A 57,671-nucleotide genomic window follows, 5' to 3' on the forward strand; every position below is an offset into this window, starting at 1 on the left:
ATTTTAATTATAAAAAATATGATTTTTCCTAACGATGAGCTGAGGTTGGTCGCGCCTGATTGATAGGCAGTGCTTTCGTAACGTTGTTTGTGGATCCATTATCTGGTTGATTAGCGCCTGACAACGGCCGGAGCCCTCCTGCCGTATGCGATAACAATTACAAAAAGGGTCCAGTCATGAATGGCTATCCAGCGGCACTGAACCGTCAGGGTTCCTCCCGTTGCGCCTGCGCGTGCGCATCGTTCCTCTCGCCTGTGGCCAAGCCTGGCCGGCAGGTGACCCCATGAATACCGATCTCAAGCAACGTCTGGACAACGACCCGATGGGTCGCTTTCAGTGCCTGGCCATTGGTATTTGCATCATCCTCAACATGATCGATGGCTTCGACGTGCTGGTCATGGCCTTCACCGCCGCCTCGGTGTCTGCCGAGTGGGGCCTGAACGGGGCGCAGGTCGGGCTTCTGCTCAGTGCCGGCTTGTTCGGTATGGCGGCCGGGTCATTGTTCATCGCGCCGTGGGCTGACCGCTTTGGCCGACGCCCGCTGATCCTGCTGTGCCTGGCGCTGTCCGGTATCGGCATGCTGCTCTCGGCACTGAGCCAGAGCCCGCTGCAACTGGCGCTGCTGCGTGGCCTGACCGGGCTGGGCATCGGTGGCATCCTGGCCAGCAGCAATGTGATTGCCAGTGAATATGCCAGCAAACGCTGGCGCGGCTTGGCGGTGAGCCTGCAGTCCACTGGCTATGCGCTGGGTGCGACCCTGGGCGGTTTGCTGGCGGTATGGCTGCTGGGGCATTGGGGCTGGCGCTCGGTATTTCTGTTTGGCGGCATCGTCACCGTACTGGTAATCCCGCTGGTACTGCTGTGGTTGCCAGAGTCGCTGGACTTTCTGCTGGCACGCCGGCCGGCCAATGCGCTGGCCCGGGTTAACCGCCTGGCCGTGCGCCTCGGCCAGCCGGCATTGGCGCAACTGCCGGCTGTTGCCGCACGGGCAGAAGGTGCCAGCAGCGGTTTCAAGCAGCTGCTGGCGCCGGCCATGCGCCGCACCACGCTGGTGATCTGGTTGCTGTTCTTCCTGGTCATGTTCGGCTTCTACTTCGTCATGAGCTGGACGCCGAAACTGTTGGTGGCCGCCGGCTTGTCGGCCCAGCAAGGCATCACCGGCGGGGTGCTGTTGAGCGTGGGCGGCATCCTTGGCGCGGCGCTGATCGGCGGCCTGGCTTCGCGCTGGCCACTGACGCGCGTGCTGGCGTTGTTCATGCTCATTACCGCCGCGCTGCTGGTGCTGTTCGTGGCCAATGGCGCCTCGGTCACTGCGGCGCTGGCGTTGGGCCTGCTGATCGGGCTGTTTTCCAACGGCTGCGTGGCTGGGCTGTATGCCTTGTCGCCGGTGGTCTATGACGCATCGGTACGTACCACCGGTGTGGGATGGGGGATCGGCATCGGCCGCATGGGCGCAATCCTGTCGCCGACCGTGGCTGGCGTGCTGCTCGATGGTGGCTGGCAACCCCTGCATCTGTACGGCGTGTTTGCCAGCGTGTTCGTGCTTGCCGCGGGTTGCCTGCTGCTGTTGCGCCCAACGACAAAGCCTGCGTCCGCCTTGCCTGCTGATGCACTGAGTCACTGAGTGCAACCCGGCCTGGCCGGGTATCTGAATGCAACTTACTGCTCCGGGTCATGCTGGCCTGGGGCGGTCTGCTGCGCCTATTGAACGCGGAGAACAATAATAATGATGGACACAACTTGCACGCTGGCCCGTTCGGCCCTGGCAGTTTCGCTGGCGTTTGGCCTTGGTTTGCCGGCCTGGGCGCAAGAGGGGGGCTTCTTTGAAGATGCCAAGGGTGGGCTGACACTGCGCAACTACTACTTCAACCGGGATTTCCGCGACCCGGGGGCCGCCAAGGGCAAGGTTGAAGAGTGGGCCCAGGGTTTCATCTTCAAGTTCAGTTCGGGCTACACCCCGGGGCTGATCGGTTTTGGCCTGGATGGTATCGCCATGTTCGGCGTGAAGCTGGACAGCGGCGGCGGTACCAGCGGCTCAGAACTGTTGCCGGTGCACGATGACGGGCGGGCGGCCGACGACTACGGTCGGGCCGGGCTGGCGGCGAAGCTGCGTATGTCCGCGACCGAGCTGAAGGTCGGGGAGTTGTTGCCGGATATTCCACTGCTGCGTTACGACGATGGCCGCCTGCTACCGCAGACCTTCCGTGGTGCCATGCTCGACTCGCGGCAAATCGAAGGCCTGAGCCTGCAGGCCGGCCAGTACCGCGAGGTGAGCCTGCGCCACTCTTCGGACATGCAGGACCTGTCTGCCTGGGCGGCGCCCGGGGTCACCTCGGACGGCTTCAACTACGCCGGCGCCGAGTACCGCTTCAACCAGCAGCGAACACTGATCGGCGCTTGGCACTCGCAGTTGGAGGACATCTACCAGCAAAGCTACTTCAACCTGCTGCACAGTCAGCGGGTAGGGGAGTGGACGTTGGGGGCCAACCTTGGCTACTTCATCGACCGGGATGACGGGCAGGCGCGCATCGGCGACATCCAGAGCCGCACCGGCTACGCCTTGCTGTCAGCTTCGTACAGTGGCCACACGCTGTACCTGGGGTTGCAGAAGGTCAGTGGTGACAGCCAGTGGATGTCGGTGTACGGCAGCAGTGGGCGAACCCTGGGCAACGACATGTTCAACGGCAACTTCAGCAATGCTGACGAGCGTTCGTGGCAAGTGCGTTATGACTACAACTTTGCCGCGCTCGGTGTGCCAGGGCTGCTGGCCATGGTGCGGTACGGGCATGGCGAGAACGCCACCACGGCGGCGGGCAGCAATGGCAAGGAGTGGGAGCGCGATACCGAGGTGAACTACACCTTCCAGAGTGGGGCTTTGAAGAACCTCAACATCCGGCTGAACAACGCGACCAACCGGCGCAGCTTCAACAGCGATTTCGACCAGACGCGACTGATCGTCAGCTACCCGCTGACCTTGTAGGAACGGGTTCAGCCGCGAACACCGGCGCAGCCGGTGCCATGTTCCGTGTTGCCTGCTTCGCGGGTAAACCCGCTCCTACATTTACGGCGCATATCTTGAGACAGGTTGGTTTCTTGGCGCGCGCCCCCTGTAGGAGCGGGTTCACCCGCGAACACCGGCGCAGCCGGTGCCATGCACCGCGTCGCCTGCTTCGCGGGTAAACCCGCTCCTACATCTACGGCGCCTGTTTCGAGACAGGTTGGTTTCTTGGCGCGCGCTCTCCCCGTAGGAGCGGGTTCACCCGCGAACACCGGCGCAGCCGGTGCCATGCACCGCGTTGCCTGCTTCGCGGGTAAACCCGCTCCTACATCTACGGCGCATGTCTTGCGCCAGGTGGGTTTCTTGGCGCGCGCCTCCCGTAGGAGCGGGTTCACCCGCGAACACCGGCGCAGCCGGTGCCATGCACCGCGTCGCCTGCTTCGCGGGTAAACCCGCTCCTACATCTACGGCGCATGTCTTGCGCCAGGTGGGTTTCTTGGCGCGCGCCCCCCGTAGGAGCGGGTTCACCCGCGAACACCGGCAAAGCCGGTGCCATGTTCCGCGTTGCCTGCTTCGCGGGTAAACCCGCTCCTACAACAGGTCAGCAGCAACCCCACGGCTTGCGCTAAGATGCCCGCTCATGTCTTTGGAAGTCGCCTGGATGAGCAAACCCGGTCAAATGGTGCTGGTTGCGTTGCGCAAGATGATCGCTTCGGGCGAGCTGGCGGCCGGCGAGCGCTTGATGGAAGTCCCAACCGCCGAACTGTTCGGCGTTTCACGCATGCCGGTGCGCATGGCATTTCGCACCCTCGAACAGGAAGGCCTGCTGGTGCGCTTTGGTGGCCGGGGGTTTCAGGTGCGTTCGGTCAGCGCCGATGACATCGCGGGTGCGGTCGAGGTGCGCGGTGTGCTGGAGGGGTTGGCGGCGCGTCAGGCTGCAGAACGTGGCTTGTCGGTGCAAGCACGCGCTGCGTTGCAACAATGCCTGGTCGACGGCGATCAGCTGTTCGACAAGGGCTTTGTGAGCGAAGACGACTTGCAGGTCTATCACGACCTGAACATGCGCTTTCATCAGGTGATCATCGACGCCAGCCACAACCCGGCCATTGCCGTTGCCCTGGCGCGCAACGATCACCTGCCATTCGCCTCGGTCACCGCACTGGCGGTGGACCGCCATGACCTGGCTCGCGAGTACCGGCGCTTCAACTTCGCCCACATGCAGCACCACGCCGTGTTCGACGCCCTGGTCAACCGCCAGGGTGCCCGCGCCGAAGCGATCATGCGCGAGCACGCCAATGCCACCTTGCGCTATGCCGAAACCTTTGGCGGGGCAGCGGCGGACGCGGGCATGAAAGTCATCCTGCCCTCGTCGTAAGCCGGGTCAGATGTCCAGCACCAGCAGCGGCGTCTTCGAGCGCGAGCAGCAAGGCGTGAACTGATCGTTCAGGGCCTGTTCCTCTTCGGTGAGAAACAGATCGCGATGGTCCGGTGTGCCCTGCAGCACGCGTGTCAGGCAGGTGCCGCAAATACCCTGCTCGCACGACAGGGCGATCTCGATACCGTTCTCTTCCAGCACCTGCACCACGGTCCGGTCGGCTGGCACCTCGAACACCTGGCCCGTGCTGCCCACCTGCACCGAGAAACTGCCATCGTTGCTGGCATCCACCGGTGCTGCGGCGAAGTACTCGCGGTGCAGGTTGGCCTCCTGCCAGCCCAGCCCCTTCGCGCTTTTCAGCACATGCTGCATGAACCCGCCGGGCCCGCATACATACAGGTGCACATCAGCTTGCGGGTTGCCCAGCACCTGGGCGATGTCCAGCGCCGTTTCCGGCTGCTCGTCAAAATGCACGAACAGCCGATCAGCGAACGGCGCGCTGCGAATCCGCTCGATAAACGCCGCCCGCTCGCTGGAGCGGGCACAGTAATGCAACTCGAAGGCCTGGCCGCAGTGGGACAGCTGCTCGGCCATGCACAGGATTGGGGTAATGCCGATGCCGCCGGCAAACAGCACACTGCGCTGCGCCCCCTCGGCCAGCGGGAACAGGTTGCGCGGCGCACTGATACGCAGCCGGGCGCCGGCCTGCACCTGCTCGTGCAGGCTACGTGAGCCGCCCCGCGAAGCCGGGTCGTTGAGCACGCCTATCAGATAGCGATGGCGTTCTTCGGGGTGGTTGCACAGCGAATACTGGCGCACCAGCCCGTCGGGCAGGTGCACGTCGATATGGGCGCCGGCGCTGAACGCCGGCAGCAGGCTGCCATCTGCCGCTGCCAGCTCGAAGCTGCAGATACCCTGTGCTTCATCGTTACGGGATACCACTACGGCATCGATCATGTCGGCTGTTCCTCAGGCAGGGGTGGCGCTGGTGGCGATCAGTTGCGGCTGCGGCGCCCGCTCTTTGGCGATGATCCGCTCCAGCACTTTGCGTGACTGCACGCCGCCGGCATCGATGTTCAGCTTCAGCAAGTTGCGCTCGGGGTAGGCCAGCAGGTTTTGCTGCTGACGTTCGAGCATTTCCAGGTCTTCGCTGAAAATCTTGCCCTGGCCCTCACGAATGTTGTCGGTCAGGGTCTGGTCGTGCGCAGCGAAATTGCGTGCCATGCCCCAGAAGTACCAGATCGAGGTATCGCTTTCCGGGGTGATGAAGTCGACGACGATGCTCGATGCCTTGTGCTGTGCCTCGGCGTGGTAGCCGCCCTTGCCGGCATGCGCTACACCCACTTCGATCAGCACATGGCTAGGTGGGGTGAAACGGCAGATCTGCCAGCGGTCCACCGGTACATCGTCGGCCAGGCCGTTGCCACGCAAGGCCATGCGCCAGAACGGCGGCGCCATGAGGTTTTCCATGTGCCGGGCGGTGACCACTTCGTCGCCGGTGACGGTGGTGACCGGCGGTGCCTCGTCGATCTCCTTCTGGCCGATGCTGGACGCGTGCACATAGGTTTCATGGGTGAGGTCCATGAGGTTGTCGATCATCAGGCGGTAGTCGCAACCGATGTGGAACAGCCCGCCGCCGTAGGCCCACTCATCATTCACCGCCCATTCCAGATGCGGAATCAGCGCCGGGTCGGCCTGCGCCTGGTCACCGGGCCAGACCCAGATGAAGCCATAGCGCTCGACGGCCGCAAAGGTCTTGTTGCAAGGGAAGCCACGCACCCGTTGGCCCGGCATCGACACGGTCTTGCCGTCGCAACCCATGACCAGGCCGTGGTAGCCGCACACCAGGTTGCCGTCCTCGACATAGCCCAACGACAACGGTGCGCCGCGGTGCGGGCAGAAGTCCTCGACGGCGGCGACTTGGTTCTCTCGGGCGCGGTAGAACACGATTTTTTCCCCGCAGATCTGCCGGCCCAGGGGTTTGGTGGCGATTTCGTCGGGGGTGCAGGCGACGTACCAGGTGTTTTTAGGGTACATGGGAGGCTCTCCGGGGTTTTGTTTTTATTTAATGGATCCATTAAGGCTGCGACTGGCGGGCATGGTCAATGAATTTTGCTTGATGAATGCGAATTCTGTGCGATTATCGGTTTTTAGTGGATCCATTGATCGGTCGCCCTGAGATTCGAAGGGGCGGCCGCAGCAGCACGTCGTCTGAACAGGAAGGCACCGGCGAGATCGATCAAAGCGGCCGGTGCAGGAGCAGGCTTGGCCGAACCTGCTATGCCTAAAGGGACACCCCACCCATCAAGGCCACTCGATGCTAGCCATCGAACAACTCTACAAATCATTCCCCACCCCCCAAGGCCCGCTCCCCATATTGCAGGGGGTGGACATGCGCCTGGCGCGGGGCAGCAGCCTGGCGCTGATGGGCGAGTCGGGCAGCGGCAAGAGCACTTTACTGCACCTGGTGGCTGGCCTGGACCGAGCGGACAGCGGCCGTATTCTGATCGACGATGTTCCGCTCGATGGCCGTTCGGAAGCGTCGCTGGCGCAGTGGCGGCGGGAGGGGATCGGCCTGGTGTTTCAGCAGTACAACCTGATCAGCAGCCTGGACGTGGGCCTGAACCTTACGTTCCAGGCCCGCCTCGCCGGGCGGCATGACCCGCATTGGACGGCTTACCTGGCGCAGCGCCTGGGCCTGGCGGACCTGCTCGAGCGTTACCCGGAACAACTGTCTGGCGGCCAGCAGCAGCGCGTCGCGATCGGCCGTGCGCTTGCCGGGCGCCCGGCCTGGCTGTTGGCTGACGAACCGACCGGCAGCCTTGATGAGGCCAGCAGTGACGAGGTGCTGAGTTTGTTGCTGCAGTTGGTCGCCGAAGCCGGCAGCGGGGTACTGATGGTGACCCACAGCCCGCGGCTGGCGGCGCGTTTGCAGCACCGTTGCTACCTGCAGGCCGGCCGTGTGCGGCCCGAGCAGGGCTGATGAAGCTTTTGTCGCTGGCCCTGTTGGCGCTGCTCAGCCACTGGCGGCGCCATCGTGTGCAGTGCTTCAGCATCTTCACTGGCCTGTGGCTGGCCACGGCGCTGTGGACCGGTGTGCAGGCATTGAACAGCCAGGCACGCAGCGACTATGCCCGGGCCAGCGCGGTATTGACCGGGCCGTTGCAGGCGCAACTGATCGCGCGCAATGGCGAGCGCTTCGATCAGGCGTTGTACGTGCAACTGCGCAGGCAGGGCTGGGCTGTTTCGCCGGTGCTGGAAGGGCGCTTGCGCTTGCCGGGCGAGCCCGCACGCAGTGTGCGACTGATCGGCATCGAGCCGTTGAGCCTGCCGCCTGCCAGCAGCATTGCCGGGGTGCAGGTGCAGGCATTCGACCTGCAAGCGTTCATCGGCACGCCCGGGCAAGCCTGGGTTGGGCCAGACACCTTGCGTCAACTGAACACAAGCCCCGGGCAGCCGACCCGCGACAGTGAAGGGCAGTTGCTGCCGCCTATGGTTTTGCAGCCTGCGTTGGCACCCGGGGTCATCGTGGTGGACATCGGCCACGCGCAGGCGTTGCTGAACGCACCGGGGCAGTTGTCTCGTCTGCTGCTGGCTGATACGCCCGGGCCGTTGCCTGCGGATATTGCCCGCCACCTTGAACTGCAGCCGCGGCAGGACGATGGCGGCTTGCAGCGCCTCACCGACAGTTTCCACCTCAACCTGACCGCCCTCGGCCTGCTGGCGTTCGTTGTCGGCTTGTTCATCGCCCACGCCGCAATCGGTCTGGCGCTGGAGCAGCGCCGTGGGCTGATCCGCAACCTGCGCGCGTGCGGCGTCAGCCTGAAGACCCTGCTGGGTGCCCTGGTGCTGGAGCTGGGCCTGTTCGCGGCACTGGGTGGGCTGGCCGGGGTGGCCAGTGGTTACGCATTGGCCGCGTGGCTGCTGCCCGACGTGGCCGCCAGCCTGCGTGGCCTGTATGGCGCCCAGGTCGCCGGCACGTTGAGCCTGCCGGCGGGCTGGTGGCTGCTGGGTGTGCTGGTGAGTGTCCTCGGGGCATTGCTGGCCGGCCTGCAGAGTGTAATGCGCGCTGCCCGGTTGCCTCTGCTGGCGCTGGCGCAACCCCAGGCCTGGCGACTGGCGCAGGGGCCATGGTTGCAACGGCAGGCTTTGCTAGCGGGCCTGCTGCTGTTGCTGGCCTTGGGCTGTGGTGTCTTCGGGGCTGGCCTGCTTGGCGCGTTCGCCATGCTGGCAGGGTTGCTGCTGGCGGCGGCGCTGCTGTTGCCGGCGTTGCTCGATCGGGTACTGGCCTGGCTGGCGCGTCGTTGCCACCGGCCATTGGCGCAATGGTTCGTGGCTGACAGCCGCCAGCAGTTGCCAGCGCTGAGCCTGGCGTTGGTCGCCCTTTTGCTGGCCCTGGCTGCCAGTGTTGGCGTGGGCAGCATGACCGAGGGGTTTCGCAAGACGTTTGTCGGTTGGCTTGACCTGCGCCTCTCCGCCGACCTGTATGTCACCCCGCGGGACACGGCCCAAGGCTTGCAGATAGTCGGGTGGCTCAAGCAGCAACCTGTGGCCAGCGTGGTCCTGCCCGGCTGGCGTGCAGACATGCAGCTGCAAGGTTGGCCGGTGCAAGTGCAGGGCATTGTCGATCACCCCGCCTATCGAACGCGCTGGCCATTGCTGGAACAGCATTCGCGCGCCTGGCAGCAACTGGCCAGCGGACAAGGCGTGATGCTCAGTGAGCAGTTGGCCAGGCGATTGGACCTGCAACTGGGCGACAGCCTGAAGCTGCCCGCAGACACGCCAGCCATGCCCGTGGTGGGGATCTATGCCGATTACGGCAACCCCAAGGGGCATGTGCTGGTCAATGCCGGCTGGTTGCGCGCCCACTGGCCACAGGCAACCCTGGCCGGCTTGAGTGTCGACCTGAGCGCTGAAGGGGTGGCATCGCTCAAGGCCGCGCTGCAACGGCACTTTGCCCTGGATGACAGCCGGGTGGTCGAGCAGGCGCGCCTGAAACGCTGGTCGACCGACGTGTTCAACCGCACCTTTGCCGCCACCGCAGCCCTCAACAGCCTTACCCTTGGCGTGGCCGGTGTGGCGTTGTTCATCAACCTGCTGACCCTGGGCCAGGCCCGGCTGGGCCAGTTGGCACCGCTGTGGGCGCTGGGGGTGCGGCGCATGCAACTGGTCTGGCTGAGCCTGGGGCAGACACTCATGCTAAGCAGCTTCACCGTGCTGCTGGCAATCCCGCTTGGGTTGCTGCTGGCCTGGTGCCTGGTCGCGGTGGTGAACGTGCAGGCATTCGGCTGGCGTTTACCGCTGTATGTGTTCCCCATGCAACTGCTGCAGCTGACCGTGCTGGGCATGCTCACCAGCCTGATCGCCTGTGCCTGGCCGCTGTGGCAGCTGGCGCGCCGCCAGCCGCGCGAACTGTTGAGGCCGTTGTCCGATGAAGCTTAATGCGTGGCTGTTGCTGAGCGGGTTGTTGTTGTGCGGCTGTGATCAGCCTGCACCGCAGAGCTATGCCGGGCTCGGGCAGCAGGCTGGCGAGTTCAGCCAGGTGACCCGCGATCATCGTCTGGTCTTCCCGCATGACCACGGCCCCCACGACGGCTTTCGTATCGAGTGGTGGTATGTCACCGCCAACCTCAAGGACGCCCAGGGCCGTGACTGGGGTGCCCAGTGGACACTGTTCCGCTCGGCCTTGCGCACCGGCCCGGAGACCAGCGGCTGGAACAGCCCGAACCTGTGGATGGGGCATGCAGCACTGACCGGGCCGGGTGGCCATCAGGCTGCTGAAACCCTGGCGCGGGGAGGGATCGGCCAGGCCGGCGTGCAGGCCCAGCCGTTTCGTGCATGGATCAATGACTGGGTGTTACAGGGCCAGGGCGGCATTGAACACCTGCAGATGGTCGCAAGTGGCGACGGATTTCGCTATGACTTGCAGTTGCACAGCGATCTTCCCTTGGTGCTGCATGGGGAGCAGGGCTACAGCGAAAAATCAGGCAAGGGCCAGGCTTCGTACTATTACAGCCAGCCGTTCTACCAGGTCCAGGGGCAGGTCCAGCGTGGCAGCCTGTGCATCGCGGTTACCGGGCAGGCCTGGCTGGACCGGGAATGGAGCAGTCAGCCGCTGGCGCCCGGGCAGACCGGCTGGGACTGGTTTTCCCTGCACCTGGACAGTGGCGCCAAGCTGATGCTGTTCCAGGTACGGGAGGCCCACGGGGAACCGTATCGCGCCGGGACCTGGGTAGGGCCACACGGGGACGTGATGGCGCTTGACGCCGCACAGATCCAGCTGCAGGCCCTGGCCTGGTCTGCGCAGAAAAACGGCAAGCAGGTGCCCACGCGTTGGCGGGTGCAAGTGCCGGAGCATGGGGTGGATGTGCAGGTCGATGCCGTGGAGCCGCAGGCGTGGATGCAGACACGGTTCCCGTATTGGGAAGGGCCGGTACGCTTGAACGGGAGTGCGGGCGGGCGCGGGTATCTGGAGATGACCGGGTACTAGTGCAACAACGTTTGCGCAAGACAGTTGCGCCCATAAAGGTCGCGCCAGGCCCTTCAATCCTTGATCAGCCCTCGCAGCACGGCCCGCGCTTCTTCAGTACGCAAGCACTCGATGAACAGTCGGCTTTCCCGCGCCACCGTGGCCTCCAGCTCCGCCCGCTGGCTGTCCTTGAGCAGCCGCTTGCTGATCCGCAGTGCCGCCTGCGGGTAGCCTTGCAGCTGCCGCGCCAGTGTGCGGGCAGCGTCCAGGCACTGTTCGCCGTTTTCATGCAGCTCATTGGCCAGCCCCCAGGCCAGCATCTGTTCGCCATCCAGCAATGCATTGGTCAGCAGCAAGCGTGCCGCCCTGGCCTGGCCAAGCACACGTGGCAGCAGCAGGCTGGAACCAAACTCCGGGCACACACCCAGCGGTGCGAAAGGCATGCGCAGCTTGGTCGAGCGGCTGACCAGCACCTGGTCGCAGTGCAGCAACAGGGTGGCCCCGATGCCGATCGCCGCACCACTGACCGCTGCGATCAGCGGCTTGTCCAGGCCCATGACCACCCGCATCAGGCGGAACACCGGGCTGTCCAGGTCGCTGGGCGGGTTGTCGAGGAAGTCGCGAAGGTCGTTGCCAGCGCTGAAGCAGTGCGGCCCACCGGTGATGATAATGGCATCGACAGCAGGGTCTTCACCTGCCGCCAGCAACAGGTCGCCCAGCAGCTGGTACATGGCAGTGTTCAGGGCATTGAGCTTGTCGGGGCGGTTGAAGGCCAGGGTCAGCAGGCCTTGGTCCAGTTCGCGTGTGATCAGGTCGTTCATGGCAGCCGCTTTTGTTGTTGTGAGGGGGCCCTGCCGGGCAGTGGCGCTTAGGGTTTATCACGCAGTCCGGCTTGTTGTACAGTCGTTCAGTCCAGCCCCTAACCAGAGACCCACCGATGACTCAGGAAGCCCGCTACCACCGCATGCTGCCGGAACTGCGCAAAGCCAACCTGGTCGAGGCGACCCTGGTGTGCCTCAAGCGCCATGGTTTCCAGGGGGCTTCAATCCGCAAGATCTCGGCCGAGGCCGGGGTCTCGGTCGGGCTGATCAGCCACCATTACGCGGGCAAGGACGAACTGGTGGCAGAGGCTTACATGGCCGTCACCGGTCGGGTGATGGGTTTGTTGCGCGAGGCCATGGCCCAAGCTGCGCCCAATGCCCGCGAGCGGTTGTCGGCGTTCTTCCGTGCCTCGTTCTGCGCCGAGCTGCTCGACCCGCAATTGCTCGATGCCTGGCTGGCCTTCTGGGGCGCGGTGAAGACCGCCGACGCGATCAACCAGGTGCACGACCACTCCTACGGCGAGTACCGCAACGAACTTGGCCAGCTACTGGCCAGACTGGCCGAAGAGGAGGGCTGGCAGGGCTTCGATGCCGACCTGGCGGCCATCAGCCTGAGCGCCTTGCTCGACGGCCTGTGGCTGGAGTCGGGCCTGAACCCCGGCACCTTCAGCCCCGAGCAGGGCGTGATCATCTGCGAGGCATGGGTCGACGGCCTGCAGGCCGGCGGCCGGAGGCGCTTCAGCCTGCCCGAGGGCTGTTGATCACCTGTTCAGTAACGAGTACGCTGCTGTCGCGAGTGTGTAGAACAACACCAATAAAAAAGAGACAACACGCAATGACGCCTCGGGTATTGATCGTCGATGACGATCCGCTTATTCGTGACTTGCTGCAGGCCTACCTATCCCAGGAGGGCTACGACGTACACTGCGCCGACACCGCGGAAAGGGCCGAAGCCCTGCTCGCCAGCCAGGATGTCGACTTGGTGCTGCTGGACATCCGCCTGCCCGGCAAGGACGGCCTCACCCTGACCCGCGAACTGCGGGTGCGCTCGGAGGTTGGCATCATCCTCGTCACCGGGCGCAATGACGACATAGACCGCATCGTTGGCCTGGAGTGCGGTGCAGATGACTACGTGATCAAACCACTCAACCCCCGCGAGCTGGTGTCCCGGGCGAAAAACCTGATCCGCCGCGTGCGCCATGCCCGCGAGGCGCACCCCGCCCCGGCCTGCGCGCAATCGCTGAAGCAGTTCGCCGACTGGGCACTGGATACCGACCGCCGGCGCCTGATCGACGCCCGTGGCGGGCAAACCCTGCTGACCCACGGCGAGTTCCAGTTGCTCAGCGTGTTCCTGCGCAACAGCGGCCACACCCTCAGCCGCGACCAGTTGATGGACCAGATTCGCAACCGCGAGTGGGTGCCCAACGACCGCTCCATCGACGTGCTGGTCGGCCGCCTGCGGCGCAAGCTGCATGACGACCCGGCCGAACCGCAGTTGATCATCACCATTCACGGCACCGGCTACCTGTTCACTGCCAGCGTGGCAGCATGATTCATCGCGCCTGGCGATTGGCGCTGGCCTTGACGTTGCCCACCCTGCACGCCAGTGCCAGTGAACCCGTGCGTTACTGTGACTACCCGGTGTACCCGCCCATTTCCTGGAGCGACGGCCACCAGGTGCGCGGCCTGGCCCCAACCGTGGTGCGTGAACTGTTCGCGCGCATGGGCTACGAGGTGCAAACCGTGGTGCTGGGCAACTGGAAGCGCTGCCTGATGGACGCCGCCGCCGGGCGGGTGGACGTGGTCCTGGCCTACAACAGCGACCAGCGTGACCAGCGCATGCGTTTTTCCACGGAGCCGGTGGTGCGCGAGGAAGTGGCCGTGTTCTACAACCGCAAGCGACCGGTGCAGTTCCAGCAGCTGGAGGACCTGGCGGGTTACCGCGGCGGCCTGTTGTACGGCGAAAGCTACGGCGCCGAATTCGACCGCTTCGTCGCCCGGCATCAGAACATCGAGCGGGTGTCTTCCAGCCAGCAGAACTTCGGCAAGCTGATCCGCGGGCGCATCGACTATGTGATCCAGGAGCGGCGCACCGGCCAACTGTTCATCGAGCACCTGCCCGGCGCGCAGGACATCCGCGTATTGCCCAGCGCGCTGAGCGTGGACTACCTGCGGGTAGCCGTATCGCGGCAATCACCCCTGAGCCAGCACATGGACGAAATCGACGCGCAGTTGCGGCGCATGAACCAGGCTGGCGAGATCGCGCGCTGGCTGGAGCAGAGCGAGGTCACCTACCGCGACATGATCAACCTGCCGGCAGATGCCCGATGATTCGCCTGCACACCGATGGCTTGCTGCGCCGCCTGCTGCGGTTCATCCTGTTGTTCAGCCTGTGCTTTACCGTACTGGCCAGTAGCGTGCAGCTGTATTTCGAATACCGCCGCGAGATGCGCGACATCGAGGCGCGCATGGCGTTGATCCGCGCAGGCTACCTCGCCAGCCTGGAGCGCAGCCTGTGGGACTTGGACGAGGCGCAGCTGGATACGCAATTGCGCGGCCTGGTGGATTTTTCCGACGTGGCCCGGGTGCGCTTGGTTAGCGACGATTTTCAACTGCTGCGAGGGGAGGCCGAACCCAAGGGGCCGCTGCGCATCGAGCGCTTCCCCCTGGATTATCAGCCCCCCTCGGGCCCCGCCAGGCACCTGGGTGAGCTTGAAGTGAGTATCGACTTGGGTGCGGTGCACCATCGGTTGTATGCCACCGGCCTTGCCAGCCTGCTGTGGATGGGCGTGTTCCTGTGTGGCCTGGCAGTGGCGCTGTCGGGGCTGTTCTATCGCCTGGTCACCCGCCATCTGCAAGTGATGGCCGAGTTCGCCCGGCGTATTGGCGCCGGCCAATGGCAGGAACCGTTGCGCCTGGGGCGCCGCCGTTCATCGCGCCCTGACGAGATCGACACGGTGGCCAATGCCCTGGACGATATGCGCCGCGCCATCCTCAGCGACATTGAACGCCGCGAGCGCGACCGCCTGGCGTTGCAAGACAAGCGCGACGAACTGCAGGCCATGGTCGAACGACGTACCGCCAGCCTGGCCCGGGCCAAGGATGACGCCGAGGCCGCCAACCTGGCCAAGTCACGCTTCCTGGCGACCATGAGCCACGAACTGCGCACCCCGCTCAACGGTATCCTGGGCATGGCCGAGCTGCTACGCGGTGGCCGGCTGGAAGCGGCCGACCGTCAGCGCCTGGAAGCCTTGTACAAGGCCGGCGAGGGGCTGTTGGCGATTCTCAACGAAGTGCTGTATTTCGCCCGGCTCGAAGAAGGTGAGAGCCGCGCCGAGCTGGTCGGCTTTTCGCTGCGCCAGTTGTGCCAGGAAGTGCTGGCGCTGCTCGAACCCATGGCCGCGGACAACGGCGACACACTGCATCTGGAGATTGATGAGCAATTAGCCGGTTACCAGCACGGTGCCGAGCAGTACCTGCGTCAGGTGCTCAGCAACCTGCTGGCCAATGCCATCAAATTCACCGAGCACGGCCAGGTGCGGCTCAAGGTGCAGGTGCTGGTCAGCGAGGCGACCACGCAGCGCCTGCGGCTGTCGGTCAGTGACAACGGCATCGGCATCGAGCCGGCCGTACAGGCAAAAATCTTCGACCGCTTCGTCCAGGCCAGCGAGGCCGTGGCACGCCGCTACGGCGGCACCGGTCTGGGACTGGCGATCTGCAAGCACCTGGTGGAAAAGCTGGGGGGCTGCATTGGCCTGGACAGTGTACAAGGGCAGGGCAGCTGCTTCTGGTTCGAACTCGACATCGCCCTTGGGCAGCCGGTTGCGGCCAATACCCCGGCCCAGTCGGTGAGCGCCAGCCTGGATATCCTGGTGGTCGAGGACGTCGCGCTGAACCGTGAGGTGGCGAGCGGCCTGCTGGTGCGCGATGGCCACCGGGTGAGCTTTGCCGAGGATGCCGGGCAGGCCCTGCAGTTGTGCGCACAGCGGCGCTTCGACCTGATCCTGCTGGACGTTCACCTGCCCGGCATGAGCGGGGTGGAACTGTGCCGGCAGCTTCGCGCCACCCCCGGGCCTAACCACCACAGCCGGATAGTGGCGCTGACCGCTGGCGTGCAACCGGGGCAACTGTCGGATTACCTGGAAGCCGGCATGCAAGGTGTGCTGGCCAAGCCCCTGCGGCTGGCCAACCTGCGCCAGGCGCTGGCCGACGCAACGCCGACTGAAGAGGCCGGTATTGACGCAAACATGGACTGGTCGCTGCTGGCCACCCACCGCTCGCTGCTGGGCGAGCAGAAGCTGCAGGGCCTGCTGAATGTGTTGCGCCAGTCACTGGAGCAGCACGCCACGGCGTTGGCCGAGGCGCTGCCAGCCCAGGACTTTACCGAGGTGCTGCACCTGGCCCATCGCCTGGCCGGCAGTTGCGACTCCCTGGGTTTTTCTGGCCTGGCTGCGCTGTTGCGACGCCTGGAAGACGCAGCCCGCCAGCATGATGGGCAGGCGCTGAACGCACTGGCCGAGCCACTGGCAAGCCAGCTCGACCAGGCCCGTGCGACCCTGGAACAGTTGATTCAGAGCTGACGTACAAAAAACTTACGACTTTTTACATCTTCGATCCGTTCGTACAACGGCACCTTACATCCGTTTCCAATAATCCATGGCAACCGTGTTGCACGCGGTCCATGAGGCTTATTGGAGACAAGAATAATGACATGCCGTAGCGCTCAGCCCCTCGTTCGCATCGCCACACGTACCTGCCGCAATGGTGAGGTGCGCCATGACTGACAACGTTGAAAAGATCCAGCTCACCCGCGCCCTGAAAAGCCGACACATCTTCATGCTGTCGCTGGGTGGGGTTATTGGAACCGGCCTGTTCATGGGCTCGGGCGTAACCATCAATCAGGGTGGGCCGGTGGGCGCGATCCTGGCTTACCTGGTCGCGGGCTTGCTGATGTACCTGGTGATGGTCTGCCTGGGTGAGCTGTCGGTGCAGATGCCGGTGTCCGGTTCGTTCCAGGCCCACGCCACTAAGTACATTGGCCCGGCCACCGGCTTCATGATCGGCTGGGTGTACTGGATGAGCTGGGCCACCACCGTAGGCCTGGAGTTCACCGCTGCCGGCATGTTGATGACCCGCTGGTTCCCGGAGGTGCCGATCTGGTACTGGTCGGCGCTGTTCGTGGTGGTGCTGTTCGGCCTCAACGCCCTGGCCACGCGTGCCTTTGGCGAGGCCGAGTACTGGTTCTCGGGCATCAAGGTGGCAACCATCCTCGGCTTCATCGTCATTGGCCTGCTGGTGATCTTCGGTGCCATCCCCCTGAGCAGCGGGGCACCCGCACCGATGCTGAACAACCTGGTGGGCGAGTCGCTGTTCCCCCACGGCCTGTCGGCAGTGTTCGCGGTGATGATGACCGTGGTCTATGCCTTCCAGGGTTGCGAAATCATGGGGGTGGCGGCTGGTGAGACCGAGCACCCGGAAAAAAGCATCCCGCGGGCGGTGCGCAATGTGGTGTTCCGCGTGCTGATCTTCTATGTGCTGGCGATTGCCGTGCTTTCGGCCATTGTGCCGCACGAGCAGGCCGGTCTGATGGAAAGCCCGTTCGTGCAGGTGTTCGACATGGTCGGCATCCCTTACGCCGCCGACTTGATGAACTTCGTCATCCTCACGGCCATCCTCTCGGTGGGTAACTCTGGGTTGTATGCCTCCACGCGCATCCTCTGGGCGATGTCCAAGACTGGCATGGCACCGAAAAGCCTGTCGCCGCTGAGCAAGCGTGGTGTGCCGCTGCGGGCGCTGAGCATCACCCTGTGCTTTGCGCTGATTTCGCTGATGACCAGCTTCGTTGCGGCTGACACGCTGTTCATGGTGCTGATGGCGGTAAGCGGTATGTCCGGCACCGTGACCTGGATCGTCATCGCCCTGGCGCAGTACCGCTTCCGCAAGGCCTGGCTGCGCGACGGGGGGCAAGTGCAGGACCTGAAGTACAAGGCGCCGCTGTACCCGCTGGTGCCGCTGCTGTGCATCACCCTGTGCAGCTCGCTGTTCGTGTTCCTGGCGCTGGATGAAACCCAACGACCGTCGCTGTACTGGGGCTTTGGCTTCATTGCCCTGTGCTATGCGGCGTACTTCTTCGTCAACCGCCGCCGGCAGGGGGCCTTCGCACCCAGCGCACCAGGGGTTTGACACCGCAGCTCGTCGCCGGCGGGTGTCAATCGCTGCATGTTCAGCACCTGTGAGATCGAGCACCGCCCGCGCGGTGCGCGATCTCACAGGCCATAAAGCCGTCACGACGAACGCCCTTGTGTAACGCCAGATACCGAGTTGTGCGAAGTTGTAACAGCCCATCCCGTCTTGTTGAACACTCGTTTAGTATCTTCCTCGTCAAGCCCTCCAAAACCATCACAACAACACCGAGGCCCCCATGACTACCCCGTTGTCGCCACTGTTGAGCAAGGTCGAAGCTGGCGTTGCCTGGATCACCCTCAACCGCCCCGAGCAGCGCAACGCGCTGGACATTCCCACCCTCAAGCAACTGCACGCCTTGCTCGACAGCCATGCCGACGACCCCGCCGTACGCGTGGTGGTGCTGACCGGCAGCGGCCGCAGCTTCTGCGCTGGCGCCGACCTGGCCGAATGGGCTGCCGCCGAAGCTGCCGGCACCCTGGAAAGCTATGGCTGGACCGAAACTGCCCATGCCCTGATGTTGCGCCTGCACAGCCTCGACAAACCCACCATCGCCGCCATCAACGGCACCGCCGTGGGCGGTGGCATGGACCTCAGCCTGTGCTGCGACCTGCGCATCGCCGCCGCCTCGGCGCGCTTCAAGGCCGGCTACACCAGCATGGGCTACAGCCCCGATGCTGGCGCCAGCTGGCACCTGCCACGGCTGATCGGCAGCGAGCAGGCCAAGCGCTTGTTGTTCCTCGATGAACTGTGGGGCACCGAGCGTGCCCTGGCGGCTGGGCTGGTCAGCGAAGTCTGCGCCGACGAGCAACTGCCCGCCGTGGCGGCCGAGTTGGCCGGGCGCCTGGCCAATGGCCCGACGTTCGCCTATGCGCAGACCAAGCAGCTGATCCGCGACGGCGCCCGGCGCACCCTCGCCGAGCAACTGGAGGCCGAGCGCCACGCCGGCCTGCTGTGCGGCCGCAGCCAGGATGGCGCCGAGGCCCTGCAAGCCTCGGTTGAACGCCGCGCCCCCCGTTTTACCGGCCAGTAATCCGATACCCGACCCTCATCAGGACCTTCGCAGATGAATTTCCAACTGACCCAAGAACAAGAAATGTTGGTGGAAGCGGTACGCAGCTTTGTTGCCAAGGAGCTGCTGCCCCATGAGGAAGCGGTGGACCGCGCCGACGCCGTATCACCCGAACTGGCCGCACAGATCCGTGGCAAGGCCATCGCAGCCGGTTTTTATGCATTCAACATGCCCGAGGAAGTGGGAGGGGGCGGTCTGGACTACCTGTCCCAGGCGCTGATCGAACGTGAGCTGTCCAAGGTGTCCTGGGCGCTGCATGTCTTCGTTGCACGGCCGTCGAAAATCCTCATGGCCTGCAAGGACGAGCAGATCAACGACTACTTGCTGCCTTGTGTGCAGGGCGAGAAAACCGACTGCTTTGCCCTCACCGAACCGGGTGCCGGTTCCGATGCCAACGCCATCAAGACCCGCGCCGTGCGCCAGGGCGATGACTTTGTCATCAACGGCAGCAAGCACTTCATCAGCCACGCCGGCCACGCCGATTTTGCCATCGTCTTCGCGGTCACCGACACCTACGAGCACAACGGGCGCAAGCGCAATGCGGTCACCGCCTTGCTGGTCGACCGGGGTACGCCGGGCATGACCATCCGCCGTGGTCCCAAGTGCGTGAGCAACCGTGGTTATCACACCTACGAGCTGTTCTTCGACGACTGCCGGGTGCCGGCCAGCAAGGTGCTGGGCGAAGTGGGCAAAGGTTGGGAAGTGGCCAATGCCTGGCTTACCGCCGGCCGGGTGATGGTCGCCGCCAACTGCGTGGGCCAGGCCCAGCGCGCCCTCGACCTGTCACTGCAATGGGCCGCCGACCGCAAGCAGTTCGGCCAGGCCATCGGCAGCTACCAGGGGGTGTCGTTCAAGCTGGCCGACATGGCCACGCAGATCCGCGCCGCGGAGATGCTCACCCTGCACACCGCCTGGAAGATGGACCAGGGCAACATGACCGACGGTGAAGCCGGCATGGCCAAGCTGTTTGCCAGCGAAGTGCTGGGCAAGGTCGCCGACGAAGCCGTGCAGATCTTCGGCGGCATGGGCCTGATGGACGAAGGGCCGGTTGAGCGCATTTGGCGCAACGCGCGTATCGAGCGCATCTGGGAGGGTACTTCGGAAATCCAGCGGCACATCATTGCCCGCGAACTGCTGCGCCCGCTGCTGCGCTGAGCGCCAGGAGAACACCCATGTCGCAATCGATTCGTGACAACCTCAAGCGCCTGCTGGCGCCCCGGCACCTGGCCTTCGTTGGCGGGCGCAGCATGGCGCGGGCGCTCAAGCGCTGCGCCGAAGGCGGCTTTGCCGGTGAGCTGTGGCTGGTCAACCCGCAGCATGAAAGCCTGGAAGGCATCCCTTGCGTGGCCCGCGTGGCTGACTTGCCTTACGCCCCGGACGCGGTGTTCATCGCCACCAACCGTGAGCTGACGTTGCAGTGCGTTGCCGAGCTGGCCGCGCGTGGCGCCGGGGGTGCCATCTGCTATGCCTCCGGCTTTGCCGAAAGCGGCGAAGAGGGCTGCCAGTTGCAGCAGCGCCTGCTCGCTGCGGCCGGCAACATGGCCCTGCTCGGCCCCAACTGCTATGGCCTGCTCGACTACCTGCACGGTGCAGCCCTTTGGCCGGTGGCCCATGGCGGCCAGCAGGTGGAGAAGGGCGTGGCGATCCTCACCCAGAGCGGCAACTTTGCCTACAACCTGTCCATGAGCGACCGCTCGCTGCCGGTGGCCTACATGGCCTCGGTCGGCAACCAGGCGCAACTGGGTGTGGCCGAGCTGATGGATGTGCTGCTCGACGACCCACGGGTAACCGCCATCGGCCTGCACCTGGAAGGCTTGAAGAACGTGCCGGGCTTTGCACGCGCCGCCTACAAGGCATTGCAGCAGGGTACGCCGATCATTGCCCTGAAGACGGGCGTTTCGCAGATCGGCGCTGAACTGGCGCTCAGCCACACCAGCTCGTTGTCCGGCTCCGATGCGTTGTACGACAGCCTGTTCCAGCGCCTGGGCGTGATCCGCGTCAGCGGCCCGGTGAGCTTTGTCGAAACGCTCAAGGCCGCAGCCTGCGGACGCTTGCCGGCAGATGGCGAGCTGATTGCGCTGGCCTGCTCAGGCGGCGATGCCGGCCTGATTGCCGACTATGCCGAACGCCACCATCTGCAACTGCCGAAGCTCGAGCAAGGGCAGGTGGCGGCACTGGCCGAGGTGTTGCCGGGCTATGCCAACCTGGTCAACCCACTGGACTTCACCACTGCCATCTGGGGCGATGAAGCCGCCCTGCAACGCATGCTCGACAACACCCTGAGCGGCGCCGCGGGCGCGGCGATGCTGGTGCTGGACTACCCGGCGGCCTTCACCGGCGAGCGCAAGGAATGCGACCTGCTGCTGGGGCTGTACTGCGATGCCGTTGAACGCCACGGCAAGATCGGCTTCGTCACCTCGGCTTTCCCGGAACTGTTGCCTGCCAGTGCGCGTGAGCGACTGCATGCGCGGGGCATCGCTGCCCTGCAGGGCGTGGAAGACGGCCTGGCGGCCTGGGGGCGCATCGTCGCTTACCAAAGGAACCGCCAGCGGTTACTGGACCAGGGCGAGGCTGCGCGGGTACCGCTGTGCCCGCATGCCCTCACGGGCGAAAGCCGACTGTTGGACGAATGGCAATCCAAGCAGGCCCTGCGCGCCTTCGGTCTGCCGGTGCCGGCAGGTGTGCTGAGTACGTCCGAGCGCGCTGTGGCAGACGCCGCCCGCGTGGGATACCCGCTGGTACTGAAGGCGGTCAGCGCACAGCTGCCGCACAAGACCGAAGCCGGTGCGGTGGCGCTGAACCTGCGTGATGCCGCCGCCCTGGAAGCTGCACTGTTGCAGATGCGCCAGCGCATCGCTGCCTACGCCCCGCACGTCGCGTTCGACCAGGTACTGCTCGAACCCATGGCCGAGCCGCCGCTGGCCGAGCTGATAGTGGGTATCAAACGTGAACACGACTTTGCCCTGGCCTTGGTGATCGGTGCCGGCGGCGTGCTGGTCGAACTGCTCAAGGACAGTGTGAGCCTGTTGTTGCCCACCACCGACAGCGCCATCCGCGCCGCACTGCTGAACCTGCGCAGTGCCAGCCTGCTGCAAGGCTTCCGTGGCCGCCCGGCTGCCGACCTCGACGCCTTGGTCGCAGCTATCCGTGCGGTGGCCGACTACGCCTGCGAAAACGCCGGGCAGCTGTTGGAGCTGGATGTGAACCCATTGATGGTCGGTGCCCACGGCACCACCGCGGTCGACGCGCTGATCCGCCTCGGCCAGGCGCAAGGAGAACGACATGAATGACCTTACCCTGACGGCCGGCCAGGCGCTGGTGCGGTTGTTGGCCAACTACGGCGTGGAGACCGTGTTCGGCATCCCTGGGGTACATACCCTGGAGCTCTACCGCGGCCTGCCGGGCAGTGGCATTCGCCATGTACTGACCCGCCACGAGCAGGGCGCCGGCTTCATGGCCGACGGCTATGCGCGGGTCAGTGGCAAGCCGGGGGTGTGTTTCGTCATTACCGGCCCAGGCGTGACCAACGTCGCCACCCCCATCGGCCAAGCCTATGCCGACTCGGTGCCGATGCTGGTGATTTCCAGCGTCAACCACACCGCCAGCCTGGGCAAGGGCTGGGGCTGCCTGCATGAAACCCAGGACCAGCGCGCCATGACTGCGCCCATCACGGCGTTTTCTGCGGTGGCCCTGCAGGGCGACGACTTGCCCGAGCTGATCGCTCGCGCCTGGGCAGTGTTCGACAGCGAACGGCCGCGCCCGGTGCACATTTCGGTGCCGCTGGACGTGCTGGCGGCATCGGTCAGCCGGGACTGGAGCGACGAGGTGGTACGCCGTCCTGGGCGTGGCCAGCCGTGCCGCGAAACCCTCGAGCAGGCTGCCCTGAAGCTTGCCGCCGCCCAGCGGCCGATGATCATTGCCGGGGGTGGCGCGTTGCACGCGGCTGAGCAGTTGCAGCAACTCAGTACACGGCTGGCAGCGCCACTGTTCACCAGCGTGGCCGGCAAGGGCTTGCTGCCACCAGACGCGCCACTCAATGCCGGCGCCAGTCTGTGCGTCGAACCCGGCTGGCAACTGATCAGCCAGGCTGATGTGGTGCTTGCCGTAGGCACCGAAATGGCCGACACCGACTTCTGGCGCGAGCGTCTGCCGATCCGCGGCGAGCTGCTGCGCGTCGACATCGACCCGCGCAAGTTCAACGATTTCTACCCCTGTGCCATTGCCCTGCAGGGCGATGCCCGGCAAACCGTGGACGGTTTGCTCGAACACCTGCCTGCACTCGACCGAGACCCTGCTCAGGCGAGCGAAGCGGTGAGCAACCTGCGCCAGGCCATTCGTCATGGGCATGCACCGTTGCAGGCCACCCATCAGGCGATTCTTGACCGCATTGCCGCCGTGCTGCCCGACGATGCGTTCATCAGCAGCGACATGACCCAACTGGCCTACACCGGCAACTACGCCTTCGCCAGCCGGGCGCCGCGCAGCTGGCTGCATCCGACCGGCTACGGCACACTCGGCTACGGCCTGCCGGCCGGTATTGGCGGCATGCTTGCCACCGACCATCGCCCAGGCCTGGTGCTGGTGGGCGACGGCGGTTTCCTTTATACCGCCCAGGAGCTGGCCACGGCTGTAGAGGAACTGGACCGGTCGTTGGTGGTGCTGCTGTGGAACAATGACGCCCTCGGGCAGATCCGCGATGACATGCTCGGCCTGAACATCGAGCCGGTCGGCGTGCTGCCGCGTAATCCGGACTTCATCGGCCTGGCCCGTGCCTTTGGTTGCGCGGTGCGCCAGCCGCGTGATCTGGACGCGCTGCAGGCCGACCTGGCCAGCGGTTTCGCCACACCCGGCGTGACCTTCATCGAACTCAAACACACCTGCGTCTGTTAAGCCGCGAACAACTAAAAGAACAAGAGAAACCCACATGCCATTTCGCCGTACACTTCTGGCCGCATCCCTGGCCCTGCTGATCACCGGCCAAGCCCCACTGTATGCCGCCCCCCCGTTGTCGATGGACAACGGTACCAACGCCCTGACCGCGCAAAACAGCAATGCCTGGGTCGAAGTCAGCGCCAGCGCCCTGCAGCACAACATCCGCACGCTGCAGGCCGAGTTGGCCGGCAAGTCCAAGCTGTGCGCCGTGCTCAAGGCCGATGCCTATGGCCACGGTATCGGCCTGGTAATGCCATCGATCATCGCCCAGGGCGTGCCCTGCGTGGCGGTGGCCAGCAACGAGGAGGCCCGCGTGGTCCGCGCCAGTGGCTTCACCGGGCAACTGGTGCGGGTACGCCTGGCCAGCCTCAGCGAGCTGGAAGATGGCTTGCAGTACGACATGGAAGAGCTGGTGGGCAGCGCGGAATTTGCCCGCCAGGCCGATGCCATCGCCGCGCGCCATGGCAAGACCTTGCGCATTCACATGGCGCTCAACTCCAGCGGCATGAGCCGCAACGGGGTGGAGATGGCCACCTGGTCCGGCCGTGGCGAAGCGCTGCAGATCACCGACCAGAAGCACCTCAAGCTGGTCGCGCTGATGACCCACTTCGCCGTGGAAGACAAGGACGATGTCCGCAAGGGCCTGGCGGCCTTCAACGAGCAGACTGACTGGTTGATCAAGCACGCGAAGCTCGACCGCAGCAAGCTCACCCTGCACGCCGCCAACTCGTTCGCTACGCTGGAGGTGCCGGAAGCGCGCCTGGACATGGTACGAACAGGGGGCGCGCTGTTCGGTGACACCGTGCCGGCGCGCACCGAGTACAAGCGTGCGATGCAGTTCAAATCGCACGTGGCCGCGGTGCACAGCTATCCGGCTGGCAACACCGTGGGCTATGACCGCACCTTCACCCTGGCCCGTGATTCGCGTCTGGCCAACATTACGGTCGGGTACTCCGATGGCTACCGCCGGGTATTCACCAACAAGGGCCATGTGCTGATCAACGGCCACCGTGTGCCGGTGGTGGGCAAGGTGTCGATGAACACGCTGATGGTCGATGTCACCGACTTCCCGGACGTGAAGGGGGGCAACGAAGTGGTGCTGTTCGGCAAGCAGGCCGGGGGCGAAATCACCCAGGCCGAGATGGAAGAAATCAACGGCGCGTTGCTGGCCGACCTGTACACCGTGTGGGGCAGTTCCAACCCGAAGATCCTCGTCGACTGAAACCGCCAAAGAAGGGAGATTGCCATGCGCTACGCCAAGCTTACCCAACGCATCGCCGGCGACGGGGCTGCGGCCTGGGACATCCACTACCGCGCCCTTGCGCTGCAGGCCGAGGGTAAGGACATCCTGCTGCTGTCGGTGGGTGACCCGGACTTCGACACCCCCGCGCCTATCGTCGAGGCGGCCATCGACAGCCTGCGCGCTGGCCATACCCATTACGCCGATGTACGCGGCAAGCTGGCGCTGCGCCAGGCCATCGCCAACCGTCACCGGCAGCGCAGTGGCCAGGCGGTGAGCGTCGACCAGGTGACCGTGCTGGCGGGTGCCCAGTGCGCGCTGTTCTGCGTGGCCCAGTGCATACTCGACCCAGGCGATGAGGTGATCGTTGCCGAACCGATGTATGTCACTTACGAGGCCGTGTTCGGCGCCTGTGGCGCCAAGGTGGTACCGGTACCGGTCAAGCCCGAGAATGGCTTTCGCGTGTGCCCGCGTGACGTCGCCGAGCGCATTACCCCGCGCACCCGCGCCTTGGCGCTGAACAGCCCGCACAACCCTTCGGGGGCGAGCCTGCCGCGCGCCACCTGGGAGGCACTGGCCGAACTGTGCATTGCCCATGATCTGTGGCTGATCTCTGACGAGGTCTACAGCGAGCTGCTGTATGAAGGCGAGCATGTCAGCCCCGGCAGCCTGCCGGGCATGGCCGAGCGCACTGCAACGTTGAACAGCCTGTCCAAGTCGCATGCCATGACCGGCTGGCGCATGGGGTGGGTGGTCAGCTCGACAGCACTGGCCACGCATCTGGAAAACCTCGCCCTGTGCATGCTCTACGGCTTGCCGGACTTCGTCCAGGATGCCGCCGTGGTGGCGCTGGAGCAGCCGTTGCCCGAGCTGGACGCCATGCGCGAAGCCTACCGCGAGCGGCGCGATCTGGTGTGCGAGCAGCTGGCCGGCTGCCCGGGCCTCAAGGCATTGAAGCCCGATGGTGGCATGTTCGTGATGGTCGATATTCGTGAGACCGGCGTAAGTGCCCAGGCCTTTGCCGACTACCTGCTGGACAGCCAGGGCGTGTCGGTGCTTGCCGGCGAAGCGTTCGGCCCCAGTGCTGCCGGGCATATCCGCCTGGGCCTGGTGCTGGGCAATGCGGCGCTGGTCGATGCCTGCCAGCGCATCGCCCGCTGTGCCGACGAACTGAAACGGGAGTACGGCCATGCGTGAGTATGCGCGGCTGTACATAGATGGCGCCTGGCAGGTGCCGAGCGGGCAGGGCATGGCTGAGGTGATCGACCCGGCCACCGAGCAGGCCATTGGCCGGGTACCCTTGGGCGCCGAGGCCGATGTCGAGCGTGCGGTGATGGCGGCGCGGCGAGCCTTCGATGGCTGGTCGCGCACACCGTCCAGCGTGCGCGCCGGGTACATCCGGGCATTGGTCGCACAGCTGAAAAACCGCGCGGCGCAAATGGCCGAGGTCATCACCGACGAGTTGGGCATGCCGGTGCAGTGGTGCCAGGCGGTGCAGGTCGAAGGCCCGATTGCCGGGTTGGAGCAATACGCCGAACTGGCCGGGCTGATGGACGAGGTGCGCGAAGTCGGCAACTCGTTGGTGTACCGTGAGGCCGTTGGCGTGTGCGCATTCATCAACCCGTGGAACTACCCGCTGCACCAGATGATCGGCAAGCTGGCGCCGGCCCTGGCTGCCGGGTGCACGGTGGTGGTCAAACCCAGCCAGGAAACGCCGCTACACGCATTTGTGCTGGCCGAAATGATCGACGCCATCGGCCTGCCGGCAGGGGTGTTCAACCTGGTCAGCGGCCCAGGTGCCAAGGTCGGTGAAGCCCTGGCCCGGCACCCGCAGGTGGACATGGTGTCGTTCACCGGCTCAACCGGTGCCGGGGTGCGGGTGGCACAAGCGGCTGCGCCGACGGTGAAGCGGGTGTGCCTGGAACTGGGTGGCAAGTCACCGTTGCTGATTACCGCCGATGCCGACCTGCACGCTGCGGTGCGCTATGGCGTGCAGGACGTGATGATCAACTCGGGGCAGACCTGCACGGCACTGACCCGCATGCTGCTGCCGGCCAGCCGCTATGCCGAGGCGCTGGAAATCGCCGAGGCCGAAACCCGCGCACTGGTCATGGGCGACCCGCGTGACCCCGCCAGTTTCCTAGGGCCGATGTGTTCGGCAGGACAGCGGCGCACGGTGCTCGACTACATTCGCCAGGGACAGGAGGAGGGCGCGCGCTTGTTGTACGGTGGTGATCACGGCGGCTTCGAGCGCGGGTTCTACGTGGCGCCCACGTTGTTCGCCGACGTCGACAACCGCATGCGCATTGCCCAGGAAGAAGTCTTCGGTCCGGTGCTGTGCCTGATCCCCTACGCCGACGAGGCCCAGGCGCTGGCGCTGGCCAATGACTCGCCGTTCGGCCTGTCCAGCGCAGTGTGGGCGGGCAGGCGCGAGCATGGCCTGGCGCTGGCACGGCAGATACGGGCCGGGCAGTGCTTCATCAACGGGGGCGGGTTCAACTACCAGGCGCCGTTCGGGGGCTACAAGCAGTCGGGCAACGGCCGTGAGTGGGGCGAGGAGGGCCTGGCGGAGTTCGTCGAGGTCAAAGCGGTGCAGTGCTGAACCACTGCGGCAAGATAACCTGTTTTGTGTGAGGAGAATGCTTGTGAATGTACTGATCGTCCACGCTCACCCCGAACCGCAATCGTTCACGGCAGCCCTGCGTGACCAGGCTGTGGAAACCTTCCGTGCCCAAGGTCATCAGGTGCAGGTCAGTGACTTGTACGCTATGGGCTGGAACCCGGTGGCCAGTGCCGATGACTTTACCCAGCGCGAGAACCCCGAGTACCTCGTGTATGCGCTGGAGCAGCGTCAGGGCGTCAAGCGCGGTGCCATTGCCGCAGATATCCAGCAGGAGCTGGACAAGCTGTTGTGGGCCGATCTGCTGGTGCTGAACTTCCCGATCTTCTGGTTCTCGGCCCCGGCCATGCTCAAGGGCTGGATCGACCGTGTGCTGGTGTCGGGGGTGTGCTATGGCGGCAAGCGCTTCTACGACCAGGGCGGGTTGGCGGGCAAGAAGGCGCTGGTGACCGTGACCCTGGGCGGGCGCGAGCACATGTTTGGCGATGGCGCGATTCACGGGCCGCTGGAAGACATGCTGCGGCCGATCCTGCGGGGCACGCTGGCCTATGTCGGGTTCGAGGTGCTGCCGCCGTTCGTGGCTTGGCATGTGCCTTACATCAGTGCTGCTGCGCGGCAGGACTTTCTGCAGCAATACCGGCAGCGTCTGGAGCAGCTCTCGGACGACCAGCCACTGGTGTTCCCGCGCCTGGCGCAGTTCGATGAAGCGTTGTACCCGCTGACGTGACCTTTCTCCTGTACTGAACACTGGGGCCGCGTTGCGGCCCTTTCGCGACACAAGGCCGCTCCCACAGGATTACCGCCAGCTTCGAAGGCTGCGCCGTCCTTCCACAGGATTACCACCAGCTTCGAAGGCTGCGCCGTCCTTGTGGGAGCGGCCTTGTGTCGCGAAAGGGCTGCAAAGCAGCCCCAACATTTTGTCGGCATACGATGTTCTGCAAACCTTCCAGCGCCACCTGCCAAAAAACGACCACCCACACATTCGGGGTATGTCACCCCTGGACGAATCCACCGATAGTGAACCCATCGGCTCGATCCGGAGCACTCACACGATGGAGTTGCCATGCGCAAGGTACTGAAGGTGATTGGCGGTCTGCTGCTGGCGTCTGGCGCCAGCCTGGCCCAGGCGGCAGAGGTGGACAGTGGTAACACGTTACGGTTGTACAACTGGACCGACTACATCGGTGAAACCACCCTGGCCGACTTCGAGAAGGCCACCGGCATCAAGGTCATCTACGACACCTTTGATGGCTACGAAACCGTGCAGACCAAACTGCTCACCGGCCGTTCCGGCTACGATCTGGTCATGCTCAACGCCTCGCTGGTCCCCCCGCTGATCAGCGCCGGCGTGTTCCAGGCACTGGACAAGCAGCAACTGCCTAGCTGGCAAAACCTCGATCAGCAGGTGGTCAACAACCTGCAGGGCTACGACCCTGGCCTGAAGTACTCGGCGCCCTATACCTGGGGCAGCTCGGGGGTAACCTACAACGTCGACAAGATCACCGCGCGCATGCCCGACGCGCCGATCGGTTCGCTGGCCATGCTGTTCGACCCCAAGATCGTCTCGCGCTTCGCCGACTGCGGCGTCACCCTGATGGACGCGCCCACCGAGGTCATTCCGCTGGCCCTGCAGTACCTGGGCAAGGACCCACGCAGCGCGTCGCCTGCCGACCTCAAGGCAGCCGAGCAACTGCTGCTGGGCATCCGCCCCTACATTCGCAAGTTCGACTCGGTCAACTACCTCACCAGCCTGCCCAACGGCGATGTCTGCCTGGCGCTGACCTGGTCCGGTGACTACGCCACCGCCCAGGCTCGCGCGGTGGAAGCGAAGAAGGACATCAAACTGTCGTTCTTCATCCCCCAGGAAGGTTCGCTGATCTGGTTCGACAACCTGTACATCCCCAAGGATGCGCCGCACGCGGCCAACGCCCACCGCTTCATCGAGTTTCTGCTGCAGCCGCAGACCATGGCCAAGGTCACTGACTACATCCACTACGCCAACAGCAACGCCGCCGCCACCACGCTGGTGCGTGACGACATCCGCCAGGACCCGGCCATCTACCCCGACGCACAAACCCGTGAGCGCCTGTTCGCGCAGAAAACCCAAAGCCCCAAGGACATGCGCGCCATTACCCGGGTCTGGAGCACGGTCAAGACCGGTTTCTGAACACTGCCCAAACATTCTCGCCAAGGAGCTGCCCATGGCCACCCCAAGCAAAGCATTCGCTATCGCCCACGACCCGCTGGTGGAGGCCGACAAGGCCCACTACATGCACGGCTACCATGTGTTCGACGAGCACCGCGAGCAAGGCGCGCTGAACATCGTCGCCGGCGAGGGCGCCTACATTCGTGACACCCACGGCAACCGCTTCCTCGATGCCGTCGGCGGCATGTGGTGCACCAACATCGGCCTGGGCCGCGAGGAAATGGCCCTGGCCATCGCAGACCAGGTGCGCCAGCTGGCGTATTCCAACCCGTTCTCCGACATGGCCAACGACGTGGCCATCGAACTGTGCCAGAAGCTTGCGCAGCTGGCGCCGGGCGACTTGAACCATGTGTTCCTCACCACCGGCGGCTCGACCGCTGTCGACACCGCCTACCGGCTGATCCAGTACTACCAGAATTGCCGCGGCAAGCCACACAAGAAGCACATCATCGCCCGCTACAACGCCTACCACGGCTCCACCACCCTGACCATGTCGATCGGCAACAAGGCCGCCGACCGGGTGCCGGAGTTCGACTATCACCACGACCTGATCCACCACGTCTCCAACCCCAACCCTTACCGTGCCCCGCACGACATGGACGAGGCCGAATTCCTCGACTACCTGGTGGCCGAGTTCGAGGACAAGATCCTGTCGCTGGGTGCCGACAACGTGGCGGCGTTCTTCGCCGAGCCGATCATGGGCTCGGGCGGGGTGATCATTCCGCCCGCGGGCTACTTCCAGCGCATGTGGCAGCTGTGCCAGACCTACGACATCCTGTTCGTCGCCGACGAAGTGGTGACCTCGTTCGGGCGCCTGGGTACCTTCTTCGCCAGCGAGGAACTGTTTGGCGTCACCCCAGACATCATCACCACCGCCAAAGGCCTGACCTCGGCGTACCTGCCGCTGGGCGCGTGTATTTTTTCCGAGCGCATCTGGCAAGTGATTGCCGAGCCAGGCAAGGGTCGTTGCTTTACCCACGGGTTTACCTACAGCGGCCACCCGGTGTGCTGCACGGCGGCGCTGAAGAACATCGAGATCATCGAGCGCGAGCAACTGCTCGATCATGTCAACGACGTGGGGGGTTACCTTGAGCAACGCTTGCAGAGCCTGCGCGATCTGCCGCTGGTGGGGGATGTGCGCTGCATGAAGCTGATGGCCTGTGTCGAGTTCGTCGCCAACAAGGCCAGCAAGGCACTGTTCGCCGATGAGGTGAACATCGGCGAGCGCATCCACAGCAAGGCGCAGGAAAAAGGGTTGCTGGTGCGTCCGATCATGCACCTGAACGTGATGTCGCCACCGTTGATCATCACCCATGCGCAGGTGGATGAGATCGTCGAGACCCTGCGCCAGTGCATCCTCGAAACCGCGCGTGAACTCACAGCGCTTGGCCTGTACCAAGGCCGATGAACCTGGCGCAAAGGGCTGTGCGCGGGCGTGCCTGGCAGGCTAGACTGCCGGGCATGACCCAGGCCTCCCCCGATACCCCGCTTACCCTCACAATGGGCGCGCTGCAGCAGTGGCACGTGGCGTTGCAGCGCGCCCTGGCCCATGGCGAAACCCCCGAGGCGCTGGAGTATGTGGCCGCTGCCATCGGCCAGTTGGTGCAGGTGGAGTCGATGATGATCAGCCTTGAGTGCCAGGGGCGGGCACCGCAGTTGCTGTACCAGCAAGGCATTCCTGAACTGCACCGGGCTGCCGTGCTGGAGCGCTATTTCAGCGCCGGCTACCTGCTGGACCCTTTCTGCCTTGCCGTGCAAAGCGGCCTGGCCGAAGGCTTCTACCACCTGCAGGAAATCGCCCCCGACAACTTCTTCGACAGCGACTACTACAAGGCTTATTACCTGGGTACAGGTTGCAGTGAAGACAGCTACTACATCGTCGACCTCAGCGCAGGCCGCAAGCTGTCGCTGAGCCTGTTCCAGGGCTGCAGCGGCACGCGCCTGAATGCCGGGCAGGTCGACCTGTTGCGTGCGTTGGAGCCGATGGTGCGCGAACTGCTGGGGCGCTATGCCCGGCACAACCTGGAACCAGGCGCTGCATCAACCGAGCGCAGCAGCCTGCAGGCAGCGTTCGACAGCTTTGGCTGCCAGGTGCTGACCGACCGCGAGCGCGAAGTGGCCCACATGATCTTGCGCGGGCACTCGGTGAAATCTACTGCGCAGGAGCTGGGTATCTCGCCGGAGACCGTGCGCATGCACCGCAAGAACCTGTACATGAAGCTTGGGATCAACTCGCAATCGGAGTTGTTTGCACGGTTTATCGACTGGTTACGCGGTGATCAGCTGGAAATCCTTAGCGTAACGCGGTGATCAATTTTCTATACCTCCCGGTATATGGACAGCCCTGCACCTTGCCGCATAGCTTAACCCTCGACGGGGCGCGCCATGCTCAAGCCATAACAACAACGATGCCCCGTTACATTTCAGTCCTGCCAACCCAAAACTCTAAAAATGAGGCGGCAAATGGAAAGCATCGGCACCTATGTCATCTACGTCATCATGGTGTGCGCGGTACTGGGTGCCCTGGCATCCATCTACAACCCCGAAGGCGAACTGGGCCAGGAGTTCATCGCCGGCCTGCACAGCATCGGCCCCATCTTTATCCCGGTAGCCGGCATCATGGCGGCGATCCCGTACATTTCAGCTGGTATCAGTCATGTGATCGCGCCACTGTTCCAGGCCATCGGGGCCGACCCTGGCATCGCCGGTCCCATCTTCATCGCCTCGGACATGGGCGGCTACCAGTTAGCCAAAGCGCTGGCGCAAAGCCAGGAAGGCTGGATCCTAGGCCTGATCACCGGCTTTCAGTGCGGCGCCACCATCATCTTCGTCATTCCGGTCGGGTTGGCCATGCTGCGCAAGGCCGACCACAAGTACATGGCACTGGGGATCATGGCCGGGCTGCTGACCATTCCGCTGAGCATCATGATCATTGCCATGACCATGCAGGCGCTTGGCCTGAGCGTGCGTCCGGACATCGCTACCACTGGCGCCGCTACCCAGGCACTGCACTTCACCTGGGCAATGCTGCTGCGCAACCTGATGCCGTTGATCCTGTTTTGCATTGCCCTGGCAGCAGCATTGCGCTACTTCCCCACACTGATGGTGTACCTGTTCCTCAAGCTCGGCCAGTTCATGTACATCGCCGTGGTTCTGGTGCTGGTAGCGTCCATCGTGCAGTACTTCACCGGCCTGTTCAGCCACCTGTTCGGCAGCTGGGGTTTTGCGCCGATCATCGCCGATGCCGATGATCAGTTTCGCGCCTTGGAAATTGCTGGCTACATCGGCCTGATGCTGTGCGGGGCGTTCCCCATGGTGCACTTGCTCAAGCGCTTCCTGGCGCGGCCAATCGAACGGGTTGCCTCGCGCTTTGGCATGTCTGGTGTCGGTGCGGCCGGGGTATTGGCGGCCTCGGCGAATATCCTGGCCATGTTTCGCTTGGTCAGCGAAATGCCGCCCAAGGACAAGGTATTGGTGATCGCTTTCTCTGTGTGCGCCGCGTTCACCTTTGGCGACCACATGGCCTTCTCCGCCAACTTCCAGCCCTCGCTGATACTGCCGTTGATGATAGGCAAACTCAGTGGCGGCCTGATCGCCATGCTGCTGGCCAGTTGGCTGGCGGTGCCCAAGGCGCAGGAGTTGGGGCGTCAGGACGCTGCCGCAGGTGTCTGCAAGGGGGTGGCCGAGCCGTCCTGAGCAAAAGCGTCATGCGCATAATCCGGAGCGTCCTGGGCGCTCCGGATTTTGTGTTTTTAACCGATCAAGGCGGTAAGGTCATGCAGGCCTTCGGTGCATGAGCGTGTGGTGAACAATGACAAAAGATGAGGCAAACGAGTTGGCAGCGGTGATCGAGGCGATCGGCAGCGAACAGCTGGGACTGGCGCTGGATGCGTGGCTGCGCAGCAAGCTGACGTTCGACATGAGTTGCGCCTATCTGTTCCAGTTCAATCAACCAGCACTGCTGGTGCATAACGGGTACAACCGTACGGTCACGGAGCGTACGTTGAACGCCTACGTGCGCGGCGGCTACCTGCTTGACCCGTTCTACGTTGCTTGCGTCAACGAGCACCCATCCGGGCTATGGCGCATGAGCGAACTGGCACCTGACTGCTTCTTCTCTTCAGGGTTTGCCATTTCCAAGGACATCCACCCCTGCGTGTCGTCCGACTATGGGACGGCGGTGGATGAGGTGGGCTTCATCATTCCCCTTCGGCCCCGGTTGGCGATCGTCTATTCGCTGATGCGCAACCACGGCAGCGGGGATTTCGGTGCAGGAGAAATGGACCTGTTGGCTGCAATGTCGCCGCTGCTGGCTTCGGTTTTTGGTCAGCACTGTCGATTGCGTTACGCTGATATCCTGCGCGCAGCACCAGAGGGGGTGGTGCTGGAGGACGCCTTCGTAGAGATCTTGCAAGGGCAACTGACTGAAACCCAGCGCCTTATCGCCAAGTTGTTGTTACAGGGGCACAGCAATGCGTCGATTGCGCGGCAGCTGAATATTTCCGATGGGACGGTAAAGGTGCACAAGCACAACATCTATCAGCGCCTGGAAATTTCATCCAACGCCGAACTGTTTCGCCTGTTTATCGATTATCTGGCCAAGGGCTGATACAGCAAGGGGCTGCAAAGCAGCCCCTTGCTGTATCAGGTACAGGTCACCTGAACAGCGGACTCAGGTGCTCGCTGAGGTAGATCCCTTGCGGATCGAGCTGGCGGCGCAGCTTACGGAAGTCCTCGGCACGCGGGTATATTGCACTCACATCTTCACCCGTCAGGAAATGCAGCTTGCCCCAGTGCGGTCTGGCGCCATAGGAACGCAGGATCTGATCCACCGCCCGCAGATAGTCCCAATAGTCGGTACCCGGCTGGCCGGACACCGAAATGGTCACGCTGTCCTGCTCGAAGAATGGGCTCATCCACGCCCCGTCACCGGCAGTAAAGCGGTACTCGATGGGGTAGATGGCCTTGGGGAAGTCCTCCAGCATCAGCTTGCGCACGGCCCGCAACGCTTCCTTGCTGTGGCGCAACGGCACAGCGTATTCCAGCTCGTGAAAGTTGGGCAGGTACTCGATCGGGTACACATCCGAGCTGTAGGCCACTTTCTCGAACTCGCTTTCCCAGATCGGGTGGCCGGTGATGTCCATGACCTTCACTTCGCAGACATCGGTGGTGCGCCCGCTTGTAGAGGTGGCGGCGGTATCGGGTAGGCAATAGCAATGCCGGCTTTGCTCGTAGGGGCACCAGAAGAAGCTGAAGTGGCGGTGTTTGCGTGCCAGTTCGTCGTGCTTTTCCATCACGCTTTCGAAGTCTTCGCGCCAGATGCGCTCGTGCAGGTTGAAGCTGTCGGTCACCTGCAAGGTCAGTTCGGAAACAATGCCCAGTACGCCCAGCGACACCCGACCCGCTTGTAGCAGGTCAGGGGTGCTTTCGTCGACCACGAGTATTTCGCCATTGGGTTGCACCAGCTTCATGCCGACAATCGACGAGGCCAGGTTGCCGAGGGTCAGACCGGTGCCGTGGGTACCGGTAGTCAATGCGCCTGCAATCGACTGGCTGTCGATGTCGCCCTGGTTGACCATTGATAACCCGGCGGCACGCAATGTCTTGCCCAAGGCATTGATGGTGGTGCCGGCGGCAGCGGTGACGCGCTTCCTCTCGTGGTCGATATGGCGTACGCCGCTCATGTTGGCCAGGGTCAGGTGCAGGCCATTGGTCAGTGCCACCGGGGTGAAGGAATGCCCCGAGCCGGCCACGCGCACGTTCATGCCATTGCTGCTGGCCTGGCTGACCATTGAGCACAGTTCGTCCTCGCTGGCCGGTGCCCCGCGTGCTGTACGGATGCAGGACTGGTTACCGGCCCAGTTGCGCCAGTGCGCGTGTTCAAGGCCGAATTCGTTGATATGCATGTTGTTGGAAGAGGTGCTCACATCGTTCTCCTGCCGGTTGTTCTTGTAATCAGAGGGCGGTGTAGCCATTGTCGGCAAACAGGTGCGCACCGTTTACGAAACTGGCGTCGTCACTGGCCAGGAACAAGGCTGCGCTGGCGACTTCCGAGGGTTGGCACAAGCGCCCCTGGGCGGCAGCGATGGCCTGTTCGCTGACGTCCACGCCATGTTTGCGCAACATATCGATCTCGCGCAGGCCGTGGGCGGTGGCGATGAAGCCCGGGCAGATGGCATTGGCGCGAATGCCTCGGTCGCGAAACTCCACAGCGATAGCCCGGGCGAACATATGGGTGGCACCCTTGCTGGTGCAATACAGCACCTCCATCGGCGTGCCCACCACTGCCGAGATGGATGAGGTGCAGACGATACTGCCGCCGCCGGCCGCGAGCATGCCCGGCAACACCGCGCCGGTGACCAGGAACATGCTCTTCACGTTCACGGCCATGATCCGGTCCCATTCTTCTTCACTGGTTTCCAGGAAGGGCATGGCCGACAGGATGCCCGCGTGGTTCATCAGCACGGTGATGTGGCCGAAGGCCTCTTCTACGGCCGCCACCGCGGCCTTCACTTGTTGTGCGTCCGAGACATCGGCGGCGGCGAAGATGGCCTGGTAACCTGCATCACGCAATCGCCTTGCAACTTCGGCGCCCTTGCTGCCGGGCAGGTCGACAATGCCTACCCTTGCCCCTTCTGCCGCGAACAGCTCCGATGCGGCCAGCCCGCAGCCACCCGCACCGCCAGTGATCAGCGCCACCTTGCCGTTAAGACGTCCAGCCATGTTCGACTCCCGATGATTTTTAATTGACTGTCTTGAGCCCGGGCGTTTCGCGATTCGCGTGCCGGAGCATGAAACAGATCATCGGGAACATCCATATACCGATGGGTATACGGGGCACGCATAGGCAATGGGGCAGGGCTATAGAGTCCCTGTGGGGCCTGCCCGCGAAGCAGGAGAACCGGTGCATGGCACGGGCTTTGCCCGTGTTCGCCGGCGCGTCCGCTCCCACAAGGTGCATGGTGTGTTCAGAGTGCCTGTTGCTCGATCAACGCCAGGCACCGCTGCACGATCGGGCTTACATCACCCTTGCGCCGGCTGAGGATGATGGGGCTGACGGCGCCGCTATCAAGCAGGCCGACATACTCGATATCGGGACGGTGCTGCTGCTGTACCGATGCTGGCACCAGGGTCACCCCGACGCCAACCGCTACCAGGCCGATGGCGGTCTGCAGTTCGTTGGCCCACTGGGTGACACGAATGCTCATGCCGTGGTGGGCGAACAGCGCCAGCACGTGGTCGGCATAGCTGGGCCGGGGATTGGCCGGGTAGAGGATGAACGCTTCGCCAGCCAGCTGGGCCAGACTGAGCGGGCTGCCCGCCAGGGGGTGGCCCTTGGGCAGCACGGCCACCAGCGGGTCCTCGCACAGCACCTGCTGGTGAATCACCGGGTCGTCGATGCGAATGCGGCCGAAGCCAATGTCGATACGCCCGCTTTTCAGCGCCTCCACCTGTTGCAGTGTGGTCATCTCGTTCAGGCCCAGTTCCAGCTCGCTGTCCTGGCGAAGTTCGCGGATCAGCTCCGGCAGCACGGTGTACAGGGTAGAGGGCGCAAAACCGATGCCCAGCCACTGGCGCTGGCCCTGGCCGATGCGGCGGGTGTTGTCGCTGATGTTCTGCAACTGCTGCAGCACGGTGCAGGTCTGCTCGTAGAAGAAGCGGCCGGCTTCGGTCAGCCGCAGCGGACGTTCGCGCACCACCAGCAGGGTGCCGAGCTGGTCCTCCAGCTGGCTGATCTGCCGGCTCAGGGGTGGCTGGGCGATGTGCAGCAGCTCGGCGGCGCGGGTGAAGTTCAGGGTCTCGGCCAAGACTTTGAAGTAACGCAGGTGGCGCAGCTCCATCAGACCTCCAGGGTATGGTGGGAGATTCATTTGATATTGGACGGTCGTCAGGGTCTCGCGCAATCCTTCAACAATCAAGTAAACGCATCACTCGGGCTCACGACTGTAAGCCCGACCTGACGGGACCTGGCAACAATGACAAGCGCGCTGATTGAACACATAGATGCAATTATCGTCGATCTCCCGACCATTCGCCCGCACAAGCTGGCGATGCACACCATGCAGCAGCAGACCCTGGTGGTATTGCGACTGCGCTGCAGTGATGGCGTGGAAGGCATCGGTGAAGCCACCACCATCGGTGGCCTGGCGTATGGCTACGAAAGCCCCGAAGGCATCAAGGCCAACATCGACGCGTACCTCGCCCCGGCGCTGATCGGCCTGCCGGCAGATAACATCAATGCCGCCATGCTCAAGCTGGACAAGCTGGCCAAGGGCAACACCTTCGCCAAGTCCGGCATCGAAAGCGCCTTGCTCGACGCCCAGGGCAAACGCCTGGGCCTGCCGGTCAGCGAACTGCTGGGTGGCCGCGTACGGGACAGCCTGGAGGTGGCCTGGACCCTGGCCAGCGGCGACACCGCCCGCGACATCGCCGAAGCCCAGCACATGCTGGACATTCGCCGGCACCGGGTGTTCAAGCTGAAAATCGGCGCCAACCCGGTGGCCCAGGACCTCAAGCATGTGATCGCGATCAAGCGCGAGCTGGGTGACAGCGCCAGCGTGCGGGTCGACGTCAACCAGTACTGGGACGAGTCCCAGGCCCTCCGCGCCTGCCAGGTATTGGGCGACAACGGCATCGACCTGATCGAGCAGCCGATCTCGCGCATCAACCGTGGTGGCCAGGTGCGCCTGAACCAGCGCAGCCCGGCACCGATCATGGCCGATGAGTCGATCGAAAGTGTCGAGGACGCCTTCAGCCTGGCCGCCGACGGCGCCGCCAGCATCTTCGCCCTGAAAATCGCCAAGAATGGTGGCCCGCGCGCGGTGCTGCGCACTGCACAGATCGCCGAGGCCGCTGGCATTGCCTTGTACGGCGGCACCATGCTCGAAGGTTCGATCGGCACCCTGGCTTCGGCCCATGCATTCCTCACCCTGCGCCAGCTCACCTGGGGTACAGAGTTGTTCGGGCCGCTGCTGCTGACCGAGGAGATCGTCAACGAGCCGCCGCAATACCGCGACTTCCAGCTGCACATCCCCCATACCCCAGGCCTGGGCCTGACGTTGGACGAACAGCGCCTGGCGCGCTTCGCTCGTCGCTGACAAGCAAGGAGATAACCATGTTGTTCCACGTGAAGATGACCGTGAAGCTGCCGGTCGACATGGACCCGGCCAAGGCCGCCCAGCTCAAGGCCGATGAAAAGGAACTGGCCCAGCGCCTGCAGCGCGAAGGCACCTGGCGCCACCTGTGGCGCATTGCCGGGCATTACGCCAACTACAGCGTGTTCGATGTGCCCAGCGTCGAGGCGTTGCATGACACGCTGATGCAGCTGCCGCTGTTCCCGTACATGGACATCGAGGTCGACGGCCTGTGTCGGCATCCCTCGTCTATTCACAGCGACGATCGCTGATTCGCACCTGTATGCCTGACAAGAACAATACGAGGTAAGCACGATGACCGTGAAAATTTCCCACACTGCCGACATTCAAGCCTTCTTCAACCGGGTGGCTGGCCTGGACCATGCCGAAGGAAACCCGCGCTTCAAGCAGATCATTCTGCGTGTGCTGCAAGACACCGCTCGGCTGGTCGAAGACCTGGAAATCACCGAGGACGAGTTCTGGCACGCCGTGGACTACCTCAACCGCCTGGGCGGCCGTAACGAGGCAGGCCTGCTGGCTGCTGGCCTGGGCATCGAGCACTTCCTCGACCTGCTGCAGGACGCCAAGGATGCCGAAGCCGGCCTTGGCGGCGGCACCCCGCGCACCATCGAAGGCCCGTTGTACGTTGCCGGGGCGCCGCTGGCAGAGGGCGAGGTGCGCATGGACGACGGCACTGACCCAGGCGTGGTGATGTTCCTTCAGGGCCAGGTGTTCGATGCCGACGGCAAACCGTTGGCCGGTGCCACCGTCGACCTGTGGCACGCCAACACCCAGGGCACCTATTCGTACTTCGATTCGACGCAGTCCGAGTTCAACCTGCGTCGGCGTATCATTACCGATGCCGAAGGCCGTTATCGCGCGCGCTCGATCGTGCCGTCGGGGTATGGCTGCGACCCGCAGGGGCCAACCCAGGAATGCCTGGACCTGCTCGGCCGCCATGGCCAGCGCCCGGCGCACGTGCACTTCTTCATCTCGGCACCGGGGCACCGCCACCTGACCACGCAGATCAACTTTGCGGGCGACAAGTACCTGTGGGACGACTTTGCCTATGCCACCCGTGACGGGCTGATCGGCGAACTGCGTTTTGTCGAGGATGCGGCGGCGGCGCGCGACCGCGGCGTGCAAGCAGAGCGCTTTGCCGAGTTGTCATTCGACTTCCGCTTACAGGGTGCCAAGTCGCCTGACGCCGAGGCGCGAAGCCATCGGCCGCGGGCGTTGCAGGAGGGCTGAGTTCAAGGTTATGTCACTGTGATTTTGCCTGGGGCTTTCCGTGCGGGGAGGTCCCGGGCTTTTTGTCGCCAGGGGCGGGTGATCTAGAATCGTCTTTTTGTTCAGGCCTCCCACACCATGCTCCCCATCGCGCTGCTGCCAACCACCCTCGACCAGGCTTCGCTGATCCGCAATCTCTACCAGTTCTATTGCTACGAGTCCTCCGACTGGGAGCAGGAAGACGTCGAGGCGGATGGCCGTTTCTACATCCACGAGGAGCACCTGCAACGCTACTGGCAGGACGACGGCTGGGGCGCGTATCTGGTGCTGGTGGACGGATTCATCGCCGGCTTCGTCCTGGTCGAGCGCAGCGAACTGCCTGGCATCGATGCGCAGGAACTTGCCGACTTGTTTATTTTGAAGAAGTACCGTCGCCAGGGCATCGGCCAAGCGGTGGCGTTGCAGTTGCTGAGTGGCGAGGGAGACTGGCTGCTGCGTTGCTACGCACAGGATCTGCCCGCCGTGGCTTTCTGCAATGCCGTGCTGGCGAGCCTGCCGCGGCCGGTGCAGGCTATCGCCTTGGGGGATGAGCCGGACTTGCTCAATTTCCTGGTGACCGGCACCCGCCATTGAGGGGGCGCCTTTTCGTTGGTGCGGATAAGGGATAGTGCCATTTTTGTGATGTGCTTCACAAAATGCTCACGAGCGGCATAATGCCACCATCGCTTTCCAAGACCCGGCCGCCGCTTGCCGGGGTCCCTTTTCATGCGCTTCGAAGGTTCAGGTAAAGTTCATGTCGCTCGCAGCAAACCCCGACATCATGTACCGGCTGTTGATCCAGAGCGTGGTGGATTATGCCATCTACCTGCTCACCCCTGAAGGTATCGTCGCCAACTGGAACCCCGGCGCCCAGCGCGCCAAGGGGTACCGTGCCGAGGAAATCGTCGGCCAGCATTACTCGTTGTTCTACACCGATGCCGAGCGCGTAGCCGGGTTGCCGGCGTTAAACCTGGAGCAGGCGCGCAGCACCGGACGCTTTGAAGAAACGGGCGCACGCCTGCGCAAGGACGGGACGGTCTTCCACGCCCATGTGGTCATCGAAGCGGTGTACGACGATGCCGGACAACTGGTGGGTTACGCCAAGGTCACCCGCGACATTTCCGAACGCCACCGCCAGGAGCTCGAACTGCTGCAGGCCAAAGAGCTGGCCGAGCAGTACAGCCAGGAAATGGCCAAGCTTTCGCAGTTTCTCGATTCGGTGATTGCCAACATTCCCGCGAGCGTCATCGTCCAGGACCTGGAAAGCCAGCGCATCCTGTTGGCCAACCAGCAGGCCGAACGCCTGTTCGGCGGGCCGCAGCGCAGCATGATCGGCCAGTTGCCCAGGGAATGCCTGGCGCCGGCTGCCGGTGACTACCTGGAGCAGCAATTCGTGCGGGGTGCCCGCAGCACCAAGGGACACGCCGCCGAAACGCGCGTCGAGACCGCCCGTGGCCCTCGCACCCTGCGCAGCCGTACCCTGCTCAGCCAGAGCCGCGAGGGGCAGGCCGATTACGTGTTGTTCGTGGCTGAAGACGCCACCGAAGAGCTGGCCGCCCATGCGCAGATCCATCACATGGCGCACCATGACGCGCTCACCGGGCTGCCCAACCGTACGCTGTTCCACGAACGGCTACGCCAGGCCCTGTTGCGCGGCAGCGAAAACGCCAAGCTGACGGCTGCCCTGTGCCTGGACCTGGACAACTTCAAGAACATCAACGACTCCCTTGGCCATGCGTTTGGTGACAAGTTGCTACGCGAGTTGGGCAAGCGTCTGCGCCGCGAACTGCGTGAGCACGACACCTTGGCCCGCCTGGGTGGCGACGAGTTTGCCGTGGTGCTGACGGGCCTGGAGGGGCGGGATGCCGCGTGTAATACCGCGCAGCGCCTGATCAAGGCCATCAGCCCGCCATTCCAGATCGAAGGGCATCAGTTCGTGGTGGGGGTGAGCATCGGCATCGCCATCGCGCCTGATGACAATGACCAGGCAGAGCAACTGTTGGGTTACGCCGACATGGCCCTGTACCAAGCCAAGCGTAACGGCCGTAATCGTTATGAATGCTTTGATGTCGAACTGGACGTTGCCGCCCGTCAGCGCCGCCTGGTGGAAACCGACCTGCGCACAGCGCTGCATCTGGGGCAGTTGCAGCTGCACTACCAGCCGGTAGTCGATCATCAGACCAGCAGCGTTACCGGTTATGAGGCGCTGCTGCGCTGGGAACACCCGACCCGTGGCATGGTCATGCCGATGGACTTCATCCCCATTGCCGAAGAAACCGGGTTGATCCACGAGCTGGGCAACCGTGCGCTGAATCTGGCCTGCCAGGAGGCGGCCAGTTGGGAGAGTGAGCAGACGGTGTCGGTCAACCTGTCGGCGGTGCAGTTCAAGAACGGCGATCTGGTGCATACCGTCGCCCTCGCGCTGGCCGACTCGGGCCTGCCGCCGCAGCGGCTGGAGTTGGAAATTACCGAGTCGGTACTGCTGGGCAACAGCGAGGAAAACGTGCGCACCTTGCGTGCGCTGAAAGACCTGGGCGTGTCCATTTCACTGGATGACTTTGGTACCGGCTACTCATCGTTGGGCTACCTGCGTTCGTTCCCGTTCGACCGGATCAAGATTGACAAGTCGTTCGTGCATGACATGTGCGACAGCCGCGAGGCCATGTCGATCATTCGCGCCATTACCGAGCTGTCCAACAGCCTGATGATCAAGACCACGGCTGAAGGCGTGGAGTCGGAGGAGCAGATGCGCCGGCTCGCGGCGGAAGGCTGTTCGCACTTCCAGGGCTACTTTTATGGGCGGCCGGCACCGGCGAGCGAGCGGTTGAAGCAGGTCATCACGCAAGCATAATGGGTTGCGCGGCCCCAGGCAGGCGCGGCCTCAGCTGTTCCAGTCCGACGCAAACGGCGGGCTAACCACGCGCTGGTCTTTCGGCAGCCCGGCAATGGCTACGCGGTCTTCGTCATCCAGCTGCACGCTCAACGCGGCCAGGTTGGCCAGCTGGTTTTCGCGGCTGCTGGCTTTGGGGATCGCCGCCACACCGTCCTGGTCCAGCAGCCATTTCAGCGCGACCTGGCTGGGCAGTACGCCATGCTTGCGGGCAATCGCCTGGATCACCGGCTGCGCCGCTGCCTGGCCGCGTGCCAGCGGGGTGTAGGCGGTGAGCAACAGGTCATGGCTGCGAGCGAAGTCGAGTAGCGGTTGCTGGCTGAGCAGAACATGGTATTCCACCTGGATCGCCGACAACGGTGCGCCCAGGGTTTCCACCACCTGGCGCAGTAACCCCAACGGGAAGTTGGCCACCCCAATATGGCGCGCCTTGCCTTCGTCACGCAGGGCTACCAAGGTGTCGATGCTGCGGGCCAGGTCCCAGTCTTTGCCTGGCCAGTGGATGTGGAACAGGTCGACCTGTTCGGTACCCAGCGCGCGCAGGCTGTCTTCCAGCGACTGACGCATGGCGTTGGGCTCCAGGCGGTCCCACCAGACCTTGGTGGTCAGGTGGATCTGCTCGCGTGGCACGTCGCTGTCGCGCAGCGCCTGGCCAACGGCTGCTTCGTTTTCGTAGGCGGTGGCAGTGTCGATGTGCCGGTAACCCACGTCCAGTGCCTGGCGCACGGCCTGGGTGCATTCACTGCCGGTCATTGGCCAGGTGCCCAGGCCGATGGCGGGCAGGTCCAGGCCGGTGCGGGTGCTGAGCCTTTGCATGTAAATTCCTTGTAGGGTGTGCAGGGTCGGTCGATGGTCGGCGATCAACCGTGCACGGGCCATGCAGACAAGGTGGAAAGTGGTCGATCAGCGAACACAAATTGCACTTGACCGGGTCAAGCGGCAAATGAACTTCCTTATGCTGCGGCATCTCTTCTAGAATCCCAGCTGTCACATCCGCCAGGCAATGCCTGCGCGGCCTTCCTTGGGCGGGGCATGTTGCCGCGCCGTCATCGAGAGAGCCATGAGTTCCAGCACACCGCTGTCCGGCGTCAACCAACCCCTGCGCGGCATCGCTTTGGTGGTGGTGGCGACGTTCCTGTTTGCCAGCCACGATGCCTTGTCCAAATTCCTGGGTGGCCTGTACCCGATAGTCATGGTGGTGTGGGCGCGTTATGTGGTGCACACGTTGCTGATGGCCGGTATCTTCCTGCCCAAGTCTGGGCTCAATGTATTGCGCACACGCCGGCCGGTACTGCAGACCTTGCGGGCCCTGAGCCTGCTGAGCACCAGCCTGCTGTTCACGACCGGTCTGCAATACCTGCCACTGGCCGAGGCCACGGCCGTCAACTTCCTTGCCCCGGTGCTGGTCACCGCGCTGTCGGCGCCGCTGCTCAAAGAGCGAGTGACAGTGGGGCAGTGGGTGGCGGTGGTCATGGGCTTTATCGGCGTGCTGGTGGTGGTGCACCCGGGTGGGGCGATGTTTACCCCGGCCATTCTGTATCCGTTCGGTTCGGCGTTGGGCTTCTGCTTCTATCAGTTGCTGACGCGGATTCTGGCGGCGCATGACAGCCCGACCACCAGCAACTTCTATGCGGGTTTGTGCAACACCTTGGCAATGAGTGCCCTGGTGCCGTTCTTCTGGGAGGTGCCGCGCTGGGACCATGCCCTGTTGATGCTGGCACTGGGCGGCTTTGGCATGACTGCGCACCTGCTGCTGACCCAGGCCTTCCGCCATGCGGCGCCGGCGTTGCTGGCCCCGTTCAGCTATTGCCAGATCGTGTTTGCCGGGTTGCTTGGCTTCGTGGTGTACAGCCAGGTGCCGGATACCCTGAGCCTGGTGGGGATTTTGGTGATCTGCCTCAGTGGGCTTGGCGCAGCGTGGATGCAGCGCAGCAAATAGCAGTTGCGTACTTCAGGCTTTACGGCCGGTAGCAACAGCGCTGTGCTGCGAAGCGGGCATCACGGCGTGGCCATGAACTGCAGGATGCGGTCGCGCAGCCAGCGCTCGGCGGGGTCGTTGTCCTGGGCGCCGCTCCAGACCATCGACAGCTCGGCCTCGGTGATGTCGAACGGCGCCGGGTCGGCGCGCAGGCTGCCGTCGTCGGCGAGGGCACAAGCGGCATAGTCCGGCACCGTGGCGATCAGCTCGGTGTTGCGCAGCAGGGCGCGCAGGCTACCGAACTGCGGTACCGCCAGCACCACCTTGCGGCAGCGACCGATGCGTGCCAGGTCGAGGTCGATATTGCCGCTCATGTCACCGGAAAACGACACCATCACATGCGGACGGGCGCAGTATTCGTCGAGTGTCAGCGGCCCCGGGCGGTCGTCGGCGCGCAGCACCCGTACACCGATGCCGCGCAGCTTGCGGCGTTTGGCGGTGGCCGGTAGGTCGGTGGTATAGCTCACACCTACCGAGATCTCGCCGCTGGCCAGCAGGCCAGGCATCAGCAGGAAATTGGCCCGCCGCACTACCACGCTAATGGCGGGGGCTTCTTCACGCAGGGCCTGCAGCAGGGCCGGAAACAGGCCGAACTCGGCATCGTCAGAAAGGCCCAGGCGGAACACGTTGCAGCTGTTGGCCGGGTCGAACTGGCGGGCGCGGCTGATGGCGGCGGAAATCACGTCCATGGCCGGGCCCAGTTCAGCAAAGATCTGCATGGCCCGTGGGGTGGGTTCCATGGTCCGGCCGCTGCGGATCAGCAGCGGGTCGTCGAACAGCTCGCGCAGGCGGGCGAGGGCGGCGCTGACGGTGGATTGGGTGATAAACAGCTTTTCACCCACGCGGGTCAGGTTGCGTTCGATCATCAGGGCTTCGAACAGCACCAGCAGGTTCATGTCGACGTGGCGCAGGTCGTTGCGGTTCATGAGGGCTCGGCGTCCTGGGCAAAGGGTATGGTTGTGTATTGAAGCAGGGTGCAGGGCCCTGTGCCTTGTATGGATGTGCCGGCCTCATCGCGGGCTTGACCGCGATGAGGCCGATACAGGCCTGCGCCTGACAGAGTCAGCCTATCAGGCTCCAACAGCCACTCTATTAGAACTCTGCCCAAGCTCGGCTAGTCTTTCACGTGGCCCCGCGAATTCCGCGACAGGGCAGCGCGTCAGCACCTGCGTGCAAGACCGTGCCCTCCCGCCGTGACAGCTTCGCAAGCCCCGTGTACACCTGATGAGGGGTAGTACGAGCCCACCCGCTCGGCTGAAAGAACACTGGCATAGACCGGAAATCTGGATAACCGACCCAAAGGTACCCGCAGATGTCGAACGAATCGAAATGCCCGTTCCATCAAACCGCAGGTGGCGGCACCACCAACCGTGACTGGTGGCCTGACCAGCTCAACCTGAGAATTCTTCACCAGCATTCCTCCAAGTCCAGCCCCGACCCGGACTTCGACTATGCCAAGGCGTTCAAGAGCCTCGACTTCCAGGCCCTGAAGAAAGACCTGACTGCCCTGATGACCGACTCGCAGGATTGGTGGCCGGCCGACTTTGGCCACTACGGCCCGCTGTTCATCCGCATGGCCTGGCACAGCGCGGGCACCTACCGCATTGGTGATGGCCGCGGTGGTGCGGGCTCTGGCCAGCAACGCTTCGCCCCGCTCAACAGCTGGCCGGACAACGTCAGCCTGGACAAGGCCCGGCGCCTGCTGTGGCCCATCAAGCAGAAGTACGGCAACAAGATTTCCTGGGCCGACCTGATCGTACTCACCGGTAATGTTGCCCTCGAATCCATGGGCTTCAAGACCTTCGGCTTCTCCGGCGGGCGTGCCGATGTGTGGGAGCCGGACGAAGACGTGTACTGGGGGTCGGAAAAGGTCTGGCTGGGCGGCGATACCCGTTACGGCAAGGATCAGGTCAAGGCGCAGCCGCCGGGGCAGGGTGACCTGGTGGCCGAGCCGGCCAAGCATGGTGAAGAGCAGAATCGGGACCTGTCGGCCGAACGTAACCTGGAAAACCCGCTGGCCGCCGTGCAGATGGGCCTGATCTACGTGAACCCGGAAGGCCCGGAAGGTAACCCCGACCCCGTGGCCTCGGGCAAGGACATCCGTGAAACCTTTGGCCGCATGGCCATGAACGATGAAGAAACCGTGGCCTTGATCGCCGGTGGCCACGCGTTCGGCAAGACCCATGGTGCCGGCCCCGCCGACAACGTCGGCCCCGAGCCGGAAGCGGCAGGCCTGGAGATGCAGGGCCTGGGCTGGCACAACACGTTTGGCTCCGGCAAAGGCGGGGATACCATCACCAGCGGCCTGGAAGTGACCTGGACCTCCACCCCGACCCGGTGGGGCAACGAATACCTGAATAACCTGTTCGACTTTGAGTGGGAGCTGACCAAAAGCCCGGCCGGCGCGCACCAGTGGCGGCCGAAAGACGGCAAAGGCGCAGGCACGGTGCCCGATGCACACGATCCTGGTAAAAAGCACGCACCGTCTATGTTGACCTCCGACCTGGCATTGCGTTTCGACCCCATTTACGAGCCAATCGCTCGCCGCTTCAAAGAAAACCCTGACCAGCTGGCGGATGCTTTTGCCCGGGCATGGTACAAGCTGATCCACCGCGACATGGGCCCGCTGGCGCGCTACCTGGGCCCGGAAATGCCCAATGAAGAGTTGCTGTGGCAAGACCCGTTGCCCAAAGCTGACCCATCCACGATCAGCGAGCAAGACATCGCGGCCCTCAAGGCCAGGATCCTGGCCTCGGGTTTGAGCGTGGGTGAACTGGTCTCCACCGCCTGGGCATCCGCGTCGACCTTCCGCGGCTCCGACAAGCGCGGTGGTGCCAACGGCGCACGTTTGCGCTTGGCGCCACAGAAGGACTGGGCTGCAAACCAGGGCGTGGACAAGGTGTTGGCGGCATTGGAGAAGATCCGGGGCGAGTTCAACAACGGCGGCAAAAAGGTTTCCCTGGCCGACCTGATCGTGCTGGCCGGTACCGCGGCAGTCGAAAAAGCTGCCAAGGATGCGGGTTACAGCGGCAGCGTAGGGTTCCGCCCGGGCCGAGTCGATGCGTCCCAGGAGCAGACCGACGTCGAGTCGTTCGCCGTGCTGGAACCGCTGGCCGATGGCTTCCGCAACTTCACCAAGGCACGCTACAGCGTCAAGGCCGAGAAACTGTTGCTGGACAAGGCGCAGTTGCTGACCCTGACCGCGCCGGAGCTGACCGTGCTGATCGGTGGCCTGCGGGTGCTCGGTGCCAACCATGGTGGCAGCAACCTCGGCGTGTTCACCGACAAGCCGGGGACGCTGAGCAACGACTTCTTCCGCAACTTGCTGGATATGAGCGTGGAGTGGAAACCGACCTCGGCGGACAACGAAACCTTCGAAGGCCGCGACCGCAAGACCGGGCAGGTGAAGTGGAGCGGTAGCCGGGTCGATCTGGTGTTCGGTTCGCATGCCCAGTTGCGGGCGTTGAGCGAGGTGTATGGCAGCAGTGATGGGGGTGACAAGTTTGTCCGCGACTTTGTGGCCGCCTGGCAGAAGGTCATGGAGCTGGACCGCTTTGATTTGAAATAGCGTTGCCTGGCGGGGGGGGGGCGCTCAGCGCCCCCTTGGCCAGTGGTTATCCCGCCAATTCCAGGTCGGATAGATACAAAAGTGTCCTCGTCGGTTCTGTTGCAATGCTTCTCAGGCGGCCGGCCTGAACAGCGTGCTCACAACGACAAGGAACCCCGACCATGCAAATGCCCAAGACCCTGAAAATCCGCAATGGCGACAAGGTGCAGCCAACCTTCTCCGCTCAGGAATACGCTGCTCGCCACGCCCGGCTGCGGGCCTATATGGCCGAGCAGGACATTGAGGCGGCAATCTTCACCTCGTACCACAACGTCAACTACTACAGCGATTTCCTCTACTGCTCGTTCGGCCGCCCCTATGCGCTGGTGATCACACAGGACAAGGTGGTCTCGATCAGTGCCAACATCGACGGCGGGCAACCCTGGCGGCGCACGGTCGGCACTGACAACATCGTCTACACCGACTGGCAGCGCGACAACTATTTCGTCGCCATCCAGCAGGCGTTGCCGCTGGCTTCGCGCATCGGCGTGGAGTACGACCACCTGAACCTGCAGAACCACGGCAAACTCGCCGCCTGCTACCCCAAGGCCGAGCTGGTGGACATCGCTGCGCCGTGCATGCGTATGCGCATGATCAAGTCGGCCGAGGAGCAGGCACTTATCCGTCACGGTGCACAGGTGGCCGACATCGGCGGGGCGGCAGTGGTCGAGGCCCTGCGTGAGCAGGTGCCCGAGTACGAGGTGGCACTGCATGCCACCCAGGCGATGGTGCGCGAAATTGCCAAACGCTTCCCCGACGCCGAGCTGATGGACACCTGGACCTGGTTCCAGTCCGGGCTCAACACCGATGGCGCACACAATCCGGTCACCAGCCGCCGTGTGGGCAAGGGCGAGATCCTCAGCCTCAACTGTTTCCCCATGATCGCCGGCTACTACACCGCGCTGGAGCGCACCCTGTTCCTTGACCACTGCCCGGACGAGTACCTGCGCCTGTGGCAGGCCAACGTCGAAGTGCACGAAGCCGGGCTGAAACTGGTGCGCCCGGGCATGCGCTGCAGCGATATCGCCCGCGAACTGAACGAGATCTTCCTGCGCCACGACCTGCTGCAGTACCGCACCTTCGGGTATGGCCATTCGTTCGGCACGCTCAGCCATTACTACGGCCGCGAGGCGGGGCTGGAGCTGCGCGAGGACATCGATACCGTGCTGGAACCGGGCATGGTGGTGTCGATCGAGCCGATGATCATGCTGCCTGAAGGGCGGCCGGGGGCGGGCGGTTATCGCGAGCATGACATCCTGATCGTCAACGACAGCGGCGCCGAGAACATCACCAAGTTCCCGTATGGGCCGGAGCACAACATCATTCGCAAATAAGCATCGGCGTCGGCTGCTTCGCGGGCAAGCCCGCTCCTACGGGGATTTCACCGTTGTCGTAGGCGCGGGTTTTCCCGCGAAAAGGCTGGCCCAGACAACAACAAGATCCCCGTATGACCACCAGACCCTGCCTCCAATTAAAAGAACCAGAGGGTACCCGTCATGTCCAGCACCACCCTAGACCCATCCGCCATCGCCGGCCCCGCGCACAACGCCGAACGCCAGGCGCTGCGCAAGGCCGCCCGGGCCAGCTTCATGGGCAACTTCGTCGAGTGGTTCGACTACGCCGCCTACGGCTATCTGGCCACCATCATCGCCGCCACCTTCTTCCCGCAAACTGACAAGACCACCGGCCTGCTGGCTACCTTCGCGGTATTCGCGTTGTCTTTCCTGGTACGCCCGCTGGGCGGCATTGTCTGGGGCCATTTCGGCGACCGACACGGTCGGCGAAACGCGCTCTCGTGGTCGATCCTGATCATGTCGGTATCCACCTTCTGCATCGGCTTGTTGCCAGGCTATGCGCAGATCGGGCTGTGGGCGCCGGCCTTGCTGTTGCTGATCCGCCTGGTACAGGGGTTTTCCGCCTCGGGTGAGTACGCCGGGGCCGCTGCGTTCCTGGCAGAGTACGCGCCGCCTGGGCGGCGTGGCTTGTACACCAGCATCGTGCCGGCCAGCACGGCGGCGGGGTTGTTGTTCGGTGCGGCGTTCGTTGCGGTGCTGCATGAGCTGCTCAGCAGTGAAGCCCTGCATGAATGGGGATGGCGCCTGCCGTTCCTGCTGGCGGCGCCGTTCGGCCTGGTAGGGCGCTATATCCGCATGAGCTTGCAGGACACGCCCAAGTTCCTGGAGATGGAGCAGCGCCTGGAAACCAAGGCCGGCATGGCCACGACGCCGCTGCACGAACTGCTGGGCCAGCACCGGCGCAGTCTGGCGATCGGCATAGGTGTCACCTGCCTGAATGCGGTTGCGTTCTACCTGTTGCTCAGTTACATGCCGACCTACCTGTCCAGTGAAATGGGCATGAGCGAGCGGGATTCGTTCATCGCCTCGACGGTGTCGCTGGCCACCTATATCGGCTTGATCTTCCTGATGGGGCGGCTGTCCGACCAGTTTGGTCGCAAGACCATGCTGGTGGTGGCCTCGCTGTTGTTCCTGGGGTTGACCGTGCCGTTGTTTCGCCTGCTGGACGGCCAGCCGCTGCTGGTGATTCTGGCCATCCAGATCCTTTTCGGTGCGATGCTGGCGATGAACGATGGGACCTTGCCGTGCCTGCTGGCCGAAATCTTTCCGACCCGGGTGCGCTTCAGCGGGTTTGCCTTGAGCTTCAATGTGGCCAATTCGCTGTTTGGCGGGACTGCGCCGTTCATTGCCACCTGGCTGATTCAGGTGACGGGCAGCAAGCTGGCCCCGGCAGGATACCTGCTGGCGGCAGCACTGGTGGCGCTGGTGGCCATGCTGATGTGTCGGGAGACGGCGCACGGGGCCCTTGAAGATTAGTTGACCTGCATTGGCCTCTTCGCGGGCAAGCCCGCCCCTGTAGGAGCGGGTTTACCCGCGAATACGGTGGCGGCGGCAACGGTGAGCGGCGGGTGGAGATTGGCCAGCAGGCCCGGCCCTTTCGCGGGTGAACCCGCTCCTACAACGGCCTGGACCACCGATGTGCGTGTAGGCGCGGGCTTGCCCGCGAAGAGGCCAGCAATGCCAATACCTGACCCCCGTCAGTGGAGAGAGGCCTGCCGCCGCTCCCCTAAAGGCGACAGCCCGAAGAACCGGCTATAACTCTTGGAAAAATGCGCAGGCGAACTGAAGCCGCAGGCCAGCGCTACCTCACGCACTTGCACGTCGCTGCGCAGCAGTAACTCCCGCGCCCGCGACAGCCGCAGCTCCAGGTAATACTGGCTGGGCGTGCGCTGCAGGTACTTGTGGAACAGCCGCTCCAATTGGCGCACGGTCACGTCGTTGAGGCTGGCCAGTTCCTCCAGCCCCAGCGGCTCCTCCAGATTGGCCTCCATGATCGCCACCACCTGGCTCAGTTTGGGCTGGGCGCTGCCGAGCAGGGTACGCAGCGGCACACGCTGCCGCTCACGCTCACCGCGTACGCGGTCGCACAGCAACAGCTCGGCGGCCTTGGCCGCGATGTCCTGGCCGCCCGTGTCGCGGGCCACCAGTTGCAACATCATGTCCATGGCTGCCACGCCGCCTGAGCAGGTGTAACGGTCGCGGTCCAGTTCGAACAGCTGGCTGGAGATCACGATACCGGGGAAGTGTGCCTGCAACGTCGGCAGGTCTTCCCAGTGGATGGTGCAGCGGTAACCCTTGAGCAATTCGGCCTTGGCCAGCAGGTAGCTACCGGTGCAGATACCGCCTAGCGGCAAGCGCTGGCGGGCCAGTTGGCGCAACCAGTCGATCAATGGGCGGTTGCTACGGCTTCGGTCGATCGGGTTGGCGCCGACCACCAGCAAGGCATCCAGCGCGGGGGCGTTGGCGATGTTGTAGTCGGGCAGTACGCGCATGCCGTTGCTGGCCACCACCGGCGCGTCGTCTGCGGCGATCAGCACACTGCGATACAGTGGCTTGCGCGCGGCCAGGTTGGCCATGCGCAGGGTCTCTACCGCCGACGCAAGGCCGATGGTGGTGAAATTGGGCAAAATCAGGAAGCCAAAGGTCTTTGCCGAACAATTCTTTACACTAGACGGCGATAGGTTTGCAGAAGCGGGGTGGACCATTGCGCTGTTCCTGTGCAAGCTGAGGCCTGGTTGGTCAGGGGCAGTGAGAAAGCAGAGCCTCGCGTGGTTCTTGTTGTTATGGGTCGTTGCCGGGTCGATCATACACCCCGGATGCAGCGGCCAGGAATGGCCCCGCCGGCTGGCAGGGCCGACAGTGATTGCACAGAGAAGGTGAGCGTCAGTGAACCCCGAAACCATGCTGGCGGGCTTGCCAGGCTATGCCATGGCCCCCGAAGCGATCCAGGTGCTGCCCGATGCCAGGGCTTACCGCGCCTGCCTGTTCGAGCGCATCCGTACGGCGACTCGGCGCATCGTTATTGTCGCGTTGTACCTGCAGGAGGATGAGGCTGGCCAGGAAGTGCTGGATGCCTTGTACCAGGCCAAGGCCGCGCGGCCAGGCCTGGAGATCACCATCGTGGTCGACTGGTTCCGCGCCAGACGCGGGCTGCTGGGGGCCGGGCGTCAGCCGGGCAATGCCGCCTGGTATCAGGCCCAGCGCCAGTTGCGCGGGCTGGACATCGCGATCCATGGCGTGCCAGTGCAGACCCGCGAACTGTTCGGGGTGTTGCACCTTAAAGGCAGCATCATCGACGATTGCGTGATCTACACCGGCGCCAGTCTGAACAACGTCTACCTGCATCGTTTCGACCGCTATCGCCTGGATCGCTACCACGTGTTCCAGTCACCGGCACTGGCTGATGCAATGGTCGGCCTGGTGCAGCGTTTGCTGCACCACACCGCCACACCGCGCCTCGACCTGCCGGCGCCACCTTCCACCCGCAGCCTGCGCGGCGACATTCGGCGTTTGCGCGCACGGCTGCGACGCATGGCCTACGAGGTACCTGCCAGCATGACGGGGCAGGGCTTGCAGGTGATCCCGCTGCTGGGTGTGGGCCGTGGCAATCCACTGAATCGGGCGCTGTGCGCCTTGCTGGCAGTGGCGCGCACGCAGATCATCATCAGTACGCCGTATTTCAACCCGCCACAGGTCGTGATGCGCGAACTTGACCATGCCCTGGCACGGGGGGTTGGGGTGGAACTGATTGTCGGTGACCGCACCGCCAACGACTTCTACATCGCCCCTGGCGAACCGTTCAGTGCCAGTGGTGCATTGCCCTATCTGTATGAGGACAACCTGCGCACCTTCGCCCGCCGCCGCCACGCCGCGATTGCCAGCGGCCAGCTGCAAATACGCATCTGGAACGATCCGGGGCATACCTTCCATGCCAAGGGCGTGTGGATCGACCAGCGTTATTCGCTGCTGACCGGCAACAACCTGAACCCGCGCGGGTTCAACCTGGACCTTGAGAACGGCCTGCTGATCGACGACCCGCAGGGGCAATGGCTGGCGCCACGGGAAGCGGAGTTGAGCGAACTGCGGCGCTTTGCGCCGAGAATCGGTTCGGCAGAGGCGCTGGGGGAGAAGGCCGAACATCCCAAGCAAGTGCGCAAGTTTCTGCGTCGGTTGCGCTATAGCCGGTTGGAACCGTTGATTAAGCGGGTGCTCTGACATCGCCTGTACTGGCCCTGTCGCCGGCAAGCCAGCGACAGGGCCAGAGTGGTGCGCACCGCGCATTGATGTCATTATGATATTGCTGCCCACGGCCCTTTGTCAGGGGCTGGATTACAATGTGCAGGCAACCGTGCAAGGCCCCTCTGAACGTGATCACGATCGCATACAGTCGGGCCTTTTCCCGTTAACCAGACAGGCCAATGCGTATATGGCGTTAGATCCACCCACGATGCTGACTATTTCAGTCGCTTTGGCCGCTGCGGCCGCCTTGTACCTGGCGATTGAATGGCGCAGTGTGCGCGAAACCTCATTGCTTTACTGGAGTGCGGGTTTCGCCACGATTACGGTTGGTAGCACCCTGGCATTGTTGCGCGGGGTCGGCTTGCTGTTCATCGGTATCTGGTTCGCCAATGGCTTGCTGGTGGTGGCCCACGTTTTTTTCCTGATCGGCGTGCTGCGCTTCACCCAGGAGCGCTTGTCACGTGCCTGGTTGATGATCGTGCTGGTCTGGTTCGCCTTGCTGCTGCTGCCCGTGGGCCCGCAGTGGTCGAAGGTGATGCTGATGGTCAACTCGTTGTTGGTGGCCTCGCTGACGCTCAAGGCCAGTTTCCTGCTGCGGCCACATGGCAAATCGCTGAGTGTCGGGGCCGTGCAGCTGCGCTATGTGTTGCTGATCCATGGGCTGTTCTATGTGGCCAAGGCGGCCATCGCGATCACGCCAGGCACGCTGATTGACCTGGCGACCTTTGGCGGGCTGATCATTCAGGTTTCGCTGGTGGAAGGCGCGATGGCGATCATGCTGATTGCCTTGTCGATGACCGGCACCGTACGTTACCGGCGTGAAGAGCGGATTGCCCGGCTGGCAGCCCGTGACCCGCTGACTGCGCTGTACAACCGGCGTGCACTGGAGGTACGGGCGGGGCATTTCTTCAAGGACGTGAGCCCGGCGCAACCTGGGGCATTGCTACTGATCGACATCGACAACTTCAAACTGGTCAACGACCTGCACGGGCATATCGCCGGCGACCGTTTGCTGATTGCCTTGAGCGAGATGATTCGGACGGCGCTGCCCGAGCGCTCGCTGGCGGCGCGATTGGGCGGGGATGAATTCGTCATCTTGCTCAGTGGCGCGAGCAGTGAACGGGTCATGGAACTGGGTAGTGGGCTGCGTGAGCAGTTCCAGCAGTACGCCGACAAGACCGTGCCTACGCCCCAGGCGGTTACCTTGAGCATTGGTGCCAACGTGTTCGACCAGCCGCCGGCGAGCCTGGCGGCGTTGATCGAGCAGGGGGATGTGGCGTTGTACCAGTCCAAACGTGGGGGGCGCGACAGCATTCGGTTTTTCGAGCGGGCGGTGGTTGAACTCCGGCAGTGAGCGAGTCACCTAGGTGGGGGAGCTTTCATGTAACCCATGTGGGTGATCCGTACAGACGCTCCCGTCACCCGGCCCCCGCGTTTGACGGGCATCCATGCCCGTCCTCAGTAAAGCAGCGTGGTCAGGTTGCCACCTGATAGCACGGTACATACGCCGCGCCGCCGGGCAGCTTCATCCGGTGCTGGTCGACGAATGCCTGCAGCAGCCGGCCCAGCGGGTCCAGTACGGCGCTGTCACCGTGGATCTGATACGGCCCATGTTCCTCGATCAGGCGGATGCCTTTGTCCTTGACGTTGCCTGCGACAATCCCGGAAAACGCCCGGCGCAGGTTGGCCGCCAGTTCATGGGGCGGCAGGTCGCGACGCAAGTCCAGGTCGGCCATGGCCTGGTGGGTCGGGTCGAACGGTCGCTGGAAGCTCTCCTCGATCTTCAGCAGCCAGTTGAAGTGGAAGGCATCGTTGCGCTCGCGGCGGAACTGCTTGACCGCTTTGAGGCCTTCGACCATGTGCCGGGCGACTTCCGCCGGGTCATCAATGATGATTTCGTACAGGCGATGGGCCGCTTCACCCAGCGTGGCGCCGACGAAAGCGTGCAACTGTTGCAGATAAGGCTCGGCGCTGCGCGGGCCGGTGAGCACCACCGGGAACGGCAGGTCGTGGTTGTCCGGGTGCATGAGGATGCCCAGCAGGTACAGGAATTCCTCCGCCGTGCCGGCACCGCCTGGGAAGATGATGATGCCGTGGCCGACACGCACGAAGGCCTCCAGGCGCTTCTCGATGTCTGGCAGGATCACCAGTTCGTTGACGATCGGGTTGGGCGCCTCGGCGGCGATGATGCCGGGCTCGGTGAGGCCCAGGTAGCGGCTGCCATGCATGCGTTGCTTGGCGTGGGCGATGGTGGCGCCCTTCATCGGGCCTTTCATCACGCCCGGGCCGCAGCCGGTGCAGACATCCAGCTTGCGCAGGCCCAGTTCGTGGCCGACCTTCTTGGTGTACTGGTATTCCTCGGTGCTGATCGAGTGGCCGCCCCAACACACCACCATCTTCGGCTCCACGCCCGGGCGCAAGGTACGCGCGTTGCGCAGCAGGTGGAAAACGTAGTCGGTGATGCCCTGGGAGCTTTCCAGGTCGATGCGCTGGCTGGCCAGCTCGCTTTCGGTGTAGACGATGTCGCGCAAGGCGCTGAACAGCATTTCACGGGTGCTGGCGATCATTTCGCCATCGACGAAGGCGTCGGCCGGCGCGTTCAGCAGCTCCAGGCGCACGCCACGGTCCTGTTGGTGGATACGCACCTCGAAGTCTTTGTAGGCCTCAAGGATAGTCTTGGCATTGTCGACATGGGCGCCAGTGTTGAGGATTGCCAGGGCGCACTGGCGGAACAGTGTGTAAAGGCTACCGGTACCGACTTCACTCAGTTGCTGCACTTCACGTTGTGACAGCGTCTCCAGGCTGCCTTTGGGGCTGACGGATGCATTGATGACATGGCGTTGAGGCATCTAAGTCTTTCCTGTGCGGGTAAAACATCCTTCTTTGACACCACCATACCGAGAAATGTGGACGGCAACGAGGGGGGCTGTGAAAAACCTTGAGACCGAGCTGCCTGCTTCGCGGGTGAACCCGCTCCTACAGGGGCCTTGCCGTCTTCAGGGCAGCACCTGTAGGGGCGGGTTTACCCGCGAAGCAGCCGACTCGGTCTCCCGTCAGCCCAACAGCTTCTGCACCCCCAGGGTAATCGCCAACCCCCCGCCAACCAGCCACAGGTTGAGGATCGCCCCGGTCGCCAGCGCCCGTGGCCCGGCCTGGCGAATCTGGCTGAAGCGGGTCTCCATGCCCAACGCCGTCATGGCCATGGTCAAGGCAAAGGTGTCCAGGCTGTTCACGGCCTGGGTCACGCTGGCAGGCAGCACTTGCAGTGAATTCACCAGTACCA

Annotated in this window: 46 protein-coding genes (1 of these 46 running past the window's edge); 35 read left to right on the forward strand and 11 right to left on the reverse strand. The window is 63.8% G+C overall.

Translation table 11 applies throughout. The features are described from left to right. Positions 1–283 precede the first annotated feature (283 nt). The 3 genes from ACK59Z_RS11265 to ACK59Z_RS11275 all read left to right on the forward strand — a co-directional run bounded on the left by ACK59Z_RS11265 (position 284) and on the right by ACK59Z_RS11275 (position 4,373). The gene (locus ACK59Z_RS11265; RefSeq protein ID WP_108190623.1) at positions 284–1,624 is read left to right on the forward strand and encodes an MFS transporter; all 1,341 of its coding nucleotides are present in this window, start codon (positions 284–286) and stop codon (positions 1,622–1,624) included. 102 nt (positions 1,625–1,726) lie between these two features. Next, on the forward strand, positions 1,727–2,980 hold the full coding sequence (locus tag ACK59Z_RS11270; protein WP_108190624.1) for an OprD family porin: 1,254 nt from the start codon (positions 1,727–1,729) through the stop codon (positions 2,978–2,980). A 679-nt stretch (positions 2,981–3,659) separates the two neighbouring features. Then, a complete protein-coding gene (locus ACK59Z_RS11275; RefSeq protein WP_003256147.1) occupies positions 3,660–4,373 on the forward strand; it encodes a GntR family transcriptional regulator in 714 nt (237 codons plus the stop codon). Positions 4,374–4,379: 6 nt separating this feature from the next. On the opposite strand, the gene ACK59Z_RS11280 is transcribed toward ACK59Z_RS11275, so the two are convergent. Together ACK59Z_RS11280 and ACK59Z_RS11285 are read right to left on the reverse strand one after the other, a co-directional pair. Continuing rightward, positions 4,380–5,330: a PDR/VanB family oxidoreductase gene (locus tag ACK59Z_RS11280; RefSeq protein ID WP_409293008.1), complete on the reverse strand. Its 951-nt coding sequence runs from the start codon at positions 5,328–5,330 to the stop codon at positions 4,380–4,382. Positions 5,331–5,342: 12 nt separating this feature from the next. Next, on the reverse strand, positions 5,343–6,410 hold the full coding sequence (locus ACK59Z_RS11285; protein ID WP_003256145.1) for an aromatic ring-hydroxylating dioxygenase subunit alpha: 1,068 nt from the start codon (positions 6,408–6,410) through the stop codon (positions 5,343–5,345). 280 nt (positions 6,411–6,690) lie between these two features. On the opposite strand from ACK59Z_RS11285, the gene ACK59Z_RS11290 reads away from it, so the two are divergent. From ACK59Z_RS11290 to ACK59Z_RS11300, 3 genes are read left to right on the forward strand one after another with little or no spacing between them, the layout of a single operon-like run. Beyond that, positions 6,691–7,356 (forward strand): ABC transporter ATP-binding protein, encoded by a 666-nt coding sequence (locus ACK59Z_RS11290; RefSeq protein ID WP_409293010.1) that lies wholly within the window; start codon positions 6,691–6,693, stop codon positions 7,354–7,356. Then, positions 7,356–9,815 (forward strand): ABC transporter permease, encoded by a 2,460-nt coding sequence (locus tag ACK59Z_RS11295; protein ID WP_409293012.1) that lies wholly within the window; start codon positions 7,356–7,358, stop codon positions 9,813–9,815. Before ACK59Z_RS11290 ends, ACK59Z_RS11295 begins: the two co-directional genes overlap by 1 nt. Continuing rightward, positions 9,805–10,863, forward strand: a complete 1,059-nt coding sequence (locus ACK59Z_RS11300) for a lipocalin-like domain-containing protein (RefSeq protein ID WP_409293014.1) — start codon at positions 9,805–9,807, stop codon at positions 10,861–10,863. The genes ACK59Z_RS11295 and ACK59Z_RS11300 overlap by 11 nt, the downstream gene beginning before the upstream one ends. 53 nt (positions 10,864–10,916) lie before the next feature. Here ACK59Z_RS11300 and ACK59Z_RS11305 read toward each other — a convergent pair whose 3' ends face one another. Continuing rightward, the gene (locus tag ACK59Z_RS11305) at positions 10,917–11,663 is read right to left on the reverse strand and encodes an enoyl-CoA hydratase-related protein (RefSeq protein ID WP_019751073.1); all 747 of its coding nucleotides are present in this window, start codon (positions 11,661–11,663) and stop codon (positions 10,917–10,919) included. Positions 11,664–11,779: 116 nt separating this feature from the next. Between ACK59Z_RS11305 and ACK59Z_RS11310 the strand changes: the two genes are divergently transcribed. The 18 genes from ACK59Z_RS11310 (at position 11,780) to ACK59Z_RS11395 (ending at position 34,525) form a co-directional block, all read left to right on the forward strand. Further along, positions 11,780–12,424 carry a TetR family transcriptional regulator C-terminal domain-containing protein gene (locus ACK59Z_RS11310; protein ID WP_014756232.1) on the forward strand — a complete coding sequence of 215 codons (645 nt, stop codon included), beginning with the start codon at positions 11,780–11,782 and terminating at the stop codon, positions 12,422–12,424. A 74-nt stretch (positions 12,425–12,498) separates the two neighbouring features. Further along, entirely contained in the window at positions 12,499–13,215 is a 717-nt protein-coding gene (locus ACK59Z_RS11315; protein WP_003256139.1) for a response regulator, read from the forward strand. Further along, positions 13,212–13,994, forward strand: a complete 783-nt coding sequence (locus ACK59Z_RS11320) for an ABC transporter substrate-binding protein (RefSeq protein ID WP_108190630.1) — start codon at positions 13,212–13,214, stop codon at positions 13,992–13,994. Before ACK59Z_RS11315 ends, ACK59Z_RS11320 begins: the two co-directional genes overlap by 4 nt. Beyond that, complete coding sequence (locus ACK59Z_RS11325) at positions 13,991–16,243, forward strand: ATP-binding protein (RefSeq protein WP_409293017.1); 2,253 nt, start codon at positions 13,991–13,993, stop codon at positions 16,241–16,243. Before ACK59Z_RS11320 ends, ACK59Z_RS11325 begins: the two co-directional genes overlap by 4 nt. A 196-nt stretch (positions 16,244–16,439) precedes the next feature. Beyond that, a complete protein-coding gene (locus tag ACK59Z_RS11330) occupies positions 16,440–17,846 on the forward strand; it encodes an amino acid permease (RefSeq protein ID WP_019751076.1) in 1,407 nt (468 codons plus the stop codon). 238 nt (positions 17,847–18,084) lie between these two features. Then, positions 18,085–18,879, forward strand: a complete 795-nt coding sequence (locus ACK59Z_RS11335) for an enoyl-CoA hydratase/isomerase family protein (protein WP_409293019.1) — start codon at positions 18,085–18,087, stop codon at positions 18,877–18,879. A 33-nt stretch (positions 18,880–18,912) separates the two neighbouring features. Beyond that, on the forward strand, positions 18,913–20,073 hold the full coding sequence (locus ACK59Z_RS11340; RefSeq protein ID WP_003256129.1) for an acyl-CoA dehydrogenase family protein: 1,161 nt from the start codon (positions 18,913–18,915) through the stop codon (positions 20,071–20,073). A gap of 17 nt (positions 20,074–20,090) precedes the next feature. Continuing rightward, positions 20,091–22,208, forward strand: coding sequence for an acetate--CoA ligase family protein (locus tag ACK59Z_RS11345; RefSeq protein ID WP_409293021.1), 2,118 nt, complete (start codon positions 20,091–20,093; stop codon positions 22,206–22,208). Beyond that, on the forward strand, positions 22,201–23,808 hold the full coding sequence (locus ACK59Z_RS11350) for a 5-guanidino-2-oxopentanoate decarboxylase (RefSeq protein WP_108190635.1): 1,608 nt from the start codon (positions 22,201–22,203) through the stop codon (positions 23,806–23,808). The genes ACK59Z_RS11345 and ACK59Z_RS11350 overlap by 8 nt, the downstream gene beginning before the upstream one ends. Before the next feature lie 34 nt (positions 23,809–23,842). Further along, positions 23,843–25,072 carry an alanine racemase gene (gene alr / locus ACK59Z_RS11355; protein ID WP_108190636.1) on the forward strand — a complete coding sequence of 410 codons (1,230 nt, stop codon included), beginning with the start codon at positions 23,843–23,845 and terminating at the stop codon, positions 25,070–25,072. 24 nt (positions 25,073–25,096) lie between these two features. After that, positions 25,097–26,287 (forward strand): pyridoxal phosphate-dependent aminotransferase, encoded by a 1,191-nt coding sequence (locus ACK59Z_RS11360; protein WP_014860013.1) that lies wholly within the window; start codon positions 25,097–25,099, stop codon positions 26,285–26,287. After that, positions 26,280–27,692, forward strand: a complete 1,413-nt coding sequence (locus ACK59Z_RS11365; RefSeq protein ID WP_108190637.1) for an aldehyde dehydrogenase family protein — start codon at positions 26,280–26,282, stop codon at positions 27,690–27,692. The genes ACK59Z_RS11360 and ACK59Z_RS11365 overlap by 8 nt, the downstream gene beginning before the upstream one ends. A 43-nt stretch (positions 27,693–27,735) precedes the next feature. Then, positions 27,736–28,437 carry an NAD(P)H-dependent oxidoreductase gene (locus tag ACK59Z_RS11370; protein ID WP_004576441.1) on the forward strand — a complete coding sequence of 234 codons (702 nt, stop codon included), beginning with the start codon at positions 27,736–27,738 and terminating at the stop codon, positions 28,435–28,437. Positions 28,438–28,773: 336 nt separating this feature from the next. Next, positions 28,774–29,877, forward strand: a complete 1,104-nt coding sequence (locus ACK59Z_RS11375) for a polyamine ABC transporter substrate-binding protein (RefSeq protein WP_108190638.1) — start codon at positions 28,774–28,776, stop codon at positions 29,875–29,877. Between the two features lie 34 nt (positions 29,878–29,911). After that, positions 29,912–31,324 carry an aminotransferase gene (locus ACK59Z_RS11380; protein WP_108190639.1) on the forward strand — a complete coding sequence of 471 codons (1,413 nt, stop codon included), beginning with the start codon at positions 29,912–29,914 and terminating at the stop codon, positions 31,322–31,324. A gap of 53 nt (positions 31,325–31,377) precedes the next feature. Further along, positions 31,378–32,226, forward strand: coding sequence for a helix-turn-helix transcriptional regulator (locus ACK59Z_RS11385; RefSeq protein WP_064493063.1), 849 nt, complete (start codon positions 31,378–31,380; stop codon positions 32,224–32,226). Between the two features lie 153 nt (positions 32,227–32,379). Further along, complete coding sequence (gene eutH / locus ACK59Z_RS11390) at positions 32,380–33,612, forward strand: ethanolamine utilization protein EutH (RefSeq protein WP_103444252.1); 1,233 nt, start codon at positions 32,380–32,382, stop codon at positions 33,610–33,612. 115 nt (positions 33,613–33,727) lie between these two features. Then, positions 33,728–34,525: a helix-turn-helix transcriptional regulator gene (locus ACK59Z_RS11395; protein WP_409293026.1), complete on the forward strand. Its 798-nt coding sequence runs from the start codon at positions 33,728–33,730 to the stop codon at positions 34,523–34,525. Between the two features lie 46 nt (positions 34,526–34,571). Here the strand turns inward: ACK59Z_RS11395 and ACK59Z_RS11400 are convergent, their stop codons facing one another. From ACK59Z_RS11400 to catR, 3 genes are all read right to left on the reverse strand, one after another. Continuing rightward, positions 34,572–35,843 carry a D-arabinono-1,4-lactone oxidase gene (locus ACK59Z_RS11400; protein WP_017148266.1) on the reverse strand — a complete coding sequence of 424 codons (1,272 nt, stop codon included), beginning with the start codon at positions 35,841–35,843 and terminating at the stop codon, positions 34,572–34,574. Positions 35,844–35,871: 28 nt separating this feature from the next. Continuing rightward, entirely contained in the window at positions 35,872–36,639 is a 768-nt protein-coding gene (locus ACK59Z_RS11405; protein WP_012051983.1) for an SDR family NAD(P)-dependent oxidoreductase, read from the reverse strand. A 245-nt stretch (positions 36,640–36,884) separates the two neighbouring features. Continuing rightward, complete coding sequence (catR, locus tag ACK59Z_RS11410) at positions 36,885–37,757, reverse strand: HTH-type transcriptional regulator CatR (RefSeq protein WP_409293028.1); 873 nt, start codon at positions 37,755–37,757, stop codon at positions 36,885–36,887. Between the two features lie 135 nt (positions 37,758–37,892). Between catR and ACK59Z_RS11415 the strand changes: the two genes are divergently transcribed. The 5 genes from ACK59Z_RS11415 to ACK59Z_RS11435 all read left to right on the forward strand — a co-directional run bounded on the left by ACK59Z_RS11415 (position 37,893) and on the right by ACK59Z_RS11435 (position 43,170). Next, a complete protein-coding gene (locus ACK59Z_RS11415) occupies positions 37,893–39,014 on the forward strand; it encodes a muconate cycloisomerase family protein (protein WP_047603051.1) in 1,122 nt (373 codons plus the stop codon). A 17-nt stretch (positions 39,015–39,031) separates the two neighbouring features. Then, entirely contained in the window at positions 39,032–39,322 is a 291-nt protein-coding gene (gene catC / locus ACK59Z_RS11420; RefSeq protein ID WP_003256111.1) for a muconolactone Delta-isomerase, read from the forward strand. Between the two features lie 43 nt (positions 39,323–39,365). Next, positions 39,366–40,301 (forward strand): catechol 1,2-dioxygenase, encoded by a 936-nt coding sequence (gene catA, locus ACK59Z_RS11425; RefSeq protein WP_108190643.1) that lies wholly within the window; start codon positions 39,366–39,368, stop codon positions 40,299–40,301. Positions 40,302–40,418: 117 nt separating this feature from the next. Then, positions 40,419–40,913 (forward strand): GNAT family N-acetyltransferase, encoded by a 495-nt coding sequence (locus ACK59Z_RS11430; protein WP_060546040.1) that lies wholly within the window; start codon positions 40,419–40,421, stop codon positions 40,911–40,913. 160 nt (positions 40,914–41,073) lie between these two features. Further along, on the forward strand, positions 41,074–43,170 hold the full coding sequence (locus ACK59Z_RS11435) for a bifunctional diguanylate cyclase/phosphodiesterase (protein WP_108190644.1): 2,097 nt from the start codon (positions 41,074–41,076) through the stop codon (positions 43,168–43,170). A 30-nt stretch (positions 43,171–43,200) separates the two neighbouring features. Here ACK59Z_RS11435 and ACK59Z_RS11440 read toward each other — a convergent pair whose 3' ends face one another. Then, positions 43,201–44,025 carry an aldo/keto reductase gene (locus ACK59Z_RS11440; RefSeq protein WP_108190645.1) on the reverse strand — a complete coding sequence of 275 codons (825 nt, stop codon included), beginning with the start codon at positions 44,023–44,025 and terminating at the stop codon, positions 43,201–43,203. A 244-nt stretch (positions 44,026–44,269) separates the two neighbouring features. On the opposite strand from ACK59Z_RS11440, the gene ACK59Z_RS11445 reads away from it, so the two are divergent. Next, entirely contained in the window at positions 44,270–45,148 is an 879-nt protein-coding gene (locus ACK59Z_RS11445) for a DMT family transporter (protein WP_003256106.1), read from the forward strand. A 59-nt stretch (positions 45,149–45,207) separates the two neighbouring features. On the opposite strand, the gene ACK59Z_RS11450 is transcribed toward ACK59Z_RS11445, so the two are convergent. Continuing rightward, positions 45,208–46,113, reverse strand: a complete 906-nt coding sequence (locus ACK59Z_RS11450) for a LysR family transcriptional regulator (protein WP_108190646.1) — start codon at positions 46,111–46,113, stop codon at positions 45,208–45,210. Between the two features lie 386 nt (positions 46,114–46,499). Here ACK59Z_RS11450 and katG point away from each other — a divergent pair, with 386 nt between their 5' ends. The 3 genes from katG to ACK59Z_RS11465 all read left to right on the forward strand — a co-directional run bounded on the left by katG (position 46,500) and on the right by ACK59Z_RS11465 (position 51,625). After that, positions 46,500–48,755, forward strand: coding sequence for a catalase/peroxidase HPI (katG, locus tag ACK59Z_RS11455; RefSeq protein ID WP_409293032.1), 2,256 nt, complete (start codon positions 46,500–46,502; stop codon positions 48,753–48,755). Positions 48,756–48,916: 161 nt separating this feature from the next. After that, positions 48,917–50,128, forward strand: coding sequence for a M24 family metallopeptidase (locus tag ACK59Z_RS11460; protein ID WP_108190647.1), 1,212 nt, complete (start codon positions 48,917–48,919; stop codon positions 50,126–50,128). A 162-nt stretch (positions 50,129–50,290) separates the two neighbouring features. Beyond that, a complete protein-coding gene (locus ACK59Z_RS11465) occupies positions 50,291–51,625 on the forward strand; it encodes an MFS transporter (protein ID WP_108190648.1) in 1,335 nt (444 codons plus the stop codon). Positions 51,626–51,846: 221 nt separating this feature from the next. On the opposite strand, the gene ACK59Z_RS11470 is transcribed toward ACK59Z_RS11465, so the two are convergent. Further along, positions 51,847–52,854 (reverse strand): GlxA family transcriptional regulator, encoded by a 1,008-nt coding sequence (locus ACK59Z_RS11470; protein WP_014860028.1) that lies wholly within the window; start codon positions 52,852–52,854, stop codon positions 51,847–51,849. Between the two features lie 181 nt (positions 52,855–53,035). On the opposite strand from ACK59Z_RS11470, the gene pssA reads away from it, so the two are divergent. Further along, positions 53,036–54,364 carry a CDP-diacylglycerol--serine O-phosphatidyltransferase gene (gene pssA / locus ACK59Z_RS11475; RefSeq protein WP_082423763.1) on the forward strand — a complete coding sequence of 443 codons (1,329 nt, stop codon included), beginning with the start codon at positions 53,036–53,038 and terminating at the stop codon, positions 54,362–54,364. A gap of 232 nt (positions 54,365–54,596) precedes the next feature. Next, positions 54,597–55,742 (forward strand): GGDEF domain-containing protein, encoded by a 1,146-nt coding sequence (locus ACK59Z_RS11480; RefSeq protein ID WP_060538053.1) that lies wholly within the window; start codon positions 54,597–54,599, stop codon positions 55,740–55,742. A 121-nt stretch (positions 55,743–55,863) separates the two neighbouring features. Here the strand turns inward: ACK59Z_RS11480 and ppnN are convergent, their stop codons facing one another. Continuing rightward, a complete protein-coding gene (gene ppnN, locus ACK59Z_RS11485; protein WP_409293035.1) occupies positions 55,864–57,237 on the reverse strand; it encodes a nucleotide 5'-monophosphate nucleosidase PpnN in 1,374 nt (457 codons plus the stop codon). Positions 57,238–57,441: 204 nt separating this feature from the next. Continuing rightward, positions 57,442–57,671, reverse strand: the 3' portion of a protein-coding gene (locus tag ACK59Z_RS11490; protein WP_319903509.1) for a YeiH family protein. 832 nt of this gene lie beyond the right edge of the window; 230 of the gene's 1,062 nt are visible here — the last part of the coding sequence; the start codon falls outside the window, past its right edge; it ends in the stop codon at positions 57,442–57,444.

Source organism: Pseudomonas sp. KCJK9058, from assembly GCF_046230975.1.
GTDB classification, from domain to species: domain Bacteria; phylum Pseudomonadota; class Gammaproteobacteria; order Pseudomonadales; family Pseudomonadaceae; genus Aquipseudomonas; species Aquipseudomonas alloputida.

What these genes read in the sequence shown, in the direction of transcription:
- ACK59Z_RS11470 (WP_014860028.1), bottom strand. Translation starts at nt 52,854, where the DNA reads ATGGTCCACCCCGCTTCTGCAAACCTATCGCCGTCTAGTGTAAAGAAT.
- ACK59Z_RS11435 (WP_108190644.1), top strand. Translation starts at nt 41,074, where the DNA reads ATGTCGCTCGCAGCAAACCCCGACATCATGTACCGGCTGTTGATCCAG.
- ACK59Z_RS11300 (WP_409293014.1), top strand. Translation starts at nt 9,805, where the DNA reads ATGAAGCTTAATGCGTGGCTGTTGCTGAGCGGGTTGTTGTTGTGCGGC.
- catR (WP_409293028.1), bottom strand. Translation starts at nt 37,757, where the DNA reads ATGGAGCTGCGCCACCTGCGTTACTTCAAAGTCTTGGCCGAGACCCTG.
- ACK59Z_RS11280 (WP_409293008.1), bottom strand. Translation starts at nt 5,330, where the DNA reads ATGATCGATGCCGTAGTGGTATCCCGTAACGATGAAGCACAGGGTATC.
- ACK59Z_RS11305 (WP_019751073.1), bottom strand. Translation starts at nt 11,663, where the DNA reads ATGAACGACCTGATCACACGCGAACTGGACCAAGGCCTGCTGACCCTG.
- catA (WP_108190643.1), top strand. Translation starts at nt 39,366, where the DNA reads ATGACCGTGAAAATTTCCCACACTGCCGACATTCAAGCCTTCTTCAAC.
- ACK59Z_RS11265 (WP_108190623.1), top strand. Translation starts at nt 284, where the DNA reads ATGAATACCGATCTCAAGCAACGTCTGGACAACGACCCGATGGGTCGC.
- eutH (WP_103444252.1), top strand. Translation starts at nt 32,380, where the DNA reads ATGGAAAGCATCGGCACCTATGTCATCTACGTCATCATGGTGTGCGCG.
- ACK59Z_RS11375 (WP_108190638.1), top strand. Translation starts at nt 28,774, where the DNA reads ATGCGCAAGGTACTGAAGGTGATTGGCGGTCTGCTGCTGGCGTCTGGC.
- ACK59Z_RS11460 (WP_108190647.1), top strand. Translation starts at nt 48,917, where the DNA reads ATGCAAATGCCCAAGACCCTGAAAATCCGCAATGGCGACAAGGTGCAG.
- alr (WP_108190636.1), top strand. Translation starts at nt 23,843, where the DNA reads ATGCCATTTCGCCGTACACTTCTGGCCGCATCCCTGGCCCTGCTGATC.
- ACK59Z_RS11385 (WP_064493063.1), top strand. Translation starts at nt 31,378, where the DNA reads ATGACCCAGGCCTCCCCCGATACCCCGCTTACCCTCACAATGGGCGCG.
- ACK59Z_RS11345 (WP_409293021.1), top strand. Translation starts at nt 20,091, where the DNA reads ATGTCGCAATCGATTCGTGACAACCTCAAGCGCCTGCTGGCGCCCCGG.
- ACK59Z_RS11360 (WP_014860013.1), top strand. Translation starts at nt 25,097, where the DNA reads ATGCGCTACGCCAAGCTTACCCAACGCATCGCCGGCGACGGGGCTGCG.
- ACK59Z_RS11335 (WP_409293019.1), top strand. Translation starts at nt 18,085, where the DNA reads ATGACTACCCCGTTGTCGCCACTGTTGAGCAAGGTCGAAGCTGGCGTT.
- ACK59Z_RS11450 (WP_108190646.1), bottom strand. Translation starts at nt 46,113, where the DNA reads ATGAACCGCAACGACCTGCGCCACGTCGACATGAACCTGCTGGTGCTG.
- ACK59Z_RS11330 (WP_019751076.1), top strand. Translation starts at nt 16,440, where the DNA reads ATGACTGACAACGTTGAAAAGATCCAGCTCACCCGCGCCCTGAAAAGC.
- ACK59Z_RS11325 (WP_409293017.1), top strand. Translation starts at nt 13,991, where the DNA reads ATGATTCGCCTGCACACCGATGGCTTGCTGCGCCGCCTGCTGCGGTTC.
- ACK59Z_RS11380 (WP_108190639.1), top strand. Translation starts at nt 29,912, where the DNA reads ATGGCCACCCCAAGCAAAGCATTCGCTATCGCCCACGACCCGCTGGTG.
- ppnN (WP_409293035.1), bottom strand. Translation starts at nt 57,237, where the DNA reads ATGCCTCAACGCCATGTCATCAATGCATCCGTCAGCCCCAAAGGCAGC.
- catC (WP_003256111.1), top strand. Translation starts at nt 39,032, where the DNA reads ATGTTGTTCCACGTGAAGATGACCGTGAAGCTGCCGGTCGACATGGAC.
- ACK59Z_RS11295 (WP_409293012.1), top strand. Translation starts at nt 7,356, where the DNA reads ATGAAGCTTTTGTCGCTGGCCCTGTTGGCGCTGCTCAGCCACTGGCGG.
- ACK59Z_RS11315 (WP_003256139.1), top strand. Translation starts at nt 12,499, where the DNA reads ATGACGCCTCGGGTATTGATCGTCGATGACGATCCGCTTATTCGTGAC.
- ACK59Z_RS11365 (WP_108190637.1), top strand. Translation starts at nt 26,280, where the DNA reads ATGCGTGAGTATGCGCGGCTGTACATAGATGGCGCCTGGCAGGTGCCG.
- ACK59Z_RS11320 (WP_108190630.1), top strand. Translation starts at nt 13,212, where the DNA reads ATGATTCATCGCGCCTGGCGATTGGCGCTGGCCTTGACGTTGCCCACC.
- ACK59Z_RS11350 (WP_108190635.1), top strand. Translation starts at nt 22,201, where the DNA reads ATGAATGACCTTACCCTGACGGCCGGCCAGGCGCTGGTGCGGTTGTTG.
- ACK59Z_RS11405 (WP_012051983.1), bottom strand. Translation starts at nt 36,639, where the DNA reads ATGGCTGGACGTCTTAACGGCAAGGTGGCGCTGATCACTGGCGGTGCG.
- ACK59Z_RS11465 (WP_108190648.1), top strand. Translation starts at nt 50,291, where the DNA reads ATGTCCAGCACCACCCTAGACCCATCCGCCATCGCCGGCCCCGCGCAC.
- ACK59Z_RS11275 (WP_003256147.1), top strand. Translation starts at nt 3,660, where the DNA reads ATGAGCAAACCCGGTCAAATGGTGCTGGTTGCGTTGCGCAAGATGATC.
- ACK59Z_RS11270 (WP_108190624.1), top strand. Translation starts at nt 1,727, where the DNA reads ATGATGGACACAACTTGCACGCTGGCCCGTTCGGCCCTGGCAGTTTCG.
- ACK59Z_RS11310 (WP_014756232.1), top strand. Translation starts at nt 11,780, where the DNA reads ATGACTCAGGAAGCCCGCTACCACCGCATGCTGCCGGAACTGCGCAAA.
- ACK59Z_RS11285 (WP_003256145.1), bottom strand. Translation starts at nt 6,410, where the DNA reads ATGTACCCTAAAAACACCTGGTACGTCGCCTGCACCCCCGACGAAATC.
- katG (WP_409293032.1), top strand. Translation starts at nt 46,500, where the DNA reads ATGTCGAACGAATCGAAATGCCCGTTCCATCAAACCGCAGGTGGCGGC.
- ACK59Z_RS11430 (WP_060546040.1), top strand. Translation starts at nt 40,419, where the DNA reads ATGCTCCCCATCGCGCTGCTGCCAACCACCCTCGACCAGGCTTCGCTG.
- ACK59Z_RS11440 (WP_108190645.1), bottom strand. Translation starts at nt 44,025, where the DNA reads ATGCAAAGGCTCAGCACCCGCACCGGCCTGGACCTGCCCGCCATCGGC.
- ACK59Z_RS11290 (WP_409293010.1), top strand. Translation starts at nt 6,691, where the DNA reads ATGCTAGCCATCGAACAACTCTACAAATCATTCCCCACCCCCCAAGGC.
- ACK59Z_RS11445 (WP_003256106.1), top strand. Translation starts at nt 44,270, where the DNA reads ATGAGTTCCAGCACACCGCTGTCCGGCGTCAACCAACCCCTGCGCGGC.
- ACK59Z_RS11395 (WP_409293026.1), top strand. Translation starts at nt 33,728, where the DNA reads ATGACAAAAGATGAGGCAAACGAGTTGGCAGCGGTGATCGAGGCGATC.
- ACK59Z_RS11480 (WP_060538053.1), top strand. Translation starts at nt 54,597, where the DNA reads ATGCTGACTATTTCAGTCGCTTTGGCCGCTGCGGCCGCCTTGTACCTG.
- ACK59Z_RS11340 (WP_003256129.1), top strand. Translation starts at nt 18,913, where the DNA reads ATGAATTTCCAACTGACCCAAGAACAAGAAATGTTGGTGGAAGCGGTA.
- ACK59Z_RS11415 (WP_047603051.1), top strand. Translation starts at nt 37,893, where the DNA reads ATGACAAGCGCGCTGATTGAACACATAGATGCAATTATCGTCGATCTC.